The sequence below is a fragment of the Alkalicoccobacillus gibsonii genome, from assembly GCF_016798245.1.
In the GTDB taxonomy this organism is placed as follows: domain Bacteria; phylum Bacillota; class Bacilli; order Bacillales; family Bacillaceae_D; genus Alkalicoccobacillus; species Alkalicoccobacillus gibsonii.
This window is the reverse complement of sequence record NZ_JAEUZA010000003.1, coordinates 228,026-285,696: the sequence shown is the minus strand read 5'-3', so window position 1 is coordinate 285,696 and position 57,671 is coordinate 228,026. Positions and strand designations below refer to the sequence as shown.

Below are 57,671 nucleotides of genomic sequence, written 5' to 3'. Positions count from 1 at the left end.
CAGAAACGGTTAAAGTTATGAAAGAAGAAGGGAATGATCAATGGAATGATCAGTACCCTTTGGCTGAGGACTTTCAAAGGGATGTACAGAACGAGTCCATTTTCGTATATATTCTTGATGGCGAGGTCGCTGGATCGATCACAATCGATCAACAGTTCTCCAATGCATATAGTAAATTCGATTGGCATCAACCTGTTGAACAGGCAATGATTTTTCATCGATTAGTGGTAAATCCAACTATTCGTAAGAAAGGAATTGCTTCAAAACTTATAACCTTCGCCGAAAGCTATGCGATTGAGAATGGCATGACATCCATGAAGGTAGACACATATTCATTAAATCGCAAGGCACAAGAACTATTTACAAAACACCACTATACCTTTGTAGGTGAACGAACGTTTCCCGAACGAAAAAATCCCTTTTACTTTTATGAAAAGCCCCTGAATCCATAAAAAAGAACCACCTTTTCTTTTTTGAAAAGGTGGTTCTTCAATCATTATTGAACGGTAATCGTCTCAATTACTTGCTCTTGTCCCTCGACGGGTTTTTCTCCACTCGTTTCGACAGATACAATCTCATCCACTACATCCATACCCTCAGTCACCTTACCGAACGCCGCATAGTCTCCATCAAGAAATGTCGAGTCCTCCACGACAATAAAGAACTGGCTCCCTGCTGAGTCTGGGTCCTGACTGCGTGCCATGGAAACGACTCCCCGTTCATGACTTAGATTGTTCTCAAATCCGTTACTAGAAAACTCACCTTCTACTGAATGGTCAGGTCCACCTGTACCGTTCCCTTCTGGATCCCCGCCTTGGATCATGAATCCAGGAATGACACGGTGAAAGGTTAATCCGTTATAAAAGCCATCACTGGCGAGTTTAACAAAGTTTTCTACTGTTTTTGGTGCGACATCGGGATAGAGCTCCATCACAATCTCTCCCCCATTCTCCATCGTCATTGTAACAACCGTTGGATTTTCAAGATCAATGTCGACTTCGTTTGCAACCGATGCGTCTTCATTTTCATCGGGTCCTGATGTTCCACAACCACTTATGATAAATAAGCTTGTCATAATTGCAGCGGTAATTGATTTAGTCCATTTCATATACATTTCACTCCTTAGATCATTCCTCGTCTTTTTCCATACTGAATCAATTCGTCATACGCGTCACCTTTGAGTCCAAGCACTTCACAAAAGGCTGGCTCTGTTTTCATACCTGCTCTTTTTAAATTCAGGATTTGCTCCCTCATAGAGTCATCTTCCTTTAAGAGAGCAGCCTCAATCACCATATGTACATAGGCATTTTGTTCAATTACAGGAACGGGCTGTGCAAACAATTCAAACTCAAAGCCTTGGTAGTTAAAGTTTGCTTTCAGGGTCGGTATACCTCTCACCTCGTATCGCTTCGTGTGAAAGCCTTGAAAACCTTGATAGAGCCTTTTCATTTCCTTTTGAACCTTGCCGTGGTTTGAGGTATCGATTTCCATAATTATGTCCAAATCAGATGTATCTAAATCAATATCGATTGGAATCGTCCCACATAAAACGGGAGAATACATAGACCAAGTCTCCATGGTATGCAGATCTTGTATCACTCGATAAACAGTTTGTTGTTTTGCCGTTCCTTCTCTTAAAAGATCTAGTGAGACCATTTCTCACCTTCCTTAATCAAGAATGATCACTTCCGACTCCCCATTCGATTTCGTTAGCGTGATCACATTGTAATCAGAGAGACTTCTACTTTCATCTAAGAATCCACTATAATCGCCGTCGTCCTCTTCAATTTCAAACTGGGCAAGTTCTTCCTCGTCCTTTGCAAACGTGACACGTTCAATGTCCGCTGCGTCCTCGCGTTCTAGTAAGATGCCACTATGTCTTTCAATCCCTGCTAGGGAGACCAAACTGATTCCATTAGCCACATTGTTCTTTTGTGCCTTTGCCTGAATCAAGTCCTCTCCTGGTGCCGCCTCTATCATGCCAACTTGATCGGTATCACTGAAGAAAAAAACAGACGGACCATGCTCTTGCTTCTTATGAATTTGAAGGATGGAAACGTTTTGCTCCTTTACATATGTAAGCCCTTTATCAAACGCGCGCTCTGAAGGAGTTGGATAAAATCCAACAAAGTAGATTGCAATTCCAATTAAAGCTACGATTGCAATCCCTAGCGAAATCCATTTTCTTTTTGTCACACCGTTCTCCCCATTCCATCGTACAGTCTTCTCCTATTTTAAGGCGAATCATCGAACTTGTCTAATCACCTTTCCCACATGCAGGCAGAAAGATTAATACAACCATTCGAGTGAAAGGGAATGAGTTCTGCCACAAGAAGCTCCCGCTGAGTGTATCCTCCTCTAAAAAGAATACGATCAGGCGCGGGTTCACCTGATCGTTTTACTACACGATGACTAGGAAGTCCAGCTGGTGCCTGGCGCATCGCCCACCCCACAACTCTTGCGTTATGAGGCTGTTCGAGCAGCCGTGCAATCTGACCGTACGTAGCCACTCGTCCTTTTGGAATCTCTTCGACGAGTTCATACACTTGTTCAAAAAAAGAAAGCTTAGTCATTTACGTATCCTCCGTTATGATAGAGAACTTGCCTTTCGTTCCTCTTTTTGTAGTGAAAACTGGAACCACAAATAGATAACCATTGAGCATAGAATGAGTGCAAATAAGCAAACATACACAAACCCATATTCATGAATAATGGACACATTGACATGGAAGGAAATTAAAATCCCACAGATTGCAACGGATAATGACCCACCCATGAACTGAGCAAGCTGCATCATTCCCATACCAGATCCAATAAACTCATCAGGAAGAATTCTTGATACCTCATTATTTAATGCACTTAAGGTTGCAGAGAAAGCGGGTGAGAAAAAGAGATATCCGATCAAGATTACAAGCGGAGACACTGATGTAAACAACGCGAACACAGCAGCTACTGCTGCAAGCAGAACATGTCCCCATAATAAAAATTTCCTATTTCCTAATTTATCAATTCCACGACCAACATACCTTGAAATGATGGCTGTTACAATCGCACCTGGTGCAATCATAAAGCCGATATTCATCGCAGATGTACCAAACTCATTTGCAAGTACAAGTGGCATGAGAAATAGATTCCCTAAGTTTAACGACATCACACAAAATCCTACAGCCAAAAGCTTCAAGTAAGGAGGTTGCTTTAGCAGCTCTTTCCGTATAAAGGTAGGCTTGTCACGCTTCACGTAAAAGCCATGGATAACTATAGTGGCAATACATACAACAAGCATCCAAATGGAACGTTGTGTGACAGCAAGTAACAATGTGATGGTATTAATGACGGTTAACAAACCACCAATCACATCAAATTGAAATGCTTTTGGCTCTTCTTTAGGAAGAAGCGGAATGATAACCGGGAAGATTAAAATAACTAAACAAGTAATGGCAAACAAACCAGACCAGCCAAAGGTTTGATAGACAACACCACCAACGATTGGCCCCATCCCAAAAGCCATGGCACTTGCCGCTGATATTAAAGCAAGCGCACTTCCGCGTCGTTCATATGGAATATAACGACTAACAATAATCATGCCAAGACCCGCGATGGCTCCTGCCCCCGCTGATTGCAAGATTCTTGCCAGGAGAAGCGTGTTAAAATCTGTGGCAAAGATTCCGGAAACGGAACCGGTTGTGAGTACCGTTACACCAACTGCAATAAGAAGCCGAATAGATACAGAATCAGACAAACGGCTATAAATGACCGTTGTTAATGCATAACCAATTGAGTAACTAGAGATAATCCAAGAACCGAGCTCAGCCGTTACATCTAATTGTCCAATAATACCTGGTATCGACACATTAAACATGGTTGTGTTCATGATAACAATAAAAAGTCCAAATGCCCAAAGAGGCACGATTATACGATCATTCATTCTTTTTCATCCCAATCTAAGTCTTATAAAGTCATATCGAAGTATTATAACTCAAATCAGATTGGAATGCTTACTTCGGGAATCTAACTATTTTTCACCAGAATCGAAAAAAACGTTAACAAATAGCTCTTACTTACGTATGCTTTATTTTATATCATTTTCTTCCATTCCTACGTCAGCTTCGTTAAACTCCCCGTTATCATTGATCATCTCTTGCTTTTTGTTTTGTTCTACATAAAAGTGATAACGTTCGTTGACAAACTGTTCATACCACATGTAATAATCGAACGCATCACTCTCTGGGATATCATTAATCATAATAAATTGAACCGGTTTTCCACGTGTAGCGACTTGAATAGATGCGAGCCCAAACCGACGCTGAAGCCATGACCTAGTCACCTTCACTTCTTCCACCTTTTTCATGCCGGTTGTCGTTAATTCGTTGAACACGCCACCTATTTCATACTGTGTAATCGATTCCGTAATTTGATACCTTGTAAACCGGTAATCCATTAATCGATTACATATGATTAATGCGAGGAGGATAGGCGACAGATACCATAAGTGACTCCAGAATATAAAGACAACGACTGTTACAATAACCCAAAAGTAACTTGGACGTAGCAGCTTTACCCAAAGTGCACGACGCGGGAGTCTACGTTCAGGCTGTTGATACACAAAACCAGGAATGATCTCTGGCAGAAGCTCTGGAATTCGTTTAACGGATATAAAAGGAAAAATGACAGCAGACTCCGTTTCATCTGTTTCCATTTCTCCTCCTGCACAAATCAATCGGACCTTTGCAATCCCAAACCAGCGCCTAATAATACTTTTTGAAACGACCACTCCTTGTACTTTACTCTTTAGAATGGAATTTTCTTTTTCTTGAATGATCCCTTTTTTGATATAGATGCGCTTTTCATCACTTCTCACTTCAAAACGGCCATACTGTAAAAAGGTCGTTACGACTCCAAACAAGCATGAGACAATCAACAAACCAATGATTGCGATGGTCAGCCAGATCCAATGATCCTGAAGAAAACTTACCACTGTGTCAACATGACCATCTAATGAAAATACCTCATCTATGTTAAAGAAGATTGTCATCAAGATTGGAATGAGTGCCACAATACTAAATGATGTAAAGGATGCTTTAAGTAGTTCTTTTTTTGTTACTTTATAGTGAAGTGATTTGCTTAGAGTTGATACATCATCACTAGATTCAATGTCATTTGCCTTATGATTGCTCTTCCATTCAAGAAAGGTTTGAATAGCAGTTGCTTGCTTGTGTGTCACCATTTTCAAATGAACGGTCGCATCATCCTGTGCTTCGGTTTCAAGCTTAATGGTTGTTACTCGAAAAATTTTGCCAATAAGATTTGTCGTTCTCGAGACATTTTGAATACGATGATACTGGATATATTGCTCCTTTCGTACAAGCCCACCCTTCTTTATTTGAAGATCGGTATCCGTGAACTGATAACGAAAATGGATCCACTCTAGGATAGACGAAACGATGGAGATAGCAATGACCACTAATAGTCCCCATTTAGCAATGAGTAGAAATGTTGAATCTGAATTAGCATTGACAATCCACAATAAAATGATCGGAAAAAAATAGTTTTTAATCGTTCCAACGAGCTCAGACAACAAAAAGGAAGCATGTAGCCGGTACGGATGATTTAATTGGATTGTTTGCTCACTCATTTTCATACACCTTCGCGAGCACAGCGATTTTTTCACGGAGGTCTTCGGCTTCCTCATTAGGTAATGCTGGAATCTCATGTGATGAAGCTGTTGTCCCAATGGTAATGGTAGATAACCCATACCTTCTTAGAATTGGCCCTTGGTTTGTACTGACATGCAACACCTTCACCATAGGAACTAGTACATGTTCTTGATCAATTACTCCATACTTCATTTGTATGTATTCATCATCCACTCGGTATCTCCACGTTCGTTGCATATAAATGGGATAAATAATTATTTTGTAGAGAGCATAAAGAAAATCAATAGCTATGAACACATAGAGCACGTACCCAATCCACTCTACCCATTCGTAATAATGATGCAAGAAAATGACTGTACCTAGTATGAGCAAAGTAATGGCATGTGTGATGGCAGAAGAAATTCTCCATACACTTGCTGCTTTCTCTGATATCTTCTGGTCTGGCTTTTGTATGTTTTGTTTCATAAGTCACCCCTCTTTATTTATTTACGGATTTATCCAGAATACGTTTCACTTTTTGAAACCTTTTTTTCCATGACACGTATGAATTAGAAAGAAAGCAGGTGCAACTCATGATAAAACGAACGATGATGCTGATTCCCCTCCTTTTACTTACATTGCTGTTTGTTCCCCATCAGGCGTTTGCGATTGATTTCACGATTCCAGAATCAACGATAGATGCCACTATTTTAGAAAACGGGGATGTCTCGGTTAAAGAAACACATGTGTACGACTTTGAGGATGATTTTAACGGATTAACAAGAACCCTTTATCAAAAAGAAAACACGGAAATCACAAACGTTGAGGCTTCAGAAAATGGTCAGCCCCTAGAGGTTGAGCAAGACGGAGCACTTTATAAAATCATGCGTCCAGGCAGTTATGAAACTGTTACTCTTGATCTTACTTACACCATTACAAACGGTGCAACCGTGTATCAGGATGTCGCTGATTTTAACTGGTCATTCTTCGATTCAAGTGGCGAAGTTCCTTATGAAGATATGACTGTGATCATCCATCCACCAGCAGAAACAAATGAAGTAATCGCTTATGGCAAGGATGAAACCTTTGGAAAAGAAACGATACAAGAAGATGGTACTGTTCAGTATTCTCTTGGGACTGTTTCTGATGGATCAAATGGATTTATTCGAGTAGCCTATCCAAGCGAATTATTTACAAATGCAACGGTTATTAATCAAGAGATGGGAGAAACCATCTTAACTGATGAGCAAGAAGTAAAGGATGAGGCAGCTGCGTTTACTTCCATGCAGGATCGCCTTTCAAGCTTCGCGGTCATTTTTATTCCGCTTGCCGGGCTTCTTCTATTCATTTTAATTTTTGGTTCTTATTTAAGAAGCAGGCAAATCTACAAATCATTTGAGCAGGAATACCAAGCAGCCAAACACATTCCTAAACAAAAGCTTGGCATGCTGGCAACGATTCTCTACACAAAGAGCACACTCCGTCCAGAAGCAATGGCTGCAGGATTGCTTGACCTTATGCGAAAAGGATTTGTGAAAGAACATGATACGAATCAATTTACATTGATTGATAAAGAGGGTGCTTCCAAGTCAGAGCAGATCTTAATTGAGTGGCTGTTTGATGCGATTGGAGATGGAAAATCGTTCTCCCTTCAGCAGTTAGAGAGTTATGCGAAAGACAAGAAAAATCACGAAGCGTATCAGCATTATGATCACAAATGGAAAACCGCCATTAGAGAAGAGATGAAGGAAGCAAATTTACTCCAAAACAAAACGGCTTACCGTTTAACGATTGGGCTTGCCAGTCTGATCTTTGTTCCACTGTTTGTACTCTTTCCTATGTATGATTTACCAATGTGGTTGTTCTTTTCTATTCTGCTTTTTATCGGGTATGTTGGTTACGCGATTTTCTATCACCCACGAACAACCGAAGGCGCGCGTATCGTCTATGAATGGAATCAATTCAGCAAGCAAGCCGCAACGATTCCAGCAGCTGAAATGACAAGCTGGAAGCAAGATGATTTAATGCGTGCAATCATCTATGGTATCGGTACAGGAGATAAGAACTTAAAAGCTAAAAATACAGAACTTGAAGAAGTGTTTAAGGGTCAGCCTCAAGCTATGGCTGCCTACTCATTTGATGTGACAACATTTATTGCAATCTCCGTAGTTGCGCAAGCGAGCATGAATACAGCTAGTTCAAGTGCGGCCCCATCTTCTTCCCCATCCGGCAGTTCTCCAGGCGGCGGAGTTGGTGGAAGCGGCGGTGGAAGCGGTGCGTTTTAAGAAATGTGAAGACGAGTGATCATCGAATCCTCGTCTTTTTCTTTACCCAAGGAACTCATACGTTTTTGCTAATCCATTGATGTACGCTATACTTAAGCGTAGAATAAATGGTAGTGAAGTTGTAACAGACTAAACCCTAGACAAATACACATAGCATAAAGATAGACATCTATATATGAAGGAGAATGCACGTATGATCGTACAAAACGAAACAGACTTACACGGACTAAAGGAAATAGGAAAAATTGTTGCAGAAATTCGAGAGGAGCTCACCCTCCATACGAAGCCGGGAGTGACAACAAAAGAAATCGATGAGATCGGAGGAAAGCTTTTTAAGAAATTTGGTGCGATCTCTGCACCAATCAGTACGTACGATTTCCCTGGATACACATGTATATGCGTCAATGAAGAAGTAGCACACGGTATCCCTGGATCTCGCGTTATTAAAGAAGGAGATATTGTAAATATCGATGTATCTGGCTCATTAAATGGATACTTCGCAGATACGGGTCATTCTTTCGTTGTCGGAAAAGGCGAGCCAATTTTAACAGATCTCATTGAAGCAACGAAAAACACATTCGATGCTGGCCTTAAAAAGTTTAGAGCAGGCTCTAAACAAAATGGAGTTGGTCGCGCAGTGTTCCAAACGGCCCAAGAGCATGGGTTTACAGTCATTAAAAACCTAACAGGACACGGCATTGGTTTATCATTACATGATTCACCTGAGCATATCTTCAATTATTACAACTCACGTGATACAAAGCTATTTAAAGACGGAGAAGTCATTGCCTTTGAACCATTCGTCTCAACTAAGGCTGAGGACGTCTATCAGCTTGATGATGGATGGACCCTGACAACGGCAGATAACAGCTTTGTGGCTCAATATGAACATACGATTATTGTGACGAAGGAAGAACCGATTATTTTAACGAAATAAAAGATAAAGAAGCTAGTGATTCTCCACGGAGTCACTAGCTTTTTGTTTTGGTTTGGTCTACCGGGATTGGGGAATCTTATAGACAGATAACTGAAAGGACTGAGAACAGTGGCAAAGCACACTCCAACGAAGCAACAAACAAAACAAAAAGCGTCTGAAGCCAAAGATGAGTCAAAACCTTGGATTAGACGCTTGGGTCGATTTGGGTACATGTCTCAAGGGTTCGTGTATATTTTAATTGGTGTGCTTGCTTTTATGACAGCAATGGGAGTCGGTGGAGATACAGAAGATACAAATGGTGCCTTACAAACTCTTGCTAGTATGCCCTTTGGAGAAGTGGTTTTATGGTTAGTAGGCATTGGACTCATGGGTTACGTCGTTTGGATGTTCATTCGAGCCTCAGTTGATACAGGTCATTTTGGTAAAGGAATAAAAGGGGTTTTTGTTCGTGCTGGCTTTGTTGGAAGTGCCTTGATTTATGCCAGCTTGGCCTTTAATGCCTTTTCCTTTGCCACTCATTCTGGCGGATCTGGGGGCAGTGACGAAGAAACTTACTCACAGATTCTGTTATCACAGCCCTTTGGTCAATGGATTATCGGGGCAATTGGTATTGGTATTATTGTCTATGCGCTATACGAAGGCTATAAAGCAATCTCAGGCTTATTTTTAAAAGAATTTAAGAAGGCTGAAATGAACAAACATGAATGGAATCTGACTAGAACCATTGGGCGAATGGGCTTAGTTTCGCGTGCGATCGTATTTGCTTTAATTGGTGTTTTCCTCATTCAAACTGCCCTAAATGCTGACGCAGATGATACACAGGGAATGGATGGGGCCTTATATGAACTTTCACAACAACCTTATGGTCAATGGCTTCTTGGTGTTGTAGCAATCGGACTTATTTTATTCGGTGTATATGGATACTTCTACGGACGCTATGTCCATATGAACTTCGGACGAAAATAAGATGAGTAGATTATAACCACTCGTTCAAGGGTAACCATACACATAGTGAAGTTAAGACGAGGAGCGTGCGCAATGGATAACCAAACAACAAATGAAAAAAGACCCGTCATCGCCCTAACAGGAGCAAGCGGATATATCGGGAATAACCTACTGAAAAAACTTGGAAAGCAAGCGGATATCATTGCTTTGTCACGTAATGGGGATAAATACGAAGACTCAGAGAATGTAACCTGGAGATCAGCTGACCTGTTCTCCCTTAAGGATGCCGAAAAAGCGCTTGAAGGCGCTGACTATGCAGTGTACCTGGTCCATTCCATGATGCCTTCCGCAAAGTTAACTCAGGCTAAATTTGAAGACATGGATCTTATTTTGGCCGATAACTTTGCTCAAGCCGCTAAGAAAAATGGTGTGAAGCAAATCATTTACTTAAGCGGAATTATTCCACCGGATGCGGATGAGCTATCACGACATTTACGTAGCCGACTGGAGGTTGAAAAAGTCCTCTCTTCCTACGGTGTTCCTGTGACAACCGTTCGTGCAGGCTTAATCGTTGGCCCTAAAGGCTCCTCGTTTCCAATTGTTAAGAAACTTGTTAAAAGATTACCGATGATGGCATTACCTAAATGGACACGTCAAAAAACACATCCGATTGCGCTTCAGGATGTATTACATGCGTTAAAAGGAAGTATCGGCAATAAAAAACTCTCAGGCGAATCCATTGATGTCGGCGGGCCTGAAATCATGACCTATAAGGAAATGATGATCGACACAGCGGAAGTCATGGGCAAAAAAAGAAAGCTACTCAATATTCCGTTTATGACAGTAAAGCTTTCTCGATTGTGGGTAAGTGTAACAACCGGCACGCCTCGTGAGATGGTCTACCCGTTGATTGAAAGCTTGATTCATCCCATGGTTGCAAATCCTGAGAACATGGACAAAGACTTAAGCTACGGGAAGATATCGTTTAAAGAAGCTGCGAAATCAGCGCTCGAGCAGGAAGAACAAGAGAAAAAGGAAAAAGAAGAACAGCAACAAAAACAAGAGAAAGACTCTTCTAATTCAAGCTCCCGTTCGAAGCCAGTGATCTCTGATGTACGTTCTGTTCAGAGGGTACTGCTACCCGAGGGCAAAACGGCCTCTTGGGCTGCATCCCGTTACATTGACTGGTTAGAAGAATTTGGTCGACCACTCATTCGAACCTCTGTTGACCAGGATCGCAATGCGAAGATCTACATGCTTGGTAATGAACCGTTACTTTCGTTAACGTACTCACACGATCGAAGTAACGAGAGCCGTGCACTCTTCTATATCTCAGGCGGCACCTTCGCTAAGCGCGAAGAGACATCTGGAAGAGGACGTCTTGAGTTCAGACAGATTCCAAACTCTCAGGAATGCATTATTGCCATTCATGAGTATAAACCCTCCTTACCCTGGTTTATATACACATTCACTCAGGCTAAGTTCCATCTGTGGGTGATGTACTTCTTCAAACGTCACCTGCTAAAGCAGATTAAGCAGGAGAATCAGCATCCGAAGTTGATTATTGAGATGGAATGAAACAACCGAGGCCGAGGACATAACATTAACACAGATAGTAAAACACGAACATAGCTTCGAATCCGCTACAGGAGAATCCCTCGCTTTCCACGGGAACGGCCTCAGCCCCTCTCGCGGAAAGGGCGCCGCTACAGTGTCTTCACCGCGTTCTGTTCCGTAGGAGTCTCGGGTTCTCCCTCCGCTTGTTCAAATAAAATCACCAATGGCGAATGATTCTGTAATTGAATCATTCGCCATTTTTTAATGATTTTTAGTTATGTCTCAAGCATAATATTCTTTAATCAACCATTTTTTCTAACAATCAATCGAATCAAACCAGTCTGCTTACTCACAACAAGATACACACCGGCTCCAGCTAAAACAGAGACTCCTGTAACAATGAACGAAAGTGGATAATTATCAATTACATCCGTTAAAGCCAAGCGAACAAGAAACTCAGTCGCTACGACAACGACCATCATCAGGACAACCATCAAGCCAATTGGAACAAGTGGTTTTAGAAGCTTTACAACCGGTATGTTAACATTGCGGTAAATGACTGCTGTTAAATAACAAACAGACACAAAATATCCAGCATACGTTGCGATTATTGGACCAAGCTCATAAAAGTGAGGGATCAGCAACGCATTAAGTATAACTTTGACTACAACACCGAGCCCCAAGCCAATGATCGCCTGCTTTTGCTTATTAATTCCTTGTAAAATGGCTGCCGCAACGGAAAATAACGAAAAGAGAATGCCCATTGGTGCATACCAGGCAAGAATACGTCCACCAAGTTCAGGCTGGTTGTTCTCGCCAAAAATGCTAGTGTAGATCGGGTCGCTTAACAATGTCATCCCCACTACTGCAGGTAACAGGACAAACATAAGTAAAATAAACGTTTGTTTAATCTTGTCTGTTACGTCCTTCATGTCTCCCTTACTAAAGGATCCAGTAATATTTGGAATAAGCGAGATACTAAACGCTGTCGCAAGTGAAACTGGAACGAGTACAAGAATTTGAGCAAGGCCAATGATCGCATTTACCTGCTCTGCCTCCATCAAACTATAACCAGCATTTGTTAACAAGTTATTAATGGTAAAGGTATCAATGTTCTGATAGAGAGGAATGGCAAGCCCTACTAATACAAAAGGAATGGCATAGCTTGTTAGCTCCTTAAGCATTGGTAACCATTCAATCGGTTGGTGTTCTCCATGTTTATTTCGAAAGGCCGGGAACAAATCCTTTCTTTTTACAAAAAACCATACAAGCAGCCCTAAGCTTGCCAGACCTCCAACAAACGCTCCCATAGTACTTATTCCAACAGCCTGAGTGGCTGTACCGTTAAAGATGTATAAAACGGCAAAGGAGCCAGCTAGAATAAAGAGGATGCGAACAATTTGCTCCAGTACGGTACTAAACGCAGAGGGACCCATCTGTTGATTCCCTTGAAAAAATCCTCTCATCATACTCATTGGCGGAATAATCAGTAGAGCAATACTGACGAGTCGGATGACGTAGACTACATCTTCATGTGTGTTCCCGCTCACATCTCCTTCTTTTATAACGACTGATGCAAGAGACGGCGCTAAAAAGAACAATGCTAAAAATGTTAGCACACCCATGCCCATCATAAGCTTTAACCCTTTATTGAGTAGATCTCTTCCTGCCTGATAGTCTCCAAGACTATTATATTTGGCCACATACTTAGAAACAGCCATAGGTAAACCGAGTGTTGCCACACTCAGCATTAATGTATAAGGCGCATACGCGTATTTATAGAGTGCATAGCCTGAATCTCCTACAATGAGGACAAACGGCATAATGTAGATAAATCCAAGAATTTTAGATAGAAAGGTTGCTCCCGTTAAATAGAAAGTTCCCTTTAGAAATTGATTCTTCACAAATAATCACCTTTTCATGACATATACACAGCTAGAATAAGAATATCATACTCTTCTGTTAGGTGGTTCTTTTTCTCAAGACAGTCGTCGCAGGTGGGCGATTCAATTAGTTTTTTTAAAATAAAAAAGAGACCGAGACAGAACATTAATACAAACATAGCAAGGTACCCGCTACTGGAGAATCCCTCCCTTTCCACGGGAACGGCCTCAGCCCCTTTCGCGGAAAAGCGCCGCTACAGTGTCTTCACCGCGTTCTGTTCCGTAGGAGTGTCGGGTTCTCCTTCCGCTCGTTTTTTCAAAAAACACGAATGGCGAATGATTCGATCGTAGAATCATTCGCCATTTTCTAGTTGATTTTTAGTTTTGTCCCAGCCTCTTTCTTTATTTTAAAAATTAAAATGTAGAGAACTGTTATATCTTAATGTACCCCTTCTTCTTTCGTATCTTCAATATTTTTCATGTGAATTTTCCATATGCCATCCTCTATTTGAACTGCATCCATTAATAGCATCTCTCCTTGGAGACCATCATACTTTACATAAACAGGTACAGTACAAACTTGTTTATCTCCCTTTGATTCGTCTTCATAGCAATATGGATCATTTAAATCATATAACTTTATTTCAACTGAATCTTCGCTATCTAGATAAAAAGAATCTAGCGTTTTTTTACTAATATGTTCAGGCTCATAGAAATATTCAAGTAAATCCTCCATCTTGTAATCGTCGCTTTTTAACAACTCGTAATAGCTCTGAAATAATAGTAATGTCTCTTGTTCTTTTGTCCCTTCTTTGTATGTTTCAAAGAGACCGGCTTCATCATCAGAAGCTTCACTCACTTGACCGTAAAATAAACTAGTAGCCAAAATACTAACAAAAGCGGTAATAATAACAGAGAAAATTAGTGTTTTCTTATTCATCCTTACATCAAAACCCTTCTTGATCTATAGTTGCTTGTTCTATATTATAGCTATAAATAAAAAAATTCCTCAGAAATACATTTAAAAGAAATGAAGGAATAAAGGAAGAATCTGTATCCGTAAAGATTTCATCAATTTCAACATATTGATAGAGTTAGTTAATCATAATGTTAGGTTTCGTATAATAAAATTGTTTAATATGGTAGGGGGTATATAATGGTTTTTTACCGTGGATTTATTTCGCTTGGTTTGTCCTTCATACTTTTCATTTTTTCTACCGTGCTTACATGGTACGTTGGAAGTAATTTCAATATTGATATCATTGGAACTCATGATTATCCTTTAGAAGATGCGGAGAGATTATCTTTCATCGATCTTATAAAGATTTCATTTAATGACCATTTCTTACCGTATCCATTGTTGATGATTGTTTCATTTGCAGGGATCCTCTGTTCCACAACATACTTAATCATAAAAAGAAAAAACCTTTTAGTTTAGACTGTAGCAAATGGCAAAAGGTGATTTAAACGTTATTACACATTAACATTTTGATTTTTTTATCGAAGTTTAAGCCCTTTAAATATGAATGGACATAAAGTCGAGTTAAAATATTTAAAGTTCACCTATTTGTCTATACCTCTCATACCGCTGTTGTATAAGCTCTTCTGAGGATAGTAGCATCAGGTTTCGTAGAGATGATTCAATTGCAGAATGAATCATCTTTGCTTGTGATGTTATATCATTTTGCGCTCCATTTTTCATTTCAGGAATGATCTCATTAATAATTCCTAACTGTTTCAAATCTACTGCTGAAATTTTCATATGTTCAGCAGCTTTTGAAGCATACTTAGCGTCCTTCCATAGGATCGATGCTGCTCCTTCTGGCGAAATCACCGAGTACCATGAATTCTCTAACATATGGATATGATTACCGACACTAATGCCAAGAGCTCCACCACTTGATGCTTCTCCAATTACAATGCAAATAATTGGGACTTTAAGTGTAATCATTTCAAATAGATTTCGAGCTATCGCTTCAGAAATTCCACGTTCTTCAGACCCTTCCCCTGGATAGGCGCCTATAGTATCAATAAAAGTAATAATAGGACGATTAAATTTATCCGCTTGTTTCATAAGTCTTAACGCTTTTCGATAACCTTCAGGGTGCGCCATTCCAAAATTTCTTTCTATACTTTCCTTTGTATTTCTACCTCTTTGTTGACCAATAACGGTAACAGGAATCCCTTCAAATTTTGCAATACCACCTATAAGGGCTTTGTCATCACCATACAATCGATCACCATGAAGTTCCAGAAAGTTAGTAAACAATAAAGATATATAGTCCAATGTTGTGGGTCGGTTACGTAGCCTTGCAATTTGAACTCGTTCAAAAGGGGTAATATTAGAATAAATTTTATCTTGCATTTTATTTAGGCGGCTTTCTAATACATGAATTTCTGAAGATAAATCTACATTATTTTCTTTCATGAATTTCTTTAATTCATCAATCTTCTCTTTTAATTCAATGATAGGACGTTCAAAATCCAAACTCATTTATTCCTCCAAATGGTACGATTTAATTCACTTATCAAAAGGCTTAGGAATAGAATCATTAAATAATTCAAAACCATCCATAACTATTTTTTGCTCTGATTCTGATAAATGATCGAGAATGCTTTGATAGAAAGTAACGGACTGCTCTCTTAAGCGGTGAACAGTTTTTTGACCTTCTTCTGTAAGGTGAAGAATAATCTCTCTTCTATTTTTTTCATTTATTTCGCGATAAATAAAACCCTTTTCCACTAATTTGGTTACCAATCTACTTACAGTTGAATTCTCTAATCTAAGTTTATTGGATAATTGCCAAGCGGTTAATGCTCCCACCTCTAATTCCTCTAACGCCATCATCTGAGAAACTGGTAATGGTTTCTCGAAATGTCCATCTGGCAAGTTTTGGGATTCGAAAACCCCAGTTAATATAATCATTTTCTTAATATCAGCTCTTAGTTTTAAGGCATCTTCTCTATTCAAAAAAGGTCCTCCTCCAATAATAGATGTATATTACATCAATTGTATTATACATGAATAAGTTTTTTTTACAAGTTTAAGTTAAGCCAACACACTAAAAGCAGCAACGGATTTATGCCGTTGCTGCTTTTTTCGATGACCGAACCCACTACATGTTAATATGGGCCTCTAATATGTTTTTCTACCTTCGTTTGATAAAAAGTAAGTAGCTTCTGCTGCTCCTCCACTGTAAACGGAGGAACATGAACCGCTTCTAAATTCTTTTGAACCTGCTCCGCTGTTTTAAAGCCAGGGATGACAGTAGTTACTGCATCTTGGTCCAATATCCACCGTAAAGCCGCACTTGATACATGCTTTCTTCCTTGTTCAATCCATAAAAGATCCTGAACAAGATCGACCCCTTTTTCAAAGCTTATTCCTCCAAAGGTCTCTCCCACATTAAACGATTCACCATTCCTATTAAAATGACGGTGATCATCTTTTTCAAACATGTGCTCATTCGTAAATTTTCCGGTTAACAATCCACTAGCCAACGGAACTCGTGCAATGATCCCTACCCCTTTTTCGCTTGCTCTTGGAAACAACTCCTCAAGTGGTTTCTGTCTAAACAGATTAAAGATAACCTGTAGCGCACGTACATTTGAGTGTTCTAGGCAAAGGAGACCTTCCTCTACAGTCTCAACGCTCACTCCATAGTGACGGATTTTCCCCTCTGCTTGTAACTGATCTAATACCTGAAATACTTTACCGTCCTTAAGAATGTCGAGCGGCGGACAGTGGATCTGATATAAGTCCAACCGTTCCCTTCCTAATCGCTTCAAACTATTTTCACAATATGCTCGTACTTGATCAATCGAGTAGGTGTCTGGTGAATGGATATCACCACCTCTACAAAACTTAGTCGCAATATAGATCTCATCTTCTCTTCCTTTAGTTGCTTTCGCTAATAACTCCTCACTGTGTCCATTCCCGTAAACATCAGCCGTATCAAAGAAATTTACACCATTCTCCATTGCAATCTCTAGCGCCTTAAGCGACTCTCGATCGTTTATCTGTCCCCACGATCCGCCAATGGCCCATGTCCCAAAGCTTAATTCACTAATCTTTAAGTCAGTATTACCTAATTGTCTGTACTTCATATTCTTCAACTCCCTTTGAGTTAGAATGCAACCATACTAATAGTGTACTTCTTTTACATGTAGAATGCTGAGATTTTGTTAGCGTTTACATTAGTTTTTTTCTATTAGTTTCTTACAATATCACTTGTAAGAAAACTGGAATGATCTTTTTTTCAGCAGGTATTTATCCATTTACCAAGAATATTAATTATGTAAGCGTTTACAACAACCTTGATTGGAGGATTTACGATGAAGAAGTTTAAGAAAAGGATATTACTTGCTTCTACTTTAACCGTTTGCTCCCTCTTTGTTGCTTGTTCAAGTGAAGAAACGACTCAGACCGGGGACACACAAATCACGTGGCTTGTACGAAGTGATCCAAATTTACTCGAATGGGAACGTTTAGTGATTGATGAATTTGAGAAAGAGAATCCAGGTATTCGCGTTCGTCTTCAGATCATCCCACAAGGAGAAATTGATCAAAAGCTACAAACGATGATCGCTGGGGGGAATGTTCCTGATGTATGGTCGCCAAACTGGGCTGACTCCGGATTCGGATCGTACTACGCGCTAGGCGCCTTAAAGGATCTGACCCCTTATCTGGAACAGGATCCTCACGTAACAGATGGAATTGATGAAACCTTGCTCGATATTTATAAAAACGAGGAAGGTACATTTGGCTTGCCTGCATTATCAATGGGCTCCGCTCTTTATTATAACAAAGATCTCTTTGACGAAGCTGGATTAGAGTATCCACCTACTGATTGGGAGGATAAGAGCTGGGATTGGGACACTATGATTGAAACCGCTCAAGCTATTACAAACAATGATTTGCCACCTACTCAACGAATTTATGGCTTATTAAACGAAAATACTCCTAATAAAGATTCTTGGTATTTTGGCGGAGATTTTTTCTCTGATGAAGCCTATGAAACAGGGCAAATGGAGGAACCTCAAGTCACGATGAATCCTCGTAACAGAGAAGCAATTCAAAAACGCTTTGAGCTTATTAATGAGCATGAAGTGATGCCTCCACAAAGTGAAATTGCTGCGCTATCCCAATTAAGTGATCCTTTTTTAAGTGGGCGTGTAGGCATGGTTTTAAAGGGTGGATGGGGAACAAAGCAATATGCGGGCACTGATATGAATTGGGGGATTGCCGCTTATCCGTATTCCAATGACGAAAGAGAAATTCCTATTTACGTCGATCCATGGTCTATAAGTGAGCAGAGTCAAAACCCTGATGAAGCATGGGAATTCCTTAAATTTCTGATGGATCCTGATAAAGCAGCTAAATGGCTCGTTGAAATGACGTTGGAAAGTCCTGCCCACAGCGGATTAAAGGAATTGTGGTTTGAGCTAATCTCTGAACGCACAGGCATCTCTGTAGCTGATTTACAAAAGGCAGATGAAAGTATTGAGCGTTATGGCAGGCCAACGGATAATCATCTAATTAGTAATTTTGCTCCGATCATGAAACACCAGAACATGACCATCAACGCTGTCTACGATCGGCGTAAGAGCGTAGACGACGGGCTTGTGGAGCTTCAAGAGAATCTAAGATCTCTTAACTACTAATACAAATCAAGGAGGTTATTCATGTGGCTGTCAATTTAAAAAAAGAAACGATTTATAAACAAAAACTGTTTCCTAAATCATCACTCAGTTCTCGACGAGAAGAACGCTACTTTTGGCTATTTATTTCACCATGGGTTATAGGATTTACTTTATTTATTGGAGGACCGATGCTTGCGTCCTTATATTTTAGCTTTACTGATTATTCCATCCTCGGTGCTATCAATTTTATTGGCATACAAAATTTTATCAACCTTTTCCAAGACCCCATATTTTTCCGATCGCTTTTCGTTACCTTTGGTTATGCTGCATTAGCGGTTCCGTTTACGATGATTCTTGGGCTCTCCTTAGCTTTACTCCTGAATGCTAAAATTAAAGGTCAAGCCTTCTTTAGAACCTTTTTCTACGCCCCTTCCATCATCTCCGGTGTTTCCGTTGCCTTTCTATGGATGTGGCTCTTAAACCCTCAATTCGGAATTGTTAACTCTTTCTTATATAACGCCTTTGGCATCACGGGCCCAGGGTGGTTTACAGATCCATTAACCGTTATTCCTTCCTTCGCCTTAATGCAACTTACCGCTGTTGGAGGGACAATGATTATTTTCCTTGCCAGCTTACAACAGCTTCCTAGTGAGTTATATGAATCAGCGGCAATAGATGGTGCAAGCATATGGGCACGCTTTCGTAAAATTACGGTTCCCCTCATCTCACCTGTCATTCTTTTTAATGGCATTATTGCCCTAATTAGCTCCTTTCAAATATTCACTCAAGCCTATGTGATAACAGATGGTGGTCCAGATTGGATGTCCTACTTCTATGTTTATTATTTATTTGAAACAGCCTTTTTCCAAAATCGAATAGGCTACGCCTCTGCACAGGCTTGGGTTCTATTTATTATTATCTTTCTTCTAACCTTTCTGTCGCTCTACGTATCTAGAAAATCTGTCCATTATGAATATGACAAAAAATAAGGAGGGTACAAGTCATGAAGCTTTCATTTAAAAAAACGAGCTACGCACCAGGTGAATTATCCAGTGGCGGTAAACTAATCACCTATTTAATATTGGGATTCGGCTTGACCATCTTTTTGTTTCCTGTTCTGTGGATGGTGTTCACTTCATTAAAATCACTTGAACAGGTTGTCTCACAGCCTCTTACTCTCTTACCAACTAATTGGAATTGGTCCAATTATCGCGAGGTTTTTGAAAATCACCCTTTTGGAACCTACTTGTGGAACACCACGTGGTATACAATCGTAACGGTGGTAGGCACTGTCTTCTTTTCCGCTGTGATTGCCTTTGGATTTGCTAGATTCCGCGCTAGAGGAAGAACAGTTCTCTTTGCGATTATACTTAGCACGATGATGCTTCCACCTCAGGTCATCATGATTCCTCAATACCTATTATTTAACAAGGTGGGTTGGATTGATTCCTACCTACCATTAACCGTTCCGGTCCTTGCCGGAAGTGCCTTTCTCATCTTTCTACTGCGCCAATTCTACCTTGGATTACCAAAGGAACTGGACGAAGCCGTGATGATTGATGGTGGTGGCTATTTCACAATCTTCTTTAAAGTCATACTGCCACTCTCTACACCAGCAATGGCTACAGCGGCCATTATGGAGTTTATGTTCCGGTGGAATGATTTAATCGGTCCACTAATCTATCTGAACACTCAGGAGCTCTATCCACTTTCTCTTGGACTAGCAAACTTTACTGCAGCCTATGCAGCGACTCCTTGGCAGCTACTAATGGCTGCATCTGTGATGGCAGTAGTACCACCACTTGTGTTGTTTTTCTTTGCACAAAAATACTTTATCCAAGGTATCGTTATATCCGGAGCAAAAGGCTAACTTTCTTTCTACACTAAAAAACTGCCTACACAGTCTCTCTCGCTGAAATCAATTCAACACTTTTCTACCTGAGCTGTAATGAAACGATATACAATAGATGCTTCGATAAATTCTATATCTCCCAAACTTAACATGCCTCTAAGTAAAAATTCCTTAGAGGCATTTCAACTGCTATCTAAACTTAACTCGTTTCCTTCAAGTAACGAGCTTCTTAAAAAAACTTCTCGATCATGGGAATCATTCGATTCACTCTATACCCTGTAAACTTTATCCAATTTTACCCTATTCTCTTTTTTTAGTTAACTAAGCTTTCAATCTAATAAAAAACGGGTATAATCATATAGCGGTTTTGATCGCAAATAGTTGAGTAGCGGAGTGGTAGTTTAAATGGAACAAGCTTCATTAGAACAAGTTGAACAAATGGCGATTAACAAAGGAAAAGCATACTCAGACAATCGTATGAGATATTTAATGCGTTCGATTCTAGCAACGATGTTTCTAGGACTCGGAGTCATTGTGTCTTTCCGGACAGGTGGATATTTCTACGAGGATGGGTCATCTCTTGCTTATATTGCTGGAGCACTTACATTTGGAGTGGGCATCCTTTTAATTAAGTATGGAAATGCAGATTTATTTACAGGCAATACATTCTATTTTCCATACGCATCTTTAAAAGGAAAAATGACTTGGTCAACAACATTGAAGCTGCTATCTATGACATATATCGGTAACTTAATTGGAGCCATTCTCTTTGCCTATTTCTTGTTGGCAACCGGAATATTCAAAGATCCTAGTGCTAATGGATTTTTAATGAGCGTGGCTCAGCACAAAACAGAATCATCAATAAGCGAGCTTTTCTTTCGCGGCATTCTTTGTAACTGGTTAGTTTGTCTAGCTTTCTTTATTCCATTAACATTGAAAAATGAAATGGCTAAAATCTTCATCATGATTCTTTTGGTTTTCAGTTTCTTTGTTTCTGGTTACGAGCACAGTATTGCAAATATGGGGACATTTGCGATTGCTTACTTACACGGTGCGCCTGATCTGACACTTGGCGGTATCGTTCACAATTTGATCCCCGTAACGATCGGTAACTTTGTGGGCGGAGCTGTGTGTATGGGCTTATTGTTACACTATTTGAACCCAACTAAAAAAGAGAAAACGGCATAATAGCAAAAAAGACGAATGTTTTTGAGAACATTCGTCTTTTTTGTTATAAATCATTTACCTTTAATGCAGGTTCCGTGACAGGTACAAGGCTCTCTTCTTTTTCATCAAGCCTTGCCATCTGTTTGCGCCAGAATCCTATCGATGCCTGCATGACAGGGCCAATTAAAAAGACCGATAGAAATGTCCCTGCTGCAACTGGTCCTCCGAGTAACCAACCTAGTAAAAGCGCCGTTCCTTCAAGGAGCGTACGTACTAGTCGAATGGATAAGCCCGTTTTCTTTGCAAGAACCAGAGTCATACCGTCTCTCGGTCCTGCACCAAGACCTGTTGCTACATACATTCCAGCACCAAAACCTAAAATACAAATGCCTCCAAATAAGAATAATACGCTTTCCCACCAGAGCATATGACTTGGATAGATTGGTAACCGGAGCATGCCATCTAAGAATAATCCAATTAATATAATATTAATAAAGCTACCAACTTGCGGTTTTTTTCGGTCAATTAGACATGCGATCCCAATCATAAGTAATCCTACAATTTGAACCCATAATCCAATGGACCAACCTGATTTGAGGGATAGTCCAATATGTAGCACATCCCACGTTGCTGAACCGTAGGCAGACTTAATCATAAATGCGCCTCCAGTTGCCAATACAAGGAGTCCAATTAAAAAAACAACCCACTTAATCATGAGAGTTGTAAGTCCTTTTTTGAATGAGTCTCTCTCTCCTACCTTTTGTTTCATTCTTACCCTTCTCTCTATTTGAAGCAATTACTTCGGTCTACTAAATAATTATAAAGAAGAAGGGCGCCTAACTCAAGATGCAAATAAAGTTAATCACTCAACCTCAAAGTGATCATCCAATCTGAGCCCGTATCGACCTTATATACTTCAGCAAACGATCGCTGATTTGTCCCAATAGCTACATAATCAAGAGAGTTTACATAGAGAACATCCTGACTAAGTGTTGCATCTGCAAAGGACCGTCCAAAACAAACCGTCTGTTGGTATATAACAGTGTTTCCGTGTTTAATCATCACTTCTACTAAATCACCGTACACGATCCCAGTTTGTTTAAATAAGCCTCTTGAAATATTTGTCCAAACGTTCCCAAAACGTATGTCTAAAATATCAATTCTTCCGATGACGCTATCTTTACTGAGTGTCGCTTCATCCACCTGTAGTTGAACAAGATTATTTGGGTTAATAGGCCTACCTAACCCTTCAAAAGAGATCAGACCGCTAGCTACTCTTGCCCCAGTAAAAGCATAAACATCTCGCCCATGAAACGTATAGGATTCACTTGAATATGGCAGACGATTTTTTGTTTCATCCAGCTCCCTTACTTCCGTCACCCCAACCACTTTGAGAAGGTGTGTGAGCGTTCCGTTGTCAGGCGTAATGACAAATTGTCCTGTTGTTAATTTAGCAATGACACTTTTGCGCTTAGAGCCGACTCCCGGATCTACAACCGAGACAAACACTGTGCCAATTGGCCAATAAGGAACCGTTTGAAGCAAACGGTAGGATGCCTCCCATATATGGAAGGGCGGTATCTCATGCGTAAGATTTGATATGGTTAAGTCTGGATTGACTGATAACGCCACACCATACATCGCGCTAACCGCCCCATCACCTAATCCAAAGTCAGATTGAAGCACCAGCAATCGATTCATAAGGACCCCCTGCTCTCAAGTTGCACCTAGTATATGAAACAAGACGCGAGTTATTCTGAATCGTTAGAATAGATAAGCTATCTAGAAGAGGCTGGGACATAACTCAAAATGAACATAAAAATGGCGAATGATTCCACAAGCGAATCATTCGCCATTCGTATTTTTGCATAACGAGCGGAAGTAGAACCCGACACTCCTACGGAACAGAACGCGGTGAAGACACTGTAGCGGCTCTTTTTCGCGAAAGGGGCTGAGGCCGTTCCCGTGGAAAGGGAGGGATTCTCCTGTAGCGGGTACCCTGCTATGTTCGTGTTTTAATATTTGTATTAATGTTATGTCTCGACTTAGTCTTCTGTCATTTCCCTTGCTTTTTCACCGAGCTGCGTAATGGCTTCATCAGCGGTAAGATCACCGATAAACATTAGCTCATAAATGTCCTCAAGTTCATTAGACAGGCCAGGTGTTTCAAATTCAAAAACAATCGGCTGACCAATTTCAATTGCATCTAATAAGTATTGTGCATGCTCTGGTTCTGGTTGATCCGTTATGACATGTTCAAGTCCTTCAATGGATGGAACTGAATTCCCGTTGTCTTCTAACCTAATTTCTTGGCCTTCTCTCGACACATAATAGCTAATAAATTTCATTGCTTCTTCTGGGTAATCTGTATCACTATTCACGGCCAAGTATGCTGATGTGACAAGTGTCGGCTCCATCTGTTCACCCGTATTCGTCGGCCAAGGGATGTAATCAAAGTTCTTATTGGATTCAAGAAATAGTGGAGTCAACCATCTACCGGCCCCCACCATAGCCACTTGATTAGACATAAACATGGCGTCACGACCCTGCCCCTGTGGTAGGCTTCCTGAGAACACAAAGTTTCCGTCCTGAACCATTTCATTTACATATTCTATCGCTTCAATCGTTTTCGGATCACGATCAATCACTACCTCTCCATCCTTTTCAACACTGCCTCCGTTATTATAGATCCATGTATTTATGCCAAACGGTCCTCCGTCCTGTACATACCCTTCTTTTCCAGCTTCCTTAAACGTTGTTGTGATGTCTGTTAGCGTATCCCACGTCCAATCTCCTTCATCATAGTACTCTTGAGGTGATTTAACACCGACTTCTTCAAACACGTCTTTGTTGTAATACATCACAAATGGATTCGCATCAGGTACCAACGCATAGGTTACGCCATCTTTTTGGGTCGGACCCCAAATATCATCAGGGAAATCCTCTTTTCCTACATAGCTATCTGGCCCTTCTAAAAACTCGTCAAGTGGAAGAGCCGCTCCTCCTTGTACAAAGGTAGACATTGAAAAATCCTGAACATAGAAAATATCCGGTCCTTCACTTCCCTGAAGTCTAGTTGTAAGAGTTTGAGTGTAATTGTCTGTAGAAAGTCCTGTTAATTTCACTTGTATCTCATCCCCATGCAATTCATGGAAGGCATCAACAGCTCGTTGGTATACCTTTAATTGAGCTGGATCCGCAAAGGTTAGAAAATCCAGCGTTACAACATCTCCGTCGCCAGGTGAAGTCGTCTCTGAGCAGCCTGCAATGATACCTCCTGCCAAAACAATCGCTAGTGTCCCAATATATTTCCTTTTTATATTCAATGTAGACCTCCTCTTATAATTCAATTACTACTTCATTCACGTCTTTTTCAATTGTTAACAGGATCCCATCCACTGTTTGCTCCTGTTCGCCACTTGAGTGAGTACTGATAGAGTGAACGTTACGGAGCACAACCGAGTAGGCAGTTGTTAATCCGCTTGTCTGTATAGTGATTGTTGAGCCCGTTTTTGTTGCGGTAACGACCCCAGCTTCTTCCCCTGACTCACGTACGAGCATCGTCTTTGCTTCCTCACCTTCTTTTAATGAGAAGAGGTGCAGAGCGACATTCTGTGTAAAGTCGTAGCTCGCCGTTGAATCCGTCTGACCAAATACCAAAATGGAGTTTTCTCGAACCATTAGTGGCAAGGATGTATAGTCGTGTGTTTCTGTGACCCATCGTTCTCCGCTCACTTTAGTGTTGGTTATGAGGTTAGTCCATTCACCCTTAGGTAAGTAGTAACGCACATTCCCCTGGTCGCTAAAAATTGGTGCCACAAGGAGCTCGCTTCCGAGAGCATATTGGCGATCAAGATAATGACACGTTTCATCTTCTGGAAATTCAAGAACCATCGGTCTAAGCATTGGCACACCTGTTTTTGTTGCTTCTACTGCTTTTGAATACAAATAAGGCATGAGGCGACACTTTAGCTTTGTAAATTGTTTCGTTACCTCTACGGCCTCTTCGTCATAGAGCCAAGGCACTTTGTAATCTCCACTACCGTGGTAACGGCTGTGTGAGGATAGGAGACCGAATTGAGTCCAACGTTTGTAAAGGTCTGGTGTTGAACCTGTCTCAAATCCACCGATATCGTGACTCCAATAAGCAAAGCCTGCAAGACTAAGTGAGAGACCACCACGCAACGTTTCAGCCATAGATGGGTAGTTAGAAAAACTATCGCCTCCCCAATGAACTGGCATTGTTTGCCCACCAACGGTTGCAGAACGAGCAAAGACCACAGCTTGTGACGTTCCTAATCGATTCTCTAATAATTTGAACACGCTTTCATTATAGAGCTGTGTATAATAGTTATGCATCTTCTTAGGGCATGATCCGTCTGCATAGACAACATCAACAGGGATACGCTCTCCAAAGTCTGTCTTAAAGCTATCCACTCCCATGTCGATCAGTTTATCTAGGTAATCGGTATACCACTTAGTAGCTGCTGGATTTGTGAAATCTACTAATCCCATACCTGCTTGCCACTTATCCCATTGCCACACACGTCCATCTTCTCTTTTTAAAAGAAAACCAAGATCTGCTGCCTCTTTAAAAAGTGGAGACTTTTGAGCGATGTACGGGTTGATCCATACACAAATCTTTAATCCCTTTTCTTTTAAACGTTTTAACATATTGACCGGATCTGGAAAAACGCGCTCATCCCACTCAAAGTTGCACCATTCGAGTTCCTTCATCCATAGACAGTCAAAGTGAAAGACATCAAGTGGAATGTCCCGTTCAATCATCTCGTCAACAAATGAATGCACAGTCTTTTCATCATAGTTTGTCAGAAAAGATGTACTAAGCCATAAGCCAAATGACCATGATGGAACGAGTGGTGGTTTTCCCGTTAGCTCTGTGTAATTGTGCAGAACCTCTTTTAACCCTTCACCTGCAATGATGTAATAATCAAGGCATTCCCCTTCTACACTGAACTGGGATTTGGATACTTTTTCAGACGCTACTTCAAAGGATACGTTCTCTGGATGATTGACAAATACGCCATAACCCTTGTTACTTACATAAAAAGGGATGTTCTTGTAGGTTTGCTCACTTCCCGTTCCCCCGTCCTCATTCCAGATATCTACCACTTGGCCGTTTTTCACGAACGGAGTAAATCGTTCGCCAAGCCCATAGATCAATTCCCCAATATCAAGTGATAGCTGTTCACGCATATAAGGGTCGCCTTTGTCATTATGGATATAACTTAACGACCTGGATTCACTCGACGTGAGTAGCTTTTGATTAAATTTGAAATCGATTTTCCATGGATCTCGCCTTACATGCGCATGCAGACGTCCAGATGAGAAGGAGATCTCCTCTTTCTTTTCCTCTATGCTCACATTAGGCATCTGATCTGCTAGAGAAAAGGATGGCTCTTCTGTAACGGATCCTATGTGATGATAAGCCTTTACACGAATAACATTTTCGAGTGGTGAAGACAATTCAATCGTTAAAACCCCTCCATCAAGGGTCTGTCCAATGTGCTGAATCTTTTGAAATGGTGCATACATTGTCAGCTGCCCGTGCTCCTGTTTCCAATCATAAATCTCAGCTGGACTTTTTATTACATGCCCTTCCTTATCCATCCAACAACCATTACTAAACTTCATATACATCTCCCTTTACAAAATGATGATCGTACCTCATTTATGTGAAAAGAAAAGCTAAGCCTATAAATAATACTTAGCATTTTCCTTCATCACTACTTCTAACTTTATGATCTGTTGCTCTTTTATATCCTCTTCAAATGCAAGATAGCCAAATAATTGAGTCAGCACCAAGTATCCTTGATTAAAAGGCTCTTGAGTGATTGTAGCTGTGATGACTCCCGCATTCAGATAGTGATAGATCTCATCGTTAAGATCGTGACAAATGATAACGGTATCTGGTTTCTGCGAATGCAGCGCCTCTGCCACTTCAAAGATATCTGAGGTTGAAACGTACACGCCATCAATCGAATCCTTTTCATGATGACTTAGGAATTCCTCTACAGAAAATGGTCCAACCCTACTAACGTTAGGATACGTTTCGACTTCCGCAAGAAAGCCTTGATTCTTTGTTCTTGTCTGGAAATCATCATTTTTACCGACGACTGCCACACGACCTTTTTTGCCAACAAACTTGCATGTTAACTCAGCTGCGAGCTTGCCTGCTTGCTCATAATCCACACCAACATAAAACAATCGACTACTCGATTGAATATCCTGATTAAACGTACAGATCGTTATTCCTTTAGCAGTTGCTTCTCTTATCACATCATCAAGCGGTTCTTCACCCGCAGCTATGGCAATCGCATGATACTGTTCCTGATCGATAATGTTACGTATTAGCGTTTGTGCAGAGATTTCAGCTTCGTGCATTCGGAAAAAAGTAAACTCAGCTCCATAATCAGTTAGCTCTTGAATAGCTTTATTCAATCCCACCTCTACTTGATCCCAAAAGTATTGTCCAAAGGATGGATAGATAATAGCAATCTTGTAATTCATTTTTCTTGATAGAACAGAAGCCAATTTGTTTGGCTTGTATCCTAATTCGTCCACCATATCCATGATACGTTGATAGGTTTCCTTTTTAACATTTCCTCGATTATTCAGAGCGCGGTCTACAGTGGCTATAGATAAACCTAGTTTTTCTGCTATGGTTTTGGCTGTGGTTTTTGTAACCGCTATCATTTTCTCTCTCCTCTTTTTTCTTTCTTTTCGTTATCGTACATGAAGGCATGAAAATCAGCAAGATAAAATTATTTAAATAATGAGAAAAGTACATAGAGAAAAACCTTGAGACAAAACTAAAAACCAATGAGAAAATGGCGAATGATTAAATTGTAGAATTCATTCGCCATTTGTATGTTCTGCATTTTCTAGTAAGATAAGCGGAAGGAGAACCCGACACTCCTACGGAATAGTACGTGGTGAAGACACTGTAGCGGCGCCCTTTCCGCGGAAGGGGCTGAGGCCGTACCCGTGGAAAGGGAGGGATTCTCCTGTAGCGGATTTGTTGCTGTGTTCGTGTTTTCATGAGTGATTTACTGTTATGTCCCCTCCTCACCGTATTCAATTTTTTATTTTTGGAAGGACGATCCCTTTGTACAAGTTGACTGTGATCAGATAATAGACCGTGTAAATGCCAAGAAAGAGAGTAATCGGAATCCAAATTTTATAGTAAGGCTCTACCAAGATAAAAGAGAATAGATTCATGCCAACTAAGACGTGAGTAATTCCAAAGATACCAGGGAACAAGAAGATAAAGAATAGCTCCTTGTAGATAGAACCAGATAAGACACTTGGTCTTACACCGATCTTACGTAGCATTTCATAACGACCAATATCCTTTGTTGCACCTGATAATACTTTAAACATGAGACAGCTTGCCATCATCGTCAAAAAGGCAATGCCTAAAAAGAAGCCCATAAAGACGGTTCCACTTGAAAAGCCGTTTAACATTTCGTAGTTCGCATATTTACTATAATACATAACTGATTCAAAACGCTCTTGCTGGCTTTCATATATTTGCTGCCACTGAGGTAAATAATCAGTAAACGATTCTGTTTTCCCGATAAACACTGTCTTCTCAGGTTCATCTATGCTTAAAAAGTCTTCAGTTGATACAATAACAGCACCAGAATCAGGCCAGTTCGGTTCACTGATACTGTAAATAAATTGGCTCCATTCTGGATCCATGTATTGTTGATCATCCGTAAGATCCCGAGTGTCCTCAGGAATGTCAGCTTCTAAACGTTTTGGTTCGGGTCTTAATTCTCTTTCCATTTGATACTCATAAATAAGCGGACGTTGGGTATCAAGGTCATCGTCTAGAAAATATATATACTCGTCATCGATCTTATAGCGATATTCATTTGTCTCCGTAAAATCAACTGACTCCAAGACGCTCTTTTCATCATCATTCGGATCAAAAATGGTTACATCATAGACATCTGTATATTCCGTTAAGATACTAATATTGTTCTGAAAGGCCATTCCAGCTGAGATGGCACCAGCTCCGAGTGCAATTAGCATGGTTACAGTTGCGAGCATTTTTTTTAGTCCATTCATGCGGAATCGCAGCTGGGAAAACGTAAAGGCTTGAATACCCTTTTCATTTAAGCTCTTCTTATTTTTCAGGAGATTAACAATCGTTGGAATCAGAGATGAAAAGATGAGGTACGTTCCAAGCGTCGTTGCAAGTGGAGCGAGTATTAGCCCTAACTCCCTAAGAGTCTCCATATTGATTAAGGCATAATAACCAATCGCAAGTGAGATAACCCCAAGAACTGCTGAAACAATTTTTCCTTTCCTCATCACAGGTACACGATCCGTTTGCGCATCAGCATGTACCAACTCCAGAACCTGAAGTCGGGCTAACCGAATCGAATTAATGATGCCGTTTATCAAAAATAAGATGACAAAGAATACAAGGGTAATCGCTATTGCTGGCAAGAAAAACGCAGCATAGGTAGTACTTTCAAAATTTAATTGGCTCATTAACAATCGGCCAACAATTTCTGCAAGCAATACCCCAATCCCAATTCCAATGGCAAGCGATACAATTCCAATGACAAATGTCTCTAAAAACATGATTTTCTGAATTTGCTTTTTCTTTGCCCCAAGTAGCATATACATTCCAAATTCCTTCTGACGTAATGACAAAAGAAAAGAGTTGGTATAAAGGATATAGAAAAATGTAACGACTGCAAGAAGGACAGAGCCGACGTTGAATACCAATTGAATACTATTGATCATTGAGTTTTCGGACGTGAAGTCTTTGTTCCAAGCTAGTGTTTGAAACATATAGAAGATTGAAATGGACATGACGAGTCCAGCTAACAAGACAATATAATCTTTTAGCTTACTCTTAATTCCAGATAGTGCGAGTTTTGATAACATGCTTATCCTCCTTTCTACGCCTGTGTGCCTAAAGCAGCTAATTCGTCGAGTATTTGTCTGAAAAATTCTTCACGTGTCCCTGTTCGAGTAATTTCCTTATAAAGCTCTCCATCTTGGATAAAGATGATTCGTTTGCAATAGCTTGCCGCGTTTGCATCGTGAGTGACCATCATAATCGTAATGTTGTGATCTTCATGCAAATGGGTCATGGTCTCAAGCAAACTCTGCGCATTCTTTGAATCAAGAGCTCCCGTTGGTTCATCCCCAAGCAGCATGCTAGGGTTGTGAACAAGGGCACGTGCCGCTGCTGATCGTTGCTTTTGCCCCCCTGATAGTTGAGCCGGATACTTTTGTAAGATGGCTTCAATATCCAACGTTTTTGCAACCGCATGTACCTTTGGTGAGATCTCTTTAGTTGATACGTTTTGAAGCGAAAGCGGTAAAGCAATGTTTTCATAAACCGTCATACTCTCAAGTAAATTAAAGTCCTGAAAAATAAATCCTAGCTTTTGCGCTCTAAAATCAGCAAGCTGATTTTGATTCATTGTTGTAATATCCGTACCGTCAATTTGGATGGTCCCGTTTGATATGCCATCAAGAGTCGAAATCACATTCAGTAATGTTGTTTTACCAGACCCTGATGGCCCCATGATTCCTACAAATTCTCCTTTGTCTATCTCCATACTGACATTGTTTAAAGCCTTATATTGATTCTCCCCTTTTTTGCCGTATACTTTCTCCACGTTTGATACACGTACAACTGAATTTGTCATTATGCCGTCCTCCTGTGTTTGTTTGTACCCAAAGGGTATCACGTGGTATTGGACCATTCGTATCGATTTAACTAACATGTAGCTTACAATCGTGTAAGCTTCAGCCAAAAATATGAAATAAAAAAAGGCTGTACCATGCTTCAAGGTACAGCCTTCGAACGAGAAACTACTTATTCTTATTTGTTGGCAGCTTACTTGTCAAAATGATCGTCATAATCATAACCATCCAGAAAAAGATGGGTACACTTACATTAAATAACTGAAACACTCACTTCACTCCATTTTTTAAGTAGGGTGCCCACAAGCCTTAAGCATATTCTTCGTGCCATATGGTAAGCTTTGCTATCATAGACGTGAACCTATAAATGAAAGGATGTTGACATTGTCTAAAAAAGTAGAACTTGGTACATCTGGTTTATTTGTAAATCCTATTGGTCTTGGAACAAACGCAGTTGGTGGCCATAACTTGTTTAACAATCTAGATGAAGAAACAGGGAAAGAGCTTGTTCGGACAGGTCTGTCAGAAGGAATAAACTTTCTAGATACAGCTTTCATTTATGGTCCTGAGCATTCCGAGCGCCTTGTTGGTGAAGTTGTGAAGGAGGTAGGCAATCGCGAGGATCTTGTTATTGCGACCAAAGCGGCACATCGCTTTGAAGGAAGCGATGTAAAAATAGACAACTCCCCTGCCTTTTTAAAGCAATCCGTAGATGATGCACTCCGTCGCTTACAAACAGATTACATCGATCTATTCTATATCCACTTTCCTGATGAGCACACACCTAAGGACGAAGCAGTTGGCGCGCTAAAGGAATTAAAGGATGCCGGGAAGATCCGTTCAATCGGTGTATCAAACTTCTCTATTGAACAACTGAAAGAAGCAAACAAAGATGGACATGTTGACGTCTTACAAGGTGAGTACAACTTGTTTACACGTGATGCTGAACGTGATGTGCTTCCTTACATTGTTGAAAACAAGCTTTCATTTATCCCATACTTCCCTCTTGCAGCTGGATTACTTGGTGGAAAGTACACAAAGGATACGACATTTGATGATATCAGAGCGAACCACCCTTTATTTAAAGGAGACGCATTTGAACATAATTTAGAAAAAGTTGAAGCCTTAAAAGAAATTGCATCAAGCAAAGGCGTAGAAACCGCCCACCTCACACTTGCATGGTATCTCCAAAAGGACGGGATCGACGCACTCATTCCAGGAGCCAAGCGCCCTGACCAAGTATCAAACAACCTAAAAACACTTGATGTTTCGCTTACACCTGAAGAGTGGAAGGCGATTGATGAGATTTTTTAAATAAGAGGGAAAGAGGCTGAGACAAAACATTAAAGTAGCGAGTAAAACATGAATATAGCAAAAAATCCGCTGCAGGAGAAACCCTCGCTTTCCGCGGACACGGCTTCAGCCTCATCCGTGGAAAACCACCACTGCTGAGTCTTCAGACACGTGTTTTTCCGCAGGAGTCTCGGGTTCTCCTTCCGCTCGTTATGTAATAAACACGAACGGCGAATGGTTGTCTCATTGAATCATCGCCGTTTTCTATTTAGTTTTTAGTTATGTCTCAAGCTCTTTTTTAAAGACGTTGAGTACGAATGAAATAATAAATGACTATACGAACTGCTCCACCATAAAAGGAGGCGTCACCATGCCGGATGGTTTTTTTGTTTGTTTATTCCTATTCCTCGTTTTAATGATTGCAGCTTACGGTTTAGGCATTAAGAGAAATCTATCCTTTGTTACTTTTTTCAGCTTAGGATTTTCAAGGAATTTGATTAAGTCGAACCATGACCAGATTGCAAAAGGGTTAGGGATCTACTCTCTAATCATGGCGTTTACGTTTTTGAGCATGCCTTTTCTCATTTCATTTCTAGGAGAAAATATAGTATTCCTGTATGTCGCATTCATTCTAATGACAACTGTGGTTACTCTCCTACACACAACTAAATTAAATCGTCAGTAGTAACCGTTAACCCCTTCAAAAATGTACGAATCATCACTTCAAGCGTTTGATCTAAGTCGTACGGCAAACCAAATCCTTGCTCCTGCTCAAGTGTAACAAAGCCGTGTAACATGCTGCGTAGCATTCGAATGACGTGAATCGCATGTTCATTCTCTAAGTTAAAGGCTTCTAGTACTCGCAGAATCACAAGTACAATTTGTTCTTGCGCCTGTTTAAGCTCAACGTTTTCCTCCTCTGCAGCACGAGAGGTCGCTTCATATAGTCCAGGGTGCTCCTTGGCAAATGTAACGTACGCATAGCTAAATTGCTTAACGGCATCCTCTTTACTCACTTCTAATATACTCTCTTCTAGCTTTTCCAGAAGCTTTTGACATCCATAAACGGCAAGTAAATCATGTAGCTCATCAAGGCCACGAACATGATTATATAAGGAAGGTGGCTTTATCTTTAATTTTTCAGCCAATGCTCCAATTGATAGCTGCTTAAGTCCTTGATCATCAGCAATGGTAGATGCTGTGTGTATGATGTCTGATATGGTTAATCCTCTTCTTGGTGTCATCCATTATGCCTTCTTTCTGCTTCCTTTATGGCCAGGTTCATTTGTTCTTCAGGAGATGTAATCATCTGTCCATGTCCAACAGCAAGTAGCGTTGGGTTCAACTCATGAATTTTCATGGCGCTTTCGAGAGCTTTTCCTTTACTCCACGTTGCGAATGCAGGAGCTGGAAAACGCCATTTCATTACACCTGATACAGCCATGCCCCCTCTTACTTGGAACGCATCTCCTACAATGACTGCATTTGTTCGAGTATCAAGAAGACTGATAGAACCTGGTGTATGCCCTGGAGTTTCAACAACAGTTAAGGAACCAATCTGGTCGCCTTCTACCAGTAACCGATCTGGAATAGTTTGAATCGATGTTGGTACACCGCCTCGAATGGGCGTATTCTCTTCACCTTGTAAAAGTCCCTTATCTCCTTTTAATAAACGAGCATCCCTTTTTGAAATACTAACCGTTACATTTGGAAGCAGTTCTTTTAGTTTATCTAAAGACCCAATATGATCGCTGTGCGCATGCGTTAAGATCACCTGTTGTATCGGTTTACCAATCTTCTCTGCGGTCTGCAAAATCTTCTTATAGCTTGATGGTAAAGCCGCATCGATCAATGTTAGATACTCTTCTTCCTCGATAAGATAACAATTAACTGGAAACAGTGTGGGCAAAAAAGCAAGCTGATAGATATGATTGATCTTCGTTATCTTCATCTTCATCATCCTTTTCAAATAAACTAATCGTATTAGTTTTATATTAACTAATACGATTAGTTTATGCAACTCTTTTTGATTTTGAGACGATGTTTATTGCATGCCTAACGCATTTCTTAAATAGATTTTTAAGCCTTCTATTAATCCGCTAATATCGGTTTCCACTTCTTCTCCTAGGTTACGGTGAAGAATTAAACCGTCTGTTAAAATAATGAGGTACGAAGCAATCACATCAGGTGTTTGGATTGGTTTAAACTCTCCTTCTGCCGTTCCCCTTTCAATAACGTCAATATAAAAACCTTTTACGTTATGTAGACGCTTTTTCAAATAGTGCGTTCGCTCCTTCGTTGCCTCTCTGAAACCTGCAACAAAATATTCGTAAACAACTAAGCCAATTGGATCCATTGGGACGATATTATGCGCTTCCACAACCGCTTCAAGTACGCCCCAGCTTGTTTCATATTTCTCATAGAGTCTGTCTTTTTGCCCTGTAAATGCTTCCTCTCCTTGATCCATCAAGGCTCTCATCATCTCCTCAGTACTTGAGAAATATTGATAAACCCCACCTCGACTCATACCTGACTCTTCCACTACATCATGCATTGTTGTCTTTTCAAATCCCTTTCGGATAAAAACGGTTTTAGCCGCTGCGATAATCTCATTTCTACGCTTTTCCTTGTGCGCTTGCGATACTTTCGGAGACATGGATGTGCCTTCTTTCTACCACGTATTTAACAGGGATTGTGACAAGCCCGAGAATAATAAGCAAGCTCCCTGATAAAATAAATGCTACCACAACTCCAAACCCTTCCGATAGTAGTCCACCTGTTACTATTCCAAGTAACATGCCAAATGTGGTTAAACTGTTGATAAATCCAAACACACGTCCAGTCTTATCCACAGGTGTTTGTTTTTGAGCAAGAATGTTTGTGGTAATGGAAACTGCTCCAATGGAAAAGCCCATATTAAAAAATAATGCGGGATACACGATGGTGAGGACAGATACGGGAAGAACGCTAAGTAATGCAACAGAAACTAGAACACATCCCATAATTAACGTAGCTGTAAATAAAATTGTTAGAGTTGAGCGAATTTGTCTTTTTGCGTAGTATGCACTTGATAAAAACGTACCAGCTCCAGCACACGCAATGCCATAGCCCATGATCTTCGTTGGATCTGTGAAAAGTTCGCGCAGGAGAATAATGATCTGAGTGTCTGCAATTTGAAGAGCTAACACCATAAAGCTTAGTAGCAACACGCTGATTAAAACGACTGGGATAGAGCGAAGAAATTGAAATCCTTCTCGTAGGTCAGCATGCAACGTAGTCACCCAGCTTCGCTTTGTTGATTGTACTTTTTGAGGAGTTTTTAAGGATGTAGGTACTTTTAATAGGAGTAACGTAGACACAGCAACAACTACTGCGTTTGTAATAAAGGAACCTTTGATGCCAATAACAGCAACCAACAATCCACTGAGAAAAGGCCCGATAATTTTTGACGCATTATCAATCATTCCGCTGATGCCCATAGCCGCTTGAATATGTTCCATCCCAACGATTTCTTTAACTTTTCCACTTTTAGCAGACCCAAAAAGCGTTTCAAAAAATCCACGAACAAATAACAGGGCATATACCTGCCAAAGAGCTGTGGAAAACGCAATTCCAAGTACTAGAACAATACAGACAACGTTCGAGATGATCATAATATGCTTGCGTTCGAACCGATCAGCTAACACTCCTGTAATTGATGCTAAAAGTACCATGGGGGCTACAAGCATCAGCATCGCTCCAGACATTTCAAGTGGCGACGCATTCCACTTCAATGCAACAAGTCCCATTAAGGCAAGCATATCTAACCAGCTTCCGAGCGACGACAACGTTTGGGCAGCAATGATATACACATATCCCTTGTTTTGAAACAACTTTTTAGACTCTACCGCCATTCATATCCCTCCAGAAATTAAAATGACAACCTTGTCGTTATTATAATCGACAAGGTTGTCATTTTACAAGATTTTCTTTTGGATTATTTTTGAAAATATAAATCCTCTAACTCTCTTATCGAATGATTTCCTGATAAATCTATAAAATAGTTGCATTGCCATACCTGAGTTTTCTTAGCAGTCGCATTTAAATCTGTCACCCAACCTGGATACACTCGAAAGGCCATTTTTCCTTTTTGATCCTTGGTTTTTGTAATACCTCGTTTGATTAATTCATCTTTTGGAAAGACGAATTGTCCTTTTTTGTGCAGAGTATAATCAATGACTGAGATGATGGTCTTGTCGGAGGTTTGATCTACTGTATAGGCTTGATTTACACCTTGGCTGTCTTTTATCCAAAGTGCTACAAAGTATCCTTTCTTTTTCGGAGTGGTTTTTGCAAGACGGCTACGACAAGTAATTCTATCAATGCTTATAGAAAAGCCCTCATAGTCTTTGTTACTTTCTTCCCTTACAATATTCCCTACATGATGATTATCTTGAAATGTGGTTCGAATGAGGGACTCTGATAGCATGTACGACAACTCACTTTCTATAACAGTTTCTCTGGCGTTTCAGCATACCACTCTGTGTATCCACATCTAATGCAGACATTGGGCTTGATCACTGAGAGCTTGCTGTTTGTAAATAGCTTTGCTCCCTCAGGATTTTTAACAATGAATCCTGATAACCCTTGGTCAACATGGCATTCGATCGTTTCACTTCCGCACTTATCGCAATTCATAAAAAAACCACCTTTAACAATGTCTTACTTATATCTACGATTATTTGCTTGTAACGTTTCGCGAATCTATCAAAAAAACTCCGTTCAATTTGAACGAAGCTCTCCTTGGTTATATAGATGAATGGTTACTTTGAATAAATCTCCGTCGATCTCTAGCTGAAGCTGCCCTCCGTGTAGTTCAGCAATGGATTGCGCAATAGCTAGACCGAGCCCTGAGCCCTCAGTATGACGCGCTTCATCGGCACGCTTAAAGCGCTCAAAAAGCTCTTCTGGATTCTCACTCAGCTCATAACGCGAAATGTTTTTTATGACAATGTCTACTTGCTCCTCATGGGCGGTCACTGTTAAATACACACGTGTACCCGGCTGAGAGTACTTTGAGACATTTAATAAGAGATTATCAAGCATCCGCCAGCATTTCTGGCCGTCCACATACACAAACAAATCGTTTTCCGGCATGGTTAAGCGAAGGTCGAGCCGCTCCTGATCAAATGCTTCCTGGTGCTCAACAATCGCTTGTTGAATCAGCTGCTTCAGTTCTATATTTGCTTTCTTTAATTCAATTTGACCACTAGCCATTTTTGATACGTCGAACAAATCATCAATCAGGACTTTTAATCGCTCCGACTTTCTTGCAAGAACATCCACATAGGATTGACGCTCCTCCGCGGAGAGATCAGGATTTTTAAGCAGATCCGTATACGTAATAATTGATGTTAACGGTGTTCGCAAGTCATGGCTGACATTTGTAATAAGCTCTGTTTTCATCCGCTCACTTTTCGCCTGTTCATTCATCGAGTAGGAGATCCCTTCACGCAAATGGTTAACGTGCTTAGCGTGTGTGGTGATAAAGGAATGACCTTTTATCTCTAAAGGTGCACGAAGCGTTCCATTCGTGAGCTGTTCGGTTTGTTTGAAGACTTGGTTTAGGTAGCCTAGTCTTAGTAGGAAGATAGTGAGGGTTGGGATGCCTAAGAATATAGTGCTTACAACAAAAAATAGTGCCGCTAAGTCGCCTGGAGCAAGGACCAGTGCTATTGTACCAATTCCCCATACAAACATACTTAATATAAAGAAAAGTAATTTAAGAACTAAAGGTATATTTGAGAAAGCATCACGAATCGTACGATATGTTCTTAGAATTACTCCTTGTTTTAAGCCTTCGATTAAGTAAGAGCTATCCTTGATCTCAAGATAAAGCCATATCACTTGATGAAGTGCGAGCCAGATGAAGAAGATGTAGAAGGCAAAGATGACAAAGAAACCCATATCAATATAATTTAGACTATAAAAGGAATCTAAACCTGCCACCAAGAAAAGTAAGAAGTCTATGAATAATGTTACTGCTAAGAAAATAAATCGAACATCAAGAGAAATCTTTTTATAGTTACCCCTCATTGAATTGTCTTCAAACCAGTCGAAGTCTAGTTTAAAAGAGGTAGATAAATAAACAATTGCTGCGATCCCAAGTAAAATGATCAAAGGCGTTGTAAAATCCCGAAAACTAAATACAGCAATGAAAACAGAACCGATGTCTCCAACATTATTTAACAGACTGAACACACCTACTAACGCAATCCCCAACAACAAACTCCAGCTTATTGTTTTGCCAAAATGCTCTCTCACGGTCGGTTCGCCTCCTTTTCAATCAAATAGCCTACACCCCAAACAACTTTTACATAACGAGGGTTTTTAGGGTCAACTTCAATTTTCTCTCTAATTTTTCGTATGTGAACTGCAACGATATTTTCCGAGTTATAAGCGGGTTCGTTCCATACTCGCTCGTAGATTTCATGAATGGAAAAGACACGACCAAGATGTCTCATCAGTAGCTCCGTTATACGATACTCAATGGGGGTCAGCTTGATAGTGACTCCATCAAGTTTTACGCACTTTGCTTCTTGATCAAGGGTCAGTCCGTCGACACGGATGACGGTATCCTTCTTTTCATATGTGCCAAGCTGTGTATATCTTCTCATTTGCGATTTCACCCTGGCCATCAATTCCATTGGATGAAATGGTTTTGTGATGTAATCATCGGCGCCAATGGATAGACCATGGATCTTGTCTGTTTCCTCGGACTTCGCACTTAGCATGATGATCGGAATGTTGCGCTCTTGCCTTATTTTAAATGTAGCCTCAATCCCATTCATTTCAGGCATCATGATGTCTAAAATAAGCAGATGAACCTCATTATTTTTTAGAAGATTTAACGCCTCTTGCCCATTTTCCGCTTGGAGCACCTGGTATCCATCATTCTTTAAATAGATATCGATGCCGTCGCGTATATCTTTGTCATCATCCACAACCATGACTGTATAACCTGTCATTGTCTAACCTCCGCTCAACCTTTTCTTCATAGTCCTATTGTACCCCCCATATCTGAAGTTTCCAGTACTGAAAAACTGAAGAAATTCTTAAGAAATGGCTGGAGAGTTTAAGAATGATTGGGAATTGTGCCGTATTAGGTGAGGAGGTTGTGCTTTTATTTGAACATGCTGGCTTTTTGAGAGGGTGCTCTGTATTTTTGCGCATTCAGACTTTTTTTGAGCATGACCTTTGTCTTCCGCTCAACGCACCCCAATCCCCGCGCACTCTCCTCCCCTCTCGCGCACTGCACCCCGATTCCCGCGCACTCTGACCTCCTTTTGCGCACCTCCCCCCAATTCCCCGCCGCTCCGAATAAAAAAAGATCGCCCACGGGCGATCTTCACATCTTATATCGTAAACTCTACTTCGTCCCCAGCAACCAGTCTCTCTGCTGGCTTTGTTTGGGCGATGATTTGTCCTGCTCTTACGGAGTAGAGCACCGGGGCTTGCTGTCTGATCATCGTAAATTCGTCTGGTGCGCCGACGATGATGAGGTTTGCTGGTTTGCCTTCTTCGATTCCGTATTGATCTTGAATGTTAAGTACCTTTGCACTGTTGGTTGTGATGAAATCAATGGATTGTTTGATTTGATCGTATCCCATTAGATGTGTGACGTGTAGTCCCATGTGTAGGACCTGCAGCATGTTCCCTGTTCCAAGTGGGTACCATGGGTCAAAGATGTCATCGTGTCCAAATGAAACGTTGAGTCCTGCTTCTTGTAGCTCTTTGACTCTTGTAATGCCACGACGTTTTGGATAGCTGTCGAAGCGTCCTTGAAGATGTGTGTTGACTAATGGGTTGGCAACGAAGTTTAGGTCTGCCATCTTGAACACGCGCATGAGCTTGGCAACATAGGCGTTGTTATATGAGTGCATCGCTGTTGTATGGGAAGCTGTCACTTTAGAGCCCATGCCTGTTTGGTAGGCTTTGGCTGCGACAACTTCAACAAAACGAGATTGCTCATCATCAATTTCATCACAATGGAAGTCTAACAGCTTGCCGTATTTCTCGGCTAAGTCAAATGAGATATTGATGCTCTCTACGCCCATTTCTCTTGTCATTTCAAAGTGAGGAATCCCACCGACCACATCGGCCCCAAGTTGAATGGCTTCTTCAAGAAGCTCTTTTCCTTTTGGATACGAGAGAATCCCTTCTTGAGGAAAGGCAACAAGCTGCACATCTACTAAGTGCTTCATTTCTTCTTTTACTTCAAGAAGTGCTTTAAACGCCGTCAGATTTTCGTCAGTGGTATCAACATGTGTGCGGACAAACTGAATTCCCTGCGCCACTTGCCACGTTAATGCTTTTTTGGCACGTTGTTTGACGTCTTCATGTGTTAACTTTTCTTTTCGTTCGGTCCACCGCTGAATGCCTTCAAAAAGGGTCCCAGACTGATTCCAATTTGGATCGCCCGCTGTCATTGTTGAATCTAGATGGATATGAGGTTCAATGAACGGTGGGAGGACCATATTTCCGCCTGCATCTATTACATCCTCTCCTTCCGCCTCAATGCGACGATCTATTTTCTCGATCGCGTTGTCGCTAATAAGTAAGTCCCATTTCCCTTCACGATCTCGTAAGGTTGCATTTCTAATGATCATAATCTGTTCCCTCTCTCTATTTGTTTATTTCTTCTCTGTTAGCTTGCTAATCACTACATAACTTACACCGGCACCCAGCAAAGAGTTAAGCGGTGGAATACCTGGTATGAACAAGGCACATAGTAATCCAATTAACCAAGCGACAATTGCTTGAAAACGAACTGGTGTCGAACTCTCCGTGAGCTTTCCATATTGACCCTTGCTTCGAATGAGATAATCAACGATTAAGATTGCTCCGATTGGCGGTAGCGTTAAATTTAAAAAGTTCAGCCAACTCATGAAGTTGTTGTACAGCCACATAGCTAGAAATGTTCCAAGCATGCCGTTAAAAATGACCAGCATTTTTTTAGGTAATTTTGTAATATTTGAAAAGCCAAGTCCCGATGCATATAACGCATTATCATTAGTGGTCCAGATATTAAGACCTAAGATGATCAAAGCAGGTATGATTAGCCCCTGTGTAAACATAACCTCCGAAATATCTGCTTGTCCTGTTGAAATGGCGCCAATCGCTCCAAACAAGAACATTAAGGAGTTTCCAAGGAAAAAGGCAAGCAGCGTAGTAGAAACGGCAATTTTTTTTGTTTGAGCGAATCGTGCAAAGTCTGGTGTCAGTGTTCCTCCACTTATAAAGGAGCCAAGACAAATTGAGATCGCAGCAGCGATACCCAATGTTTCGGCGGGTTGATAGGCCATTAGCTCCTCGAATCCACCCATTGAGCTTACAGCTCGAGTGCTTGAGACCGTTCCTAGTACGGCGATGGCCGGAACAGCGACAAAGCTAAGGACTGTTAATGCGCGAATGCCTAAGTAAGCGGTCGCCGTCATTAGGATCCCCGCAACAATAATAACGAGCCAAATATTTACCCCTGTGACCTTCTGAAAAGGGAGCGCGAACATCATAACGCCTACCCCAAACCAGCCAATTTGAGTAATGCTTAATAAAAACGAAGGAAGATAAGAGCCTTGATGTCCAAATGAATAACGTGTTAACAAGTGTGTGGATAACCCTGTCTTTGCTGCGATATACGATAGAGTACCTGTATACGCGCCAAGCAGAAGATTCCCAATGAGAACGGTGATAATGAATTGTGAAAATGTGAGTCCCTGACCGAGCGTACCTCCTGCCAGCATACTTGCTGAGAAAAACGTGAAGCCTACCATCAGCATCGCCATTTTCCAGAAACCTCTTCTGTGCGTAGCTGTTACGGCCTCCAGTGCAAAATCATGATCTACATAATCCTTACCCATCTTTACTTCCTCCATTCATTCTTAGCAAAAAAGCCCGGGAAGAATCAATGGATTCTTCACCGGACTTTTCCTCCCAGTTTAAGCATCAAGGATGCCGCTTCCCCGGACCTGACCCCTCTTACACGTATGTAACTTGAGCGGAACCCTGAGATGCTTACTATATGTTTGAAGGAAGTATATCATACGAAATTCGTCAAAATACGACACTTGTTAAATTATCTGACATTGTTTATTTTACTACTCACGCTCCAAAAAAGCGAGTATTTCTTCTCTTGTCGGCAATGCAGTCATGGCGCCTTTTGTAGAAGCAGCAAGAGCCCCTGATACAGCCGCAAACGTGCCAATTTGTTTAAGCTTTTCTGGTTGAAGCTCCTGAAGTGTGACCTCTGAATGATTCAGTTCAGCTAGAACGCTTGAGACAAACGCATCTCCTGCACCTGTCGTATCCACGGCATTTACTTTAAAGCCATGAACATTCACTTTATGCGTATTCGTGTAAAAGGTGCTTCCCTGTTCTCTCTTAGTAATGATGAGTAAAGGGATCTCATAGTCCTTCAGCTTTAATACCGCTAATGTCTCATCGGTTTCACTTGTTAGAAACTCAAGTTCTTCCTCAGATAGTTTGACAATATCACTTGTGAAAAGGACGGCTTTTATTTGCTCGAGCGCAGAAAGCTCGTCCGGCCAAATAGAAAGACGTACGTTTGGATCAAATGAAACAAGCATTCCATTTTCCTTAGCCAGATGAATGGCCTTATGTGTAGCTGCTCGACTTGATTGATGGATCGTTGAGATGGAGCCGATATGCAAGATTTTAGCTTGCTGAAAGAGTGATTCATCAAGATCATCTGCAGTTAGTAATTGATCGGCACTTTGATCAATTAAAAATTCAAAGCTTCGCTCGCCATTTTCAGCAAGCTCTACAAAGACAAGTGGCGTTTTGGCTAACGATGTTTGTTTTAAACCAGATGTATGAACCCCGTACTGTTGCAACGTCTGTTTCAAGTAGTTTCCTAGAAGGTCCTCGCCAACAGACCCAATGAAATAACTGCTTATCCCCAGACGACTTAAGCCTACTGCAACGTTTGCAGGTGCACCACCGGGACTTTTTTGATAGGTGGAACTCTCCTGGTCTAATGGAATCATATCAACCAATACTTCCCCGAGCGAGATGACTCCGTTCTGATTTCCCATTTCAAAACCTCCGCCTCTTCGTCTTCTGCTACTACTATAGCATGAATGGCAGAAGATAGAGAGATTAGAGGGTTATCCGTTCGCCAGTTCGTGATGATTCTATGGCAGCCCAGCTCAATTGTAAACTCTTGATGTTATCTTCAATGGATGTGGGTGGAACAGTGTTGTGCTTGATTGATTGAACGAATGTATCGAGTGAAATCATTCGATCTGATTCCGAAAGGGTGATGAGAGGTATTTCTACGGGCTCATCTGATTCTCCCTTATAAAAGTATACTCGATCATCAACTAGCTCAATGGCTCCTTTCTCACCAACAAATCGGATGGTTCCATTCCATGTTGTTTTCTTTCCAAAACCAGCCCATCTGCCTCGGTAATGGACTTGTGTCCCCTTCTTAAACGTGATTGCGACTTCCGCATGAGGATTTCCTCTAAACCAGCTCCAAGAGGGCTTAAAGCTTGTCGCTTGAATGGAACGAGCCTCATCGTCTAATACGTACCTGAGGAGATCAAAGTGATGGATTGCCATATCCTGAAGGAGAATTTCTTCGTATTCGTCTCTCCAACCACCAAAGCGTGTCGCTTTGTTAAAATCATAGTCGACATATTCAATAAATCCAAGTTCACCTGCTGAGGTCAGCTGCTTCACTGTTTGAATTTGTGCATTCCAGCGATAATTCTGACTGACCATGACATACTGATTAAAGGAACGGCTAAAGGCCAAAAGCTCCTCTGCTTCCGCCTCTGTGTCCGTTAGAGGCTTTTCCATCATGACGTGTAATCCAGCCTTTAATGCTTGTTCGGCTAACGCTTTATGTGATTTTGGTGGTGTAACGATTAGCGCAAAGTCTGCTTGGACCTCGGTCAGTGCTTCCTCAAAAGAAGTGAATAGCTGAAACGCATCACCAGTTGTGGTCTCTTGAATCTTGGATAGACTCTCCGGCTGTTGATCAACCACCGCAACGATCTCTACTTCAGAATGTTCTATTAACAGATCGAACCACGACCTGCCAAAACCACCTAATCCAACTTGGATTGCTCTATATTTTTTCATTTTCTTCCCCTCTCTTGCACGAGGAAGCTTCCTACCCCGTGCTGTTAGAATGTATGTTTAATTTAGCGTAAACGCATGTATCCCGATAGGATCTACCATCGGTTGAAAGACTATTTTGCTTTAAAATGGCTTCAAGCTCATAACCCAGTTTTTCAGGAATCGCTCGACTTAATGTATTAGCAGGATCACAATGAATTTCAAGGCGATGGACTCCCAGCTGTTGAAAGGCAAAGCCTGTAATACCTGCCACAGCCTCTGTCATATAGCCTTTTCCACTATGGCGGGTATCCACCCAGTAGCCAATCTCCATCTTTGGCACAGACCAGTTAATATTATGAAGACCTGATGAGCCAACAAACACGCCTGTATGACGATTAAATAAGTGAAGTCTCAGATCTTTCTTACGTAGAAATTGCTCATGCGCGTATCGGACTCCGTTTTCCGTTTGTTCCATTGACGACTGATAATGAGCCCAATGGATCCAGGGCAGCATCTCCTTTAGTGAAGCTTGCTGCGCCTCAAAGACGGCTTTCCCGTCCCCAGGCATAGGCAGTCTTATAAATAACCTTTCCGTTACAAACGATTGCGGCACATTGGGCAGCATGTTCAGCATACGTTCCCCCCGTTTCACTTCTATACACAAAGTATAAGTGTCACGAGCAGGTCCTATACTCAACTTTTGCATCAAGAATTACACAGGAGCAGCTGCCATGCTAGTCTGTTTTGTTTCTAATTTAGCAAAGGTACGTAGGACAATGTAGAGCTGGATAAAACAGAACAAGCTAATCCCAAACAGAAAAATTAGTACAGGAAACATAAATAGAATGTGATAAACGGTTAAGACAGCAGCTACCATATACAGCGTACGTACTGGCATATATAGAGCAATAAAAAACGATTGCTTTAATGAATCTAATAGCGTTAGGTCAAAATGAACGGTCGCCGGGAACACGTACAGGGCTGTAAGTATGAGCAATGCCGCTACGAGAAATAAGGCATATCGGACAAAAATAACAACCCATGCAGACTCCACGAAAAAAAAGGTAGTATTCACATAAATCATGAAAGCGCCGAAAAGGAATACAAGCGATAAACCATTTCCTCTTAAAAAATACGTCTTGTATTGCTGCCAAAACGTGCGCCATACAGGCACGTCAGCTTCTTTTCTCATCCACCTCCTAATCACGTCACACATGGCTAATGTACTTGGCCCGAAACCAAAGAGCAGGAGCCCTGCAACTGTCCCGATTATCCATAGTAGATTCAGTTTTACTAGAAATAAGAAGACTTCACCAGCCGCATAGATTCCACCTGTTACGCCCTGACTTAGCATTCAACATCACTCCTGATTAATCGCTTAGCAGAACGGGTCCAATTAACCCAGACACTCTTGCAACCTGATCCATTTCGTTTGCTTTACTATTCGTGACAATCAAAGCAATTTGATTCTGCCCTTCTTTTAACACACCATCTGGAATGAAGAACTGATAAGGGGACCAAAGCTTATTTCCAATGTGGATGTCATTTATCCAGAGCTCCGCTATATCAAACAGTGTGCCAGCGTCAAGCTTGTTTAATCTTACACATTGTTCTTGTGTCAGCTCCACCTCTATCCCGTATTGAACGGTCCCCGAAAAATATGACCACTCCTTTCCCCATGTTGTCCAAGATGTTAGCTTTGTTTCGTCTATTTGCTCCTCATTGCAGGTGATCTCCCATTCTTCACTTGGTATGTCTATACATACACGAGCATGATCTGTGTCTATTCTCTTCTTCGCCGCTGTATCCTTTGTAGGCACAAGGATGATACTCTCTCGGCGTCCAAGCTCACATTCAAACGTGTGATGCGTCCGCTTGCGAACGTGGGCAATGGTTCCAGTCCAAGGATTCCATGCTTGTAGTGAACTTGTCGGGACTGTACATGTTCCCTTGACTCGCTCTTCTCCTTCATTTACAAGTAAATAAAAAGATTGCCCGGCTTTCTTAACATGTGTTACTCGGATCTTGTCTGAGTGTGGATTCATCTTCAAGGTGCATTCTAAATGTGGATCTACATTACTCAGCACCCTTCCCCCGTGCTTTTGAAACGATCGTAGCCACTCCTTCGTTTCTTCTTTTAAATTAACCTCTTCTAAAGCAAGCACCGTTTGATAGCGTTGATAACCGATTACAAGGGTTCCTTCCTCTATCAGTGCTTGATCTAGGAGATTCTCCTCCAAATAGTTGAACTCCACCTGATGCTCATAAAGCGACTTGATGGATGTAGAGGGTAAGTCGTTTTCTGTACAGAGAACAGCTACGTTCGCCTGGTTCACGGAGTCTGTCATAAGCCAGCTTAAACGCTTCATATAGGTTGAGAATTGATTGTAGTATGGCCACCAGCTATTGTGCATGCCTACATCAGGTGGTCGCTCATGACTACGCTCTTTCCCCGTAACAGAATAATAGAAAGCATGTGGGCAAAATAGATTTACTCCTCTAACGGCCAACCAATCGATATACCACTTCATATCGTCCGCTGTAAGTGTCCAATCCCCATCTTTACTGCAAACACCAAGAAACTCATTCAAATTCCGACGTTTGCCAGCGTGCCTTGCTGCATCAGCACCACACTTTGCAGCTGTTGAATGTGGACCTTCCAACGCCTTATGATCTTCCGGTGCCACCCACCTCCACACGACATCCTGACCAGGAATATGAAAATGCGCTAATAGTCCGATATCCGTGCTCGCTGCAGGATGTCCAGTTAATGCTAAGCCATTTTCCTCACACCAGCTGGCTAACTGCTTATAATACACAGCAGATAACCGTTTATTAACTGCTTGGTTAAAGCGGCTGCGAACCTTCTCTGACGCATGGCAGTTAAACCATAAAGCACCTAACTCTTCTTCCTTACCACCTAGTCTGATAAAGTCTTCCAGGAAATTCTCCGTCCATTGCCTTAAGGACTCTGGTGCATTTCGACCGAGAATATCTGGTTCATCTGTAAAAAACGCAGTGATCGTTGTGCCCATCCACTTTCCGACGAACTGTTTGTAGACATCATGTGTATGATGGATAAATGATTGAACAGCTAGTGGATTCAGTAAGTCAGCAGAGGCAGGTGCCTCAGGCTCTCCATCGTCCTCGCCAACATGGACACCTCGAATCGTTCCATTTGAAGGCTTATCAACAAATGCATAAACTACCTTACTAGGAGGATCCGTTTTAAACGCTTTTAAAGAAAGGTTCTGAACAGCTAGATCTTCATTTACAACGTCAATGATTTGAAGTGAAACTAACCGTTCATTTGGTCCTAACCTCAACGTTTCCCCTGGTTGTATCTCAATCATCTCAAGTCCTCTACTTGCAAACATCGGATCATCCTGTACCACTCGTCCATGCGCAGAGCCCGATGGATACATGGCCTCATCGTACAGCATGACGCTCATGGACAAACAACTCGCTTCTGCTACAGCCGTTCTCACATAAGACATAAATTCATCTGAGAGATAACGAATACTCTTAGGAAGCCCAAGTCGAGGGTGAATGACAAATCCTTCAATTCCCTTTTCATAGAATTGGTGTATCTGTCTCTTAATCTCTTCATGTGTAAGCTTATCGTTCCAGAACCAAAAAGGAATGGGAGTGAATTCACTTGGTGGATGAAGAAATTGTTCTCTGAGTGTTGTCATCAATGATCCTCCTGCCCCAATGTCTTTATTGTCCATACTTCTTGCGGAAGTCACTCGGTGAGAGATCCACCGACTTTTTGAAAATCCGATTAAAATAGCTATGTCTATAGCCAACTTGTTCTGCTACTTCATGAATTTTAAGATTCGTTTCGATTAACAACTTTTTAGATGTATTGATTCGGAGTTCTGTAAGATAATCAATAAACTTTGTTCCTGTTACTTTTTTAAAACTACGACTTAGTGTGTGTGCATTGGTCTCGAATTTCTCTGCACAATGATCGAGTGAGATGTCATCCATATACGCAGCTTTTAGATAAGCAATTACATCGTCAACAAGACCTTTTGCTTCTTGATTTACACGCTCTTTTAAATGAGCTAAGTAAGGTTCAATAACCTTTGTCTCCAGCCAGCTCAACATTCTCACAGGCTCTTTAATGATACTCAGTTCCGAATATAGATTTCGATTAGAAAAGATCTCTTCTAAATGGATATCTGAATGAAGGATTTCGTGCTGAATTCGGCTAAACAACTGCAACATCCCCATTTGAATGCTTCCCCATGTTTTCGCATGAGAGACTAATTGATTTAGAAATCGTTCAAGCTGATGGTGGATCTCCTCCCTGTCACCTTTACGAATCGATTGAATCACCTCTCGTTCGATTTCAAAAGGGTAGCTAGACTGGTTGCGCTTATGCTCTTTTGGCGCCTCTTCTAAAAACAGGATCTGATTTTGGTTTTTAAACCGGCGTTGGTATTTGCCTTGCCTCGTCTCTTCAAATAATGCATGGATTCGCTTAACCTGATTGGATGATTCACTTACTGAAATGATGAGCTGAAGCTTCAACAGTCGATTCACAATGGAGGACAACTCCTGCACAAAGGATCGAATGGCTTGTGTATGAGCTGACTGTTCAATTAGAAATAAGCTAACGGACAAATCGTAGTTATCTAACACGGAAAATTGATCAAAGTATTTTTCACAAAGCTCTTCGACAATGTTTTGAATCGAAAACGTAATTAACCCCTCATCACTTGTAATAAAGCTATGATTTCCTTCGTCCATTCCTATAGCCTGAATGTCTATCACTCTAAAAGCATGACCCTCGATCTTCCACCCGTAGTTCTCCATTCGTTCGGTTAATTGCTGCTTTGTTTGTTGATAAAAGTACCCTTGACTCAGCTGAATCAAGAAGCTTTTTTGTAGTTGTGGGGTTTCAGATGTTAATCTTGATTTTAGTCGTTGCCTTTCCTGGTACAGCTGTGTAAACCCCTCTTCTAGCATGGTAAACTCTCCTTGAGGGTTATCGGGTTCATCTCCGTCATTTTCTTTTTGAACCTTCTCAATTAAGCGTTCTACAGGACGGTAAATCGTTTGTGATCCAAACCAGGTAAGAATGAGAGCAACAACTAATCCAGTTAACGAGATAAAAACAATGCTTTTAGAAATCCATTCAATAGGAGCTGTAATTGCTGATAAAGGAACAGCTGATACATACGTCCATTGATCATTTACTCGGTCAAGCTGCCCAAAGGAAACAGAGTAACTATCTCCGTTATAGGCGTATTCAATGGAGCCAGAGTTACTTTCTAGCTGACTTAATTCGTTTTTTAAAGCGCTTACAAAATGAGCATCAGTTGAATCCATTCCTGGGGCAATCATCTGTTGTCGACTATCCATGATAAAGGTGATCCCTTGTTCATCCGTTTTTAACGTTTGAATGAGCTGACCGAACTTTTCTTGGTCGAGTGTCACACTTAGCATTCCAAGTGGCATTTGACTCGCACCCGGAATAGAGTGACTTAATATCGTTGACTCTTCTCTATCTGAACGCGGCTGCTCCTGGTGAGTCCACCCCATAGAATGATCAGATTTTAATAATGATTGATAATATGCGTACTCTACTGGCTTCACTTTACTATAAAAGGGACTAAATAAGAGCGGTTCATCGTCCTTATTAATATACAGCTCAACCCGTTCAATCAAAGGATGACTTCCTTGGATCACAGTAAGTAGCTGCATCATGTCTCGGGTTTCAAGGACATCTTTTACAAAGTTACGGTCCAATAGATCTGGACCAAATCGTTTTTCAAATGCCCAATATGAAAGTGATAGTTCAAGATATTCAAGTTGATCATCAACCATTTCAGCTGTTTCAGCAATTTGAATGGTGTGACGCTCTCTTAATTCGCCTTTAACGGCCGTAACCCCAAACCATTGAATACCTACACCTGAGATGATTCCTGGGATAAACGTAATAATTAAGATGAGCAAAAAGTTATTTCTAAAATACTCTCGACTCCACCCTCGTTTTATCCGCTTAATCAGGTTCAACTTGATTCCTCCTCTCGTACAGTGGCAATAGACATTGTACATTCTATTCTATAGCACGAGAGGTCAGGAAAGAAGTCTTTTCCAATTTTAATAGGTTAACCTTTAACCGATCCAATCAAAATACCCTTTGCAAAGTGTTTCTGTAAGAATGGATAGAAGAGCAAGATTGGTAATGTTGCTACTACAATGACCGCGAGTTTTAAGGTTTCGGCAGGAGTTTCTTGGAACATCGTGTCCACCTCTCCACCAAGACGTGTATCCGCAACATTCATGATTTGCTGAAGCAATAATTGTACCGGCCACTTGCTACTATCACTGATGTAGAGAAGCGCTTGAAAGAAATCATTCCAGTAAAAGACAGCATAAAACAGTGTGAATGTAGCAATCACCGGTTTAGAGAGAGGAAGAATGATCCGCCAGAAGATACCGATCTCAGAACATCCGTCAATCTTGGCCGACTCCTCCAATTCATGAGGGAGCATTTGAAAAAAGTTTTTTACAATGATTAAGTAAAACGGGTTGATTGCAAGAGGGAGAATTAATGCCCACAATGAATCAAGCAATCCCAGTGTCCGAACAACCATATAAGTAGGAACCATTCCCCCACTAAATACCATGGTGAAAATGATCATGTTTAACAGCATATTTCGTCCAATTAATCCTTTGCGGGAAAGCGGATAAGCCATCGTTAAAGTTAGAAACAAACTGACAATTGTTCCACCAATCGTGACTAACACGGATACACCAATACTTCGAACAAACGTTGTCGTTGAAAAGATGTATTGATAAGCATTCAAAGAAAATGTTTCTGGCCAGATAAAAAAGGATCGCTCAATCACTTCAGATTCTGTAGCGAATGAACCAGCAACAATATAAACAAATGGCAGAAACGTCACCAATCCAATGAATAACAGAATGATATGGTTAAACACGTCAAAAACTCGACCTGCAGGTGTGTTATGAATCTTCACCTATGTTCCTCCTTTTCTAGAAAATACCGCCTTGACCGAATCGTTTGGCTAAATGATTTGCTCCAAAGATTAAAATGATCCCTATGACGGCTTTAAATAAACCAACCGCAGTACTATAGCTAAAAGCCCCTTGGGTAATCCCCATAAAGTAGACATACGTATCAAATACATCGGCTACATCACGGTTTAATGAGTTTGTCATCAAATAAATTTGCTGGAACCCTTGATCCAAGAAATTCCCTAGCCTCAGGATGAGTAGAATCACAATCGTACTTCTTAATGCCGGAAGCGTCACATGCCACATTCTCCGGAAGCGTCCCGCTCCGTCTACGATGGCCGCTTCGTATTGTTCCTGGCTTACACCAGCTAGAGCAGCTAGGAAGATCACCGTTACCCAACCACTTTCCTTCCAGATAATTTGGGCAATAATCATGGGTCTGAACCAATCCGGGTGAGAAAGAAACGATATCTGACTTCCTGTAAATCTTTCTACTAACACGTTGATGATCCCACCACTTGTTGTTAGGAACACGTACGAGATACTGGCGATAATCACCCACGACATAAAGTGAGGTACATACACTAAGGTTTGAATGGTTCGCTTATAGATCGAGATCCTTACTTCATTTAAAAGTAGGGCTAAAATAATTGGTGCTGGGAAGAAAAAAATCAAATCGTAAATTGCCAAAATCACTGTATTTCTCATTAACCTAACAAAGTCTGGATCACTAAAAAACCGCTGAAAATGTTCAAACCCTACCCACTCACTTCCCCAAAAACCAAGAAAAGGTGAGTAATTTTGAAAGGCGAGTAAAACACCCCACATTGGTAAAATTTTAAATAAGAGAAAATAGATCACACCGGGTAAAAGCAACAGATACATCCATTTATCACGCAGGATTTTTTGAAATTTAGACCTTTTAGGCGATACTTTTATTGGTGCTTGAAGTGCGGATTCACCTTTGAGCCTTGTCACAGAGCCACCTCCATCAGCTTTTTTCCTATACAAAAGGCACAGGTCGGTTACACGTGAGCTGTGCCTCGGTATGAACGTTGTTTAATTAGTCCCCGATTGAGCTTCTTTGTATAACTCGTTAATTTCCTCCACATAGTCCTCGCCACCAGAATTCATCCATGTTTGAATGGCTTCATCAAAGCCTGCATCATCAAGCTCACCAATGATGTACTGAATGCGTGCATCTCCAATGATGTTATCAAGCTGTTGACCACGCTGCGCATAGATTTTTGATACGAGTGGATACGCTGGATCTGGAAGGACGATCTCTTCATTTTGAACCATGACCTCATTTGATCGTTTCGTCAGCTCCGATTCCTCTGGCTTTAAGAACCTCTCTTCAGGAAGATACATCTGAATCTGGTTTAAATCCTGATACTCATTTCGCATCTTTTCATCATCAGCGACTAGACTTACTAAATTGCCATCCTCTACTTCATAGTGACGACCTTCGTTTCCGTTAATCGTAAGGTTTTGAGCCTCTTCAGAGTTTAGATCATTTAAGAATTGTAGAACCTCTTTTAATTCTTCCTCTGTTTTTACCGAAGTTTTTGAGACAGAAAAGACACTGTGGTAACCCGTTGTTGGTTTGGTGACTAACCCGTGGTCCCCACTAACCGCACCAAAGACATCCAGAACATCATCCAACTCTGGATCACGGTCCGTCATCGCTTTATTAATTCGACCAGCCGTGTCAGCTACATCAACAATTAATCCCACTTCTTCATTGACCATTGGATTTGTCCATTGAGTTGGATCCATAATGGCAAAGTCCTCATTAATCAGACCTTCCTCATAGATTTGATTGAACCACTTAATCGCTTCACGGTACTCTTCCGTTGTGAAATCTGGAATTAATTCTCCTCCCTCATCAAAGCCCCACTTGTTTGGTGCACCAAACCATGTTTGCATGATGTTCCATGGTTCTTCGTGCATGGAGATCGCCATTCCATACGTATCATCCTCACCATTCCCATCTGGATCATCATAAGTAAACGCTTTCAAAATCTCGTAAAAATCGTCGAGTGTTTCTGGCATTTCCATGCCCAGGTTTTCAAGCCAATCCTTTCGAATGACCGCCGCATTTCTGCCAAGAGGTCTTGCCCGAGGAATACCATAAATGCGACCCTCAATTGAGACATTTTCTTTTACGATATCGTTAACCTTTAAATTCTCATACTCATCTAGATAATCGGTCAAATCCCAGAACGCACCATCTCGTACGGCACTTATATAACTTGGACTCTTATCGCCAAGCATCACATGAGGTAAATTTCCTGAAGCTAGCGTTACATTAAATCGATCGCCGTACGTTGTAGAAGGAACAAATAGCATATTCATTTTCTTACCCGTCAGTTCTTCCAGCTCTTTAATAACTGGGCTATCATTCTGTGGAGGCTCAGGTGTGTAGCTCATCGTCATAATATCAATCGTCTCGATTGCAGCTCCACCTTCACCATCATTCGTAGAAGAACCTTTTTCACTACAGCCTACAAGAAGTACAACTCCTGCGCCTAATAAGGACAAGCCTAGCTTTGCTTTTTTCCCTCTAAACATTCAAACGTCCCCCTCTCAACTTTGCAGTATTGTCATGTTCTGCCATTTAAATATAAGATGGACGTACTTTACAGACAATAGCTAATTTTTGTATTAAATAATCGCTATGTATCAGTACTTCGAGTCATTCCTAATACTTTTTTGCACACTAATACTTTTTTGACACACGGCAGTTAATAAAACTAGAAAACATGAATGTAGCAATATACTCGCTCCGAGAGAAAACTCGCTTGTTCCATTTCAAAAAGACGACCACTTAGTGAATCGTCTGCATTCTTTCCATATTTCTTAGTTATCTCTAGCCCTTACAGATAAAAAGGGACGTTCCCTTCACCCTCTTCACCCATACTTCTTCTGATGCGCCTTCTTCATCTTTAGATACTCTTCATCCTCACGCACAGTGATCCATTTCTCTTCAAAGATCTTTGCTGATTTGGCTTTTGTTTGATCAATATCGCGTTCGTTTAGATCACCATTTTTGTCGTACTTTTTGCCACCGGGGTAGTTTGCGTAGCGACGAGCTCTTGTGTAACCCATTTGTAAGAATTTTCGTGCCATATCCATTCCCACAAAATCATCATTCTTTTTATAATCACAGTATTGTTGATAAATCGTATCTGCTGATTCCTGCGCAATGTCAGGTGTTTTGAACCGCCAATTAGGTAAAATTTCTCCTTTGTATGGCTCAACCATCAAGACACCTTGCTCTCCACGACCGACCTTATATTTATGTGGCTCTTTGCGAAAATCAGTGTTATCGAAGTCGACTGAATCATAGTATCCCATTTTCTTCACCTCACCCTTCGTCTACCCGAATCAAGGTCCATTCACACTTCTATGGAAAACAGCACAGCATTGATTTATAGTATAAGTAGATCGGTTTTAAAAATGAGGTGCTGTCTAATGAACATGAACGTATTACGAACGATCCGAATCCTGATGAACGTGGTTCTTCTAGTGTTGGCTATTCTTCATATAGCTGGTTTTATTACGATCTCTCCAACACTGTTACTTATATTAGCTACGATCGTTCTCATTAGTATCTTCTTTACAAGAAGAGCTGAGACAAAAGAAAAGCATGAACAAAAGGAATAGAACGTAAATAAACCGGGCCATCTTGAATGGACCCGGTTTGGTTTGATGTCATTCCTTTACAAATACATTGACTCCCCGCTTCTCGAGTATCTCAATAGCAGCCCTTATCGGCATGTTCTTCAATTTAAATTCCTTATCAAGCAATTTTTCTATTTCGCTTACAGACGATAAGTAAGTGGTCGTTCTGGCTCCGTCGTTATTTTCAATCGTGAACGCATTATTGAGAAGAGAAAGTGATCGTTCCCGACTGTTTTGCCATATCTTACAGCGAAGAATGTTCATAAATGAAGCTTCAGGTTGAATGGACTCACGATAAATAGGCTTAAACTCTTCAACTTGCATATTACCATTTAAGTGAAAAGTCCAATTCATCTCTCGCTTTTGATTATCCTTCCACCTCATGTATTCATATCCTGATTCTGTTTGAGTGATTTGTATCTTGTCAGAACCAAACATTCTAGTGGAGGGTTCCACTAGGTCAAGATTAACCGGCTTAAAAATCGGTGCTGCAGATCCAACATCTACATAAAAGTTCGATTCGTTTAATGACACGATAATCGCTAAATGATCTTTTCCTACTTTAACTGGCGAGCAGTTAAACCCAATTTTAAGTAATAACTGCATAAATGAAGTATTTAACGTATAGCAGGTTCCTCCAAATTGATGCAGCGAATAATTCTCGATAAATTGCTCAATGGATGGTATCCAGTCTTCCCCTGAAGCTGTAAGGACCAGTTTACTAATATTCTCAAATGCAAATGTATGAAGGTGAGCGTGACACAGTTGATACAAATAATCATAAGATGGCTCGTTTAACCCCATCTTTAAAATCGCTAAATAGTGTAAGTATTGCTCGTCTCTCATAGAATCTCCTCCTTCCGTTAAGGTTACATTACATACAAGACTATTACGTGCTTAATATGACTGAATTAATCTAAGCCTTTGGATGTAGAACATTAAGAAAAGGAGCTGAGACAAAACTAATGAACAACTAGAAAATGGCGAATGATTCTACGATCGAATCATTCGCCATTTGTGTTTTTTGAAAAAAGGAGCGGAAGGAGAATCCGAGACTCCTGCGGAAAAACACGTGTCTGAAGACTCAGCAGTGGTGTTTTTCCACGGATGAGGCTGAAGCCGTGTCCGCGGAAAGCGAGGGTTTCTCCTGCAGCGGTTTTTTTGCTATATTCGTGTTTTACTCGCAACTTTGATGTTTTGGATCAGCCTCTTTTTCATATTAACGCGGGTAGCTATTTAATTCGTCTAAAGAAATATACGTAGGAATGGTTGCTCCTTTGTATTCCTCTTCAATGTATTCTTTTACTTCATCTGATTGATAAATTTCAACGATACGCTGAAGTGTTGGATCGTCGGCGTTATCTCCGCGCGCAGCAATGATATTGATGTAAGGCGTTGCTGTTTCATCTTCACGCGCAAGTGAATCTTCTGTTGGGCTGAGTCCTGCATCAACAGCAATTCCATTATTAATGACAGCAGCGTCTACGTCTTGCATTAATCTTGGAGCGTTCGCGGGAACAATCTCCGTCAGCTTAAGATTCTTTGGGTTGTCTTTAATTTTATCCAACCCGCTTGTTACACCAAAGTCATCATCAAGCTCAAGTAAACCTGCTTCTTGTAAAAGCATAAGGTTACGCGCTTGGTTTGTTACTTCGTTCGCAATTAAAATCTCTGCTCCGTCTGGAATGTCTTCAATAGAATCGTAACGATCAGAATAAATGCCCAGTGGTGCAAGAACCGTTGTCCCTATAGCTTCTAGATCTAAATTATTCTCTTCTCTAAAGTTATCGAAGTATGAAACGGTCTGGAACGCATTCGCGTCAATGTCTCCATCAGCAAGCGCCTGGTTTGGTTGAACATAGTCATTAAAGCTCACGATATCAATGTTAATGCCTTCTTCTTTTGCGATATCAGAGATAAAATCCCACTGACGCGCATCTGTTCCTGCAATACCGATTTTGACAGTTT

Annotated in this window: 53 protein-coding genes (2 of these 53 running past the window's edge); 12 read left to right on the top strand and 41 right to left on the bottom strand. The window is 40.9% G+C overall.

Translation table 11 applies throughout. The features are described from left to right. Nucleotides 1-452 carry the 3' portion of a GNAT family N-acetyltransferase gene (locus JNO66_RS13015; protein ID WP_210340872.1) on the top strand. 61 nt of this gene lie to the left of the window's left edge, so the window shows 452 of its 513 coding nt (coding positions 62-513); its start codon lies off the left edge, out of view; it ends in the stop codon at nt 450-452. A 44-nt stretch (nt 453-496) separates the two neighbouring features. Here the strand turns inward: JNO66_RS13015 and JNO66_RS13010 are convergent, their stop codons facing one another. The 7 genes from JNO66_RS13010 to JNO66_RS12980 form a co-directional block, all read right to left on the bottom strand. Then, nucleotides 497-1,108, bottom strand: a complete 612-nt coding sequence (locus tag JNO66_RS13010; RefSeq protein ID WP_307730733.1) for a peptidylprolyl isomerase — start codon at nt 1,106-1,108, stop codon at nt 497-499. A 14-nt stretch (nt 1,109-1,122) separates the two neighbouring features. Then, on the bottom strand, nt 1,123-1,656 hold the full coding sequence (locus JNO66_RS13005) for a DUF4269 domain-containing protein (protein WP_203088775.1): 534 nt from the start codon (nt 1,654-1,656) through the stop codon (nt 1,123-1,125). Nucleotides 1,657-1,668: 12 nt separating this feature from the next. Then, a complete protein-coding gene (locus JNO66_RS13000; RefSeq protein WP_203088773.1) occupies nt 1,669-2,196 on the bottom strand; it encodes a hypothetical protein in 528 nt (175 codons plus the stop codon). A gap of 65 nt (nt 2,197-2,261) precedes the next feature. Next, entirely contained in the window at nt 2,262-2,573 is a 312-nt protein-coding gene (locus JNO66_RS12995) for an MGMT family protein (protein ID WP_203088771.1), read from the bottom strand. Between the two features lie 14 nt (nt 2,574-2,587). Then, nucleotides 2,588-3,925, bottom strand: coding sequence for an MFS transporter (locus tag JNO66_RS12990; protein WP_203088769.1), 1,338 nt, complete (start codon nt 3,923-3,925; stop codon nt 2,588-2,590). A 144-nt stretch (nt 3,926-4,069) separates the two neighbouring features. Next, nucleotides 4,070-5,632, bottom strand: coding sequence for a PH domain-containing protein (locus tag JNO66_RS12985; RefSeq protein WP_203088767.1), 1,563 nt, complete (start codon nt 5,630-5,632; stop codon nt 4,070-4,072). Further along, the gene (locus JNO66_RS12980; protein WP_203088766.1) at nt 5,625-6,119 is read right to left on the bottom strand and encodes a PH domain-containing protein; all 495 of its coding nucleotides are present in this window, start codon (nt 6,117-6,119) and stop codon (nt 5,625-5,627) included. Before JNO66_RS12980 ends, JNO66_RS12985 begins: the two co-directional genes overlap by 8 nt. A 107-nt stretch (nt 6,120-6,226) precedes the next feature. Here JNO66_RS12980 and JNO66_RS12975 point away from each other — a divergent pair, with 107 nt between their 5' ends. The 4 genes from JNO66_RS12975 to JNO66_RS12960 all read left to right on the top strand — a co-directional run bounded on the left by JNO66_RS12975 (nt 6,227) and on the right by JNO66_RS12960 (nt 11,378). Continuing rightward, the gene (locus JNO66_RS12975) at nt 6,227-7,918 is read left to right on the top strand and encodes a DUF2207 domain-containing protein (RefSeq protein WP_203088762.1); all 1,692 of its coding nucleotides are present in this window, start codon (nt 6,227-6,229) and stop codon (nt 7,916-7,918) included. Nucleotides 7,919-8,111: 193 nt separating this feature from the next. Beyond that, the gene (gene map, locus JNO66_RS12970; RefSeq protein WP_203088760.1) at nt 8,112-8,855 is read left to right on the top strand and encodes a type I methionyl aminopeptidase; all 744 of its coding nucleotides are present in this window, start codon (nt 8,112-8,114) and stop codon (nt 8,853-8,855) included. Between the two features lie 108 nt (nt 8,856-8,963). Then, nucleotides 8,964-9,821: a DUF1206 domain-containing protein gene (locus JNO66_RS12965; RefSeq protein WP_273753301.1), complete on the top strand. Its 858-nt coding sequence runs from the start codon at nt 8,964-8,966 to the stop codon at nt 9,819-9,821. 72 nt (nt 9,822-9,893) lie between these two features. Further along, entirely contained in the window at nt 9,894-11,378 is a 1,485-nt protein-coding gene (locus JNO66_RS12960; RefSeq protein WP_203088758.1) for an NAD(P)H-binding protein, read from the top strand. A 281-nt stretch (nt 11,379-11,659) separates the two neighbouring features. Here the strand turns inward: JNO66_RS12960 and JNO66_RS12955 are convergent, their stop codons facing one another. From JNO66_RS12955 to JNO66_RS12935, 5 genes are all read right to left on the bottom strand, one after another. After that, a complete protein-coding gene (locus JNO66_RS12955) occupies nt 11,660-13,261 on the bottom strand; it encodes a putative polysaccharide biosynthesis protein (RefSeq protein WP_203088756.1) in 1,602 nt (533 codons plus the stop codon). Nucleotides 13,262-13,679: 418 nt separating this feature from the next. Further along, nucleotides 13,680-14,180 (bottom strand): hypothetical protein, encoded by a 501-nt coding sequence (locus tag JNO66_RS12950; protein WP_203088754.1) that lies wholly within the window; start codon nt 14,178-14,180, stop codon nt 13,680-13,682. 612 nt (nt 14,181-14,792) lie between these two features. Beyond that, complete coding sequence (gene accA, locus JNO66_RS12945; protein WP_203088753.1) at nt 14,793-15,734, bottom strand: acetyl-CoA carboxylase carboxyl transferase subunit alpha; 942 nt, start codon at nt 15,732-15,734, stop codon at nt 14,793-14,795. A 27-nt stretch (nt 15,735-15,761) separates the two neighbouring features. Continuing rightward, nucleotides 15,762-16,211, bottom strand: a complete 450-nt coding sequence (locus tag JNO66_RS12940; RefSeq protein WP_203088752.1) for a MarR family winged helix-turn-helix transcriptional regulator — start codon at nt 16,209-16,211, stop codon at nt 15,762-15,764. Between the two features lie 152 nt (nt 16,212-16,363). Beyond that, a complete protein-coding gene (locus tag JNO66_RS12935) occupies nt 16,364-17,347 on the bottom strand; it encodes an aldo/keto reductase (protein ID WP_203088751.1) in 984 nt (327 codons plus the stop codon). Nucleotides 17,348-17,575: 228 nt separating this feature from the next. On the opposite strand from JNO66_RS12935, the gene JNO66_RS12930 reads away from it, so the two are divergent. The 4 genes from JNO66_RS12930 to JNO66_RS12915 all read left to right on the top strand — a co-directional run bounded on the left by JNO66_RS12930 (nt 17,576) and on the right by JNO66_RS12915 (nt 21,923). Beyond that, nucleotides 17,576-18,904, top strand: coding sequence for an ABC transporter substrate-binding protein (locus JNO66_RS12930; protein ID WP_203088750.1), 1,329 nt, complete (start codon nt 17,576-17,578; stop codon nt 18,902-18,904). Between the two features lie 23 nt (nt 18,905-18,927). After that, the gene (locus JNO66_RS12925) at nt 18,928-19,872 is read left to right on the top strand and encodes a carbohydrate ABC transporter permease (protein WP_273753305.1); all 945 of its coding nucleotides are present in this window, start codon (nt 18,928-18,930) and stop codon (nt 19,870-19,872) included. 14 nt (nt 19,873-19,886) lie between these two features. Continuing rightward, the gene (locus tag JNO66_RS12920) at nt 19,887-20,753 is read left to right on the top strand and encodes a carbohydrate ABC transporter permease (RefSeq protein ID WP_203088749.1); all 867 of its coding nucleotides are present in this window, start codon (nt 19,887-19,889) and stop codon (nt 20,751-20,753) included. Nucleotides 20,754-21,140: 387 nt separating this feature from the next. Further along, on the top strand, nt 21,141-21,923 hold the full coding sequence (locus JNO66_RS12915) for a formate/nitrite transporter family protein (protein WP_203088748.1): 783 nt from the start codon (nt 21,141-21,143) through the stop codon (nt 21,921-21,923). A 43-nt stretch (nt 21,924-21,966) separates the two neighbouring features. On the opposite strand, the gene JNO66_RS12910 is transcribed toward JNO66_RS12915, so the two are convergent. The 7 genes from JNO66_RS12910 to JNO66_RS12880 form a co-directional block, all read right to left on the bottom strand. Continuing rightward, nucleotides 21,967-22,671 carry a YczE/YyaS/YitT family protein gene (locus JNO66_RS12910; protein WP_203088747.1) on the bottom strand — a complete coding sequence of 235 codons (705 nt, stop codon included), beginning with the start codon at nt 22,669-22,671 and terminating at the stop codon, nt 21,967-21,969. An 89-nt stretch (nt 22,672-22,760) separates the two neighbouring features. Further along, nucleotides 22,761-23,603: an SAM hydrolase/SAM-dependent halogenase family protein gene (locus JNO66_RS12905; protein WP_203088745.1), complete on the bottom strand. Its 843-nt coding sequence runs from the start codon at nt 23,601-23,603 to the stop codon at nt 22,761-22,763. 344 nt (nt 23,604-23,947) lie between these two features. After that, nucleotides 23,948-25,228 (bottom strand): ABC transporter substrate-binding protein, encoded by a 1,281-nt coding sequence (locus JNO66_RS12900; RefSeq protein WP_210340871.1) that lies wholly within the window; start codon nt 25,226-25,228, stop codon nt 23,948-23,950. 13 nt (nt 25,229-25,241) lie between these two features. After that, on the bottom strand, nt 25,242-27,557 hold the full coding sequence (yicI, locus tag JNO66_RS12895; protein ID WP_203088743.1) for an alpha-xylosidase: 2,316 nt from the start codon (nt 27,555-27,557) through the stop codon (nt 25,242-25,244). 60 nt (nt 27,558-27,617) lie between these two features. Then, nucleotides 27,618-28,619, bottom strand: a complete 1,002-nt coding sequence (locus tag JNO66_RS12890) for a LacI family DNA-binding transcriptional regulator (protein ID WP_203088741.1) — start codon at nt 28,617-28,619, stop codon at nt 27,618-27,620. Between the two features lie 381 nt (nt 28,620-29,000). After that, nucleotides 29,001-30,830, bottom strand: a complete 1,830-nt coding sequence (locus JNO66_RS12885) for an ABC transporter permease (protein WP_203088740.1) — start codon at nt 30,828-30,830, stop codon at nt 29,001-29,003. A gap of 14 nt (nt 30,831-30,844) precedes the next feature. Beyond that, on the bottom strand, nt 30,845-31,603 hold the full coding sequence (locus JNO66_RS12880; protein ID WP_203088738.1) for an ABC transporter ATP-binding protein: 759 nt from the start codon (nt 31,601-31,603) through the stop codon (nt 30,845-30,847). 373 nt (nt 31,604-31,976) lie between these two features. On the opposite strand from JNO66_RS12880, the gene JNO66_RS12875 reads away from it, so the two are divergent. Together JNO66_RS12875 and JNO66_RS12870 are read left to right on the top strand one after the other, a co-directional pair. Beyond that, on the top strand, nt 31,977-32,915 hold the full coding sequence (locus JNO66_RS12875) for an aldo/keto reductase (RefSeq protein WP_373367176.1): 939 nt from the start codon (nt 31,977-31,979) through the stop codon (nt 32,913-32,915). Nucleotides 32,916-33,264: 349 nt separating this feature from the next. Beyond that, entirely contained in the window at nt 33,265-33,579 is a 315-nt protein-coding gene (locus tag JNO66_RS12870) for a hypothetical protein (RefSeq protein WP_203088736.1), read from the top strand. Here the strand turns inward: JNO66_RS12870 and JNO66_RS12865 are convergent. The 20 genes from JNO66_RS12865 to JNO66_RS12770 all read right to left on the bottom strand — a co-directional run bounded on the left by JNO66_RS12865 (nt 33,560) and on the right by JNO66_RS12770 (nt 55,376). Continuing rightward, a complete protein-coding gene (locus JNO66_RS12865; protein ID WP_203088735.1) occupies nt 33,560-34,138 on the bottom strand; it encodes a TetR/AcrR family transcriptional regulator in 579 nt (192 codons plus the stop codon). The two genes, JNO66_RS12870 and JNO66_RS12865, sit on opposite strands and share 20 nt — an antisense overlap. After that, entirely contained in the window at nt 34,135-34,845 is a 711-nt protein-coding gene (locus tag JNO66_RS12860) for an MBL fold metallo-hydrolase (RefSeq protein ID WP_203088734.1), read from the bottom strand. Before JNO66_RS12860 ends, JNO66_RS12865 begins: the two co-directional genes overlap by 4 nt. A 93-nt stretch (nt 34,846-34,938) precedes the next feature. Continuing rightward, on the bottom strand, nt 34,939-35,550 hold the full coding sequence (locus tag JNO66_RS12855) for a TetR/AcrR family transcriptional regulator (protein ID WP_203088733.1): 612 nt from the start codon (nt 35,548-35,550) through the stop codon (nt 34,939-34,941). Beyond that, nucleotides 35,510-36,787: an MFS transporter gene (locus tag JNO66_RS12850; protein WP_203088732.1), complete on the bottom strand. Its 1,278-nt coding sequence runs from the start codon at nt 36,785-36,787 to the stop codon at nt 35,510-35,512. Before JNO66_RS12850 ends, JNO66_RS12855 begins: the two co-directional genes overlap by 41 nt. Nucleotides 36,788-36,870: 83 nt before the next feature. Then, nucleotides 36,871-37,362 (bottom strand): MepB family protein, encoded by a 492-nt coding sequence (locus JNO66_RS12845; protein WP_203088730.1) that lies wholly within the window; start codon nt 37,360-37,362, stop codon nt 36,871-36,873. Between the two features lie 17 nt (nt 37,363-37,379). Next, nucleotides 37,380-37,571: a hypothetical protein gene (locus JNO66_RS12840; protein ID WP_203088728.1), complete on the bottom strand. Its 192-nt coding sequence runs from the start codon at nt 37,569-37,571 to the stop codon at nt 37,380-37,382. 84 nt (nt 37,572-37,655) lie between these two features. Beyond that, complete coding sequence (locus tag JNO66_RS20915; RefSeq protein ID WP_273753311.1) at nt 37,656-39,197, bottom strand: sensor histidine kinase; 1,542 nt, start codon at nt 39,195-39,197, stop codon at nt 37,656-37,658. Beyond that, complete coding sequence (locus JNO66_RS12830) at nt 39,194-39,901, bottom strand: response regulator transcription factor (RefSeq protein WP_203088726.1); 708 nt, start codon at nt 39,899-39,901, stop codon at nt 39,194-39,196. Before JNO66_RS12830 ends, JNO66_RS20915 begins: the two co-directional genes overlap by 4 nt. A gap of 387 nt (nt 39,902-40,288) precedes the next feature. After that, on the bottom strand, nt 40,289-41,542 hold the full coding sequence (gene codA / locus JNO66_RS12825) for a cytosine deaminase (protein WP_203088724.1): 1,254 nt from the start codon (nt 41,540-41,542) through the stop codon (nt 40,289-40,291). 24 nt (nt 41,543-41,566) lie between these two features. Then, the gene (codB, locus tag JNO66_RS12820) at nt 41,567-42,793 is read right to left on the bottom strand and encodes a cytosine permease (RefSeq protein WP_203088721.1); all 1,227 of its coding nucleotides are present in this window, start codon (nt 42,791-42,793) and stop codon (nt 41,567-41,569) included. Between the two features lie 237 nt (nt 42,794-43,030). Beyond that, complete coding sequence (locus JNO66_RS12815) at nt 43,031-43,987, bottom strand: carbohydrate kinase family protein (protein ID WP_203088720.1); 957 nt, start codon at nt 43,985-43,987, stop codon at nt 43,031-43,033. A 64-nt stretch (nt 43,988-44,051) separates the two neighbouring features. Next, nucleotides 44,052-45,041, bottom strand: coding sequence for a Gfo/Idh/MocA family protein (locus JNO66_RS12810; protein WP_203088718.1), 990 nt, complete (start codon nt 45,039-45,041; stop codon nt 44,052-44,054). A 31-nt stretch (nt 45,042-45,072) separates the two neighbouring features. Then, a complete protein-coding gene (locus JNO66_RS12805) occupies nt 45,073-45,654 on the bottom strand; it encodes a GNAT family N-acetyltransferase (RefSeq protein ID WP_203088716.1) in 582 nt (193 codons plus the stop codon). A 78-nt stretch (nt 45,655-45,732) separates the two neighbouring features. Beyond that, nucleotides 45,733-46,374, bottom strand: a complete 642-nt coding sequence (locus tag JNO66_RS12800) for a YesL family protein (protein WP_203088714.1) — start codon at nt 46,372-46,374, stop codon at nt 45,733-45,735. Between the two features lie 16 nt (nt 46,375-46,390). Then, on the bottom strand, nt 46,391-48,715 hold the full coding sequence (locus tag JNO66_RS12795; RefSeq protein WP_203088712.1) for a glycosyl hydrolase: 2,325 nt from the start codon (nt 48,713-48,715) through the stop codon (nt 46,391-46,393). 25 nt (nt 48,716-48,740) lie between these two features. Next, complete coding sequence (locus tag JNO66_RS12790; protein ID WP_203088710.1) at nt 48,741-51,047, bottom strand: helix-turn-helix domain-containing protein; 2,307 nt, start codon at nt 51,045-51,047, stop codon at nt 48,741-48,743. Between the two features lie 95 nt (nt 51,048-51,142). Continuing rightward, complete coding sequence (locus tag JNO66_RS12785) at nt 51,143-52,018, bottom strand: carbohydrate ABC transporter permease (protein ID WP_203088708.1); 876 nt, start codon at nt 52,016-52,018, stop codon at nt 51,143-51,145. Between the two features lie 16 nt (nt 52,019-52,034). Continuing rightward, nucleotides 52,035-52,955, bottom strand: coding sequence for an ABC transporter permease (locus tag JNO66_RS12780; RefSeq protein ID WP_273753398.1), 921 nt, complete (start codon nt 52,953-52,955; stop codon nt 52,035-52,037). A gap of 120 nt (nt 52,956-53,075) precedes the next feature. After that, nucleotides 53,076-54,590 (bottom strand): extracellular solute-binding protein, encoded by a 1,515-nt coding sequence (locus JNO66_RS12775; protein WP_203088706.1) that lies wholly within the window; start codon nt 54,588-54,590, stop codon nt 53,076-53,078. A gap of 339 nt (nt 54,591-54,929) precedes the next feature. After that, complete coding sequence (locus JNO66_RS12770; RefSeq protein WP_203088704.1) at nt 54,930-55,376, bottom strand: DUF4385 domain-containing protein; 447 nt, start codon at nt 55,374-55,376, stop codon at nt 54,930-54,932. A gap of 123 nt (nt 55,377-55,499) precedes the next feature. Between JNO66_RS12770 and JNO66_RS12765 the strand changes: the two genes are divergently transcribed. After that, nucleotides 55,500-55,685 carry a hypothetical protein gene (locus JNO66_RS12765; protein WP_210340870.1) on the top strand — a complete coding sequence of 62 codons (186 nt, stop codon included), beginning with the start codon at nt 55,500-55,502 and terminating at the stop codon, nt 55,683-55,685. A 48-nt stretch (nt 55,686-55,733) separates the two neighbouring features. Here the strand turns inward: JNO66_RS12765 and JNO66_RS12760 are convergent, their stop codons facing one another. Beyond that, nucleotides 55,734-56,549 (bottom strand): arylamine N-acetyltransferase, encoded by an 816-nt coding sequence (locus JNO66_RS12760; RefSeq protein ID WP_203088700.1) that lies wholly within the window; start codon nt 56,547-56,549, stop codon nt 55,734-55,736. 373 nt (nt 56,550-56,922) lie between these two features. Further along, a protein-coding gene (locus tag JNO66_RS12755; RefSeq protein ID WP_203088698.1) for a MetQ/NlpA family ABC transporter substrate-binding protein crosses the window boundary here: on the bottom strand, nt 56,923-57,671 show its 3' portion. It continues 79 nt past the right edge of the window; only the last 749 of its 828 coding nucleotides appear in the window; its start codon lies beyond the right edge, outside the window; its stop codon occupies nt 56,923-56,925.

Coding starts and splice junctions, on each gene's coding strand:
- JNO66_RS13010 (WP_307730733.1), bottom strand. CDS start 1,108: ATGAAATGGACTAAATCAATTACCGCTGCAATTATGACAAGCTTATTT.
- JNO66_RS13005 (WP_203088775.1), bottom strand. CDS start 1,656: ATGGTCTCACTAGATCTTTTAAGAGAAGGAACGGCAAAACAACAAACT.
- JNO66_RS12995 (WP_203088771.1), bottom strand. CDS start 2,573: ATGACTAAGCTTTCTTTTTTTGAACAAGTGTATGAACTCGTCGAAGAG.
- JNO66_RS12990 (WP_203088769.1), bottom strand. CDS start 3,925: ATGAATGATCGTATAATCGTGCCTCTTTGGGCATTTGGACTTTTTATT.
- JNO66_RS12985 (WP_203088767.1), bottom strand. CDS start 5,632: ATGAGTGAGCAAACAATCCAATTAAATCATCCGTACCGGCTACATGCT.
- JNO66_RS12980 (WP_203088766.1), bottom strand. CDS start 6,119: ATGAAACAAAACATACAAAAGCCAGACCAGAAGATATCAGAGAAAGCA.
- JNO66_RS12975 (WP_203088762.1), top strand. CDS start 6,227: ATGATAAAACGAACGATGATGCTGATTCCCCTCCTTTTACTTACATTG.
- map (WP_203088760.1), top strand. CDS start 8,112: ATGATCGTACAAAACGAAACAGACTTACACGGACTAAAGGAAATAGGA.
- JNO66_RS12960 (WP_203088758.1), top strand. CDS start 9,894: ATGGATAACCAAACAACAAATGAAAAAAGACCCGTCATCGCCCTAACA.
- JNO66_RS12950 (WP_203088754.1), bottom strand. CDS start 14,180: ATGAATAAGAAAACACTAATTTTCTCTGTTATTATTACCGCTTTTGTT.
- accA (WP_203088753.1), bottom strand. CDS start 15,734: ATGAGTTTGGATTTTGAACGTCCTATCATTGAATTAAAAGAGAAGATT.
- JNO66_RS12935 (WP_203088751.1), bottom strand. CDS start 17,347: ATGAAGTACAGACAATTAGGTAATACTGACTTAAAGATTAGTGAATTA.
- JNO66_RS12930 (WP_203088750.1), top strand. CDS start 17,576: ATGAAGAAGTTTAAGAAAAGGATATTACTTGCTTCTACTTTAACCGTT.
- JNO66_RS12920 (WP_203088749.1), top strand. CDS start 19,887: ATGAAGCTTTCATTTAAAAAAACGAGCTACGCACCAGGTGAATTATCC.
- JNO66_RS12915 (WP_203088748.1), top strand. CDS start 21,141: ATGGAACAAGCTTCATTAGAACAAGTTGAACAAATGGCGATTAACAAA.
- JNO66_RS12910 (WP_203088747.1), bottom strand. CDS start 22,671: ATGAAACAAAAGGTAGGAGAGAGAGACTCATTCAAAAAAGGACTTACA.
- JNO66_RS12905 (WP_203088745.1), bottom strand. CDS start 23,603: ATGAATCGATTGCTGGTGCTTCAATCTGACTTTGGATTAGGTGATGGG.
- yicI (WP_203088743.1), bottom strand. CDS start 27,557: ATGAAGTTTAGTAATGGTTGTTGGATGGATAAGGAAGGGCATGTAATA.
- JNO66_RS12890 (WP_203088741.1), bottom strand. CDS start 28,619: ATGATAGCGGTTACAAAAACCACAGCCAAAACCATAGCAGAAAAACTA.
- JNO66_RS12885 (WP_203088740.1), bottom strand. CDS start 30,830: ATGTTATCAAAACTCGCACTATCTGGAATTAAGAGTAAGCTAAAAGAT.
- JNO66_RS12880 (WP_203088738.1), bottom strand. CDS start 31,603: ATGACAAATTCAGTTGTACGTGTATCAAACGTGGAGAAAGTATACGGC.
- JNO66_RS12875 (WP_373367176.1), top strand. CDS start 31,977: ATGTTGACATTGTCTAAAAAAGTAGAACTTGGTACATCTGGTTTATTT.
- JNO66_RS12870 (WP_203088736.1), top strand. CDS start 33,265: ATGCCGGATGGTTTTTTTGTTTGTTTATTCCTATTCCTCGTTTTAATG.
- JNO66_RS12865 (WP_203088735.1), bottom strand. CDS start 34,138: ATGACACCAAGAAGAGGATTAACCATATCAGACATCATACACACAGCA.
- JNO66_RS12860 (WP_203088734.1), bottom strand. CDS start 34,845: ATGAAGATAACGAAGATCAATCATATCTATCAGCTTGCTTTTTTGCCC.
- JNO66_RS12855 (WP_203088733.1), bottom strand. CDS start 35,550: ATGTCTCCGAAAGTATCGCAAGCGCACAAGGAAAAGCGTAGAAATGAG.
- JNO66_RS12850 (WP_203088732.1), bottom strand. CDS start 36,787: ATGGCGGTAGAGTCTAAAAAGTTGTTTCAAAACAAGGGATATGTGTAT.
- JNO66_RS12845 (WP_203088730.1), bottom strand. CDS start 37,362: ATGCTATCAGAGTCCCTCATTCGAACCACATTTCAAGATAATCATCAT.
- JNO66_RS12840 (WP_203088728.1), bottom strand. CDS start 37,571: ATGAATTGCGATAAGTGCGGAAGTGAAACGATCGAATGCCATGTTGAC.
- JNO66_RS12830 (WP_203088726.1), bottom strand. CDS start 39,901: ATGACAGGTTATACAGTCATGGTTGTGGATGATGACAAAGATATACGC.
- codA (WP_203088724.1), bottom strand. CDS start 41,542: ATGATCATTAGAAATGCAACCTTACGAGATCGTGAAGGGAAATGGGAC.
- codB (WP_203088721.1), bottom strand. CDS start 42,793: ATGGGTAAGGATTATGTAGATCATGATTTTGCACTGGAGGCCGTAACA.
- JNO66_RS12815 (WP_203088720.1), bottom strand. CDS start 43,987: ATGGGAAATCAGAACGGAGTCATCTCGCTCGGGGAAGTATTGGTTGAT.
- JNO66_RS12810 (WP_203088718.1), bottom strand. CDS start 45,041: ATGAAAAAATATAGAGCAATCCAAGTTGGATTAGGTGGTTTTGGCAGG.
- JNO66_RS12805 (WP_203088716.1), bottom strand. CDS start 45,654: ATGCTGAACATGCTGCCCAATGTGCCGCAATCGTTTGTAACGGAAAGG.
- JNO66_RS12800 (WP_203088714.1), bottom strand. CDS start 46,374: ATGCTAAGTCAGGGCGTAACAGGTGGAATCTATGCGGCTGGTGAAGTC.
- JNO66_RS12795 (WP_203088712.1), bottom strand. CDS start 48,715: ATGACAACACTCAGAGAACAATTTCTTCATCCACCAAGTGAATTCACT.
- JNO66_RS12775 (WP_203088706.1), bottom strand. CDS start 54,590: ATGTTTAGAGGGAAAAAAGCAAAGCTAGGCTTGTCCTTATTAGGCGCA.
- JNO66_RS12770 (WP_203088704.1), bottom strand. CDS start 55,376: ATGGGATACTATGATTCAGTCGACTTCGATAACACTGATTTTCGCAAA.
- JNO66_RS12765 (WP_210340870.1), top strand. CDS start 55,500: ATGAACGTATTACGAACGATCCGAATCCTGATGAACGTGGTTCTTCTA.
- JNO66_RS12760 (WP_203088700.1), bottom strand. CDS start 56,549: ATGAGAGACGAGCAATACTTACACTATTTAGCGATTTTAAAGATGGGG.